This window comes from Micromonospora sp. NPDC048871 (assembly GCF_043198155.1).
Classification (GTDB): domain Bacteria; phylum Actinomycetota; class Actinomycetes; order Mycobacteriales; family Micromonosporaceae; genus Micromonospora.
The window spans coordinates 113,884-170,487 of sequence record NZ_JBICUM010000004.1 but is presented as its reverse complement, the minus strand read 5'-3'; the positions used below and the strand labels follow the sequence as shown (position 1 = coordinate 170,487).

Genomic DNA, 56,604 nt, shown 5'->3' with positions numbered 1-56,604 from the left:
CGGCTACGACCGGGAGTGGTGGCACTACCGCTACGGCGACGAACCCTGGCCGGACACCTACTTCGACCTGCCGGTCGCCCGCTCCTCCGCCGACTGACCGCCCGCAGGGCAGCGCCCGGCACCACAGCGCGACCCGCTCGGGTGTGGGCCGCGCTCATGTCGCCGGTGACCTGGATCACGCTAGCGTCGCCGTACGCCGACGTCCTCGCCGGCGCTCACCGGCCCCAGGGAGAGCGTCATGCTGAAATCCGTCCTGCGGCTGCTCGCCGGAGCCGTCGCGGTAGCGCTGATCACCCCCACGGCACCGGCGCATGCCGCCACTGTGCACACCAAGACCCCGGTGGCCGGGACCCTGTCGTCGTACCGGATCTCCGGGGTGTACGTCGCCGGGGTCTCCTCCGGGGCCTACCTGGCCACCCAGCTCCAGGTCGCCTACTCGCAGCGGATCAGGGGAGCGGCGCTGTTCGCCGCCGGCCCGTACTACTGCGCCCAGAACAATGTGGCCCAGGCCCTGTACGGCTGCGGCGACAACCTCTACCCGACCTACCTGAGCGCCCTGCAGACCTACACCCGCACCTGGGCCGGCTACGGCTGGATCGACCCGGTCAGCGGGCTGTCCGGGGAACCGGTCTACGTCTTCCACGGTCGCTCCGACAGCACCGTCAAGCGGTCGGTCAGCGACGACCTGGTCCGCTACCAGCAGCACTTCGGCGCCAACGTGCAGTACGACAACACCTCCTCCGCCGGGCACGGCTGGGTCACCCCGTACGGGACGGTGGGCTGCACGGGCACGGCCGCACCGTTCCTCAACAACTGCGGCACCGACCCGCAGAACTCCTTGCTGCGCAAGCTGTTCGGCACGGTGCAGCCGCCGAACACCGGCCCCCTGGGCGGCACCCTGATCCGGTTCAGCCAGCACACCTTCGCCCCGGGCGGCCGGGCCACCGCCCTGAGCATGGACTCCGAGGGGTTCGCCTACGTTCCGGCCTCCTGCGCGGCCGGCGCGACCTGCCGCCTGATGGTCGCCCTGCACGGCTGCCTGCAGGGGCGCAGCCGGGTCGGTACGGCCTTCGTGGACCGGGCCAACCTCAACCAGTACGCCGACACCAACGCGATGATCGTGCTGTACCCGCAGGCCGTCACCGCCACCGCCAACCCGAACGGCTGCTGGGACTGGTGGGGCTACCTGGGGGCGACGAACTACCCCATCAAGGGCGGCGCCCAGGTGGAAACCGTGATGAACATGGTCCGACGACTGGGCGGATGATGACGCCCGGCGTCGCCCCGTAGGCTGTCGGTCATGACTGCCGTACGTCGATACCTGGGTGACGCACGGTGGCTGGCGCGGCCGGCCCCAGCGCTCATGCCGAGGTCAGTGACCCGGTGAACGGTGCGCAGGTGCCGGCCCCGCGCCGCGGGCCGGTCGACTCGTCACGGCCTGGGCTGTTCGAGGCCTGTGCCCGGATCTCCGCCTCCCGCCCGTTCGAACTCGCGATCGTCGCGGTGATCCTGGCCAACGGGGTGGTCCTGGGGCTGGAGACCTATCCCGATCTGGGTGCGGCCGGCACGGCCCTGCACGCGGTCGAGTGGATCTTCCGAGTGATTTTTGTCATCGAGATCGTCATCCGGGTGCTGGCCTACGGGCGCCGACCACAGGACTTCTTCCGCCAGGGTTGGAACGTCTTCGATTTCCTGGTGATCGTGGCGATCTTCCTGCCGGGCCTGCACGGCGACTCGGCGCTGTTGCGGGTCGTACGGGTGTTGCGAATGGTGCGGCTGGTGCGGTTCTCGCCCGGCCTGCGCACGATCGTCGCGGCCCTGTGGCGCAGTCTGCCGGGCATCGGCGGCTTCTTCGCCCTGGCCGTGGTGACCCTCTACGTCTACGGGATGGCCGGCTGGCTGATCTTCGGCAAGGTCTATCCGGAGCAGTACGGGGACATCGGACGGTCGCTGCTGACCCTGTTCGTGCTGCTGTCCCTGGAGACCCTGCCGGACCTCATAGAACAGGGCATGGAGGTCTCCCCGTGGACGGTGCTCTACTACGGCAGCTTCGTGGTGATCACGGTGAACCTGCTGCTGAACATCCTGATCGCCGTCTTCGTCAACTCCATGGAGGAGGCGCGTCGGCTGGAGATGACCGAAGGGCTGGCCCCCGGCTACGACTCCGACGGCGACGGGGTGCCCGACGAAGTGGACCGCATCGCGATCAGTCAACGCCTGGACGATCTGCGCACCCTGATCGTGGAGTTGGAGCGGGAGTTGCGCATCGATCGCGACGACGGGCGGGGACGTCGGGCGTTGAAGGACTGAACGAACGTTTTTGACCGAACCGGACGCGCCGATCCCCGGTGTTTTCCGGCCCGGTTCCAACGGTTGCGACCGGTGAACTCGGCGGACGTTCTGAGTGCTCTGTCGCCGGACACACCTTTGATCCAAATCACGGCAGATGCAGACAGCGGTCCTTACCGGATAGGGTCGTTGCACCGACTGATGATCTCCCGAGGAGGGTGCGTGCTGGTTCTGGTGGCGGTCCATGCGCTGACAGCCGTGATCGCCCCGGCGCTGGTGCGACTCTGGGGACGGCACGCCCTCTACGTGGTCGCGTTGGTCCCTGGAGCGACGCTGGCGTGGGCGCTGACGCAGACCGGCGGGGTCCGCTCCGGCGAGCCAGTGGTCGAGACGGTGACCTGGGTGCCGCAGCTGGGCCTGGAACTCGCGCTACGAATGGGCACCCTGTCCTGGCTGATGCTGGTGCTGGTCGGCGGGGTGGGTGCGCTGGTGCTGGCGTACAGCGCCCGCTACTTCCGCTCCGACGACCCCGGCCTGGGTCGCTTCGCGGCGGTGTTCGTGGCCTTCGCCGGTGCGATGCTCGGCCTGGTCGTCTCCGACGACCTGCTGCTGCTGTACGTGTTCTGGGAGCTGACGACGGTCTTCTCCTACCTGCTGATCGGCTACGACCCGGCCAAGCGGACCAGCCGGCGAGCCGCCATGCAGGCCCTGCTGGTGACCACCCTGGGTGGCCTGGCGATGCTCGCCGGGTTCGTGATGCTGGGTCAGCACGCCGGCAGCTACCGCTGGTCCGAGGTGTCCCAGAACCTGCCCGCCGGCGGTTACCTGGCCACCGCCCTGGTGCTGGTCCTGCTGGGGGCGTTGAGCAAGTCGGCGATCTTCCCGTTCAGCTTCTGGTTGCCGGGGGCGATGGCGGCCCCCACCCCGGTCAGCGCGTACCTGCACGCCGCGGCCATGGTCAAAGCGGGCGTCTTCCTGGTAGCCCTGATGGGCCCCGCCGTCGGAGATGCCACCCCGTGGCGGCCGGTGCTGCTCGTCGGCGGTCTGATCACGATGTTCTTCGGCGGCTGGTCGGCGCTGCGGCAGGTCGACCTCAAGCTGCTGCTGGCGTACGGCACGGTCAGCCAACTCGGCCTGCTGATGGTGATCCTGGGTGCCGGCACCCGGGACACCGCCCTGGCCGGGGTGGCCATGGTGCTGGCCCACGCCCTGTTCAAAGCCACCCTGTTCCTCACCGTCGGGGTCATCGACCACGCCACCGGCACCCGTGACCTGCGGGAACTCAGCGGTGTAGGGCGTCGGGCCCCCGCCCTGGCCGTGGTGGCCGGGCTGGCCGCGGCCTCCATGGCCGGTCTGCCGCCGATGGCCGGTTTCGTCGCCAAAGAGGCCGCGGTCGAGGCGCTGCTGCACGGCGGCACCGCCGACCTGGTGGTACTCGCCGGTGTGATCTTCGGTTCCGTGCTGACGGTGGCGTACACCCTGCGCTACCTGTGGGGGGCCTTCGCCGACAAGCCCGGGATCAAGGCCACCACGGTCCGGCCGGTGTCCTGGGCGATCCTCACCCCGGCCGCCGTGCTGGCCCTGGCCGGGGTGGCCGTCGGTGTGCTGGCCCCGGCGGTCGATCGCCTGCTGGCCCCGTACGCCGATCTCTACCGGTCCGCAGAGCCCGGCTACCACCTGGCCCTGTGGCACGGCCTGACCCCGGCCCTGGGCCTGTCCGCGCTGGCGGTGGCCGGGGGTGTCGGACTGTTCGCCCTGATGCGCCGGGAGCGGTTCCGGGCCACCCTGCGGCTGCCGTTCGACGGGGCGGTGGCGTACAAGAAGTGCATCAACGCCATCGACCGGCTGGCGGTCGAGCTGACCGGTAGGACCCAGCGTGGTTCGCTGCCGTTCTACCTCGGGGTCATCCTGGTGGTGATGGTCGTGTTGCCGGGTGGTGCGCTGCTGGCCGGCAGCCCCTGGCCACAGCGCTTCCATCTGTGGGACACCCCCTTGCAGGGAGTCGCCGCCGCCATGGTGGTGATCGCCGCCGTGATGGCCGCCCGCGCCCTGCGTCGGCTCACCGCGATGATCCTGGTCGGGGTGGCCGGCTACGGCATCGCCCTGATGTTCATCCTGCACGGGGCCCCCGACCTGGCGTTGACCCAGTTCCTGGTGGAGACCGTCACGATCGTGATGTTCGTGCTGGTCCTGCGCCGACTGCCGGCCAAGTTCTCCGAACGCCCGATCCGTTCCAGCCGACGGGGTCGGGTGGCGATCGGGGTGGCCGTCGGCGCCGTCACCGCCGGCATGGCCTACGTCGCGGCCGGGGCCCGGCAGGCCGTCCCGATCTCGGTCGACTTCCCCGACGAGGCGGTGGCCTACGGCGGCGGCAAGAACGTCGTCAACGTGACCCTGGTCGACATCCGGGCCTGGGACACCATGGGTGAGATCGCCGTCCTGGTGGTGGCCGCCACCGGGGTGGCCAGCCTGATCTTCCGCCATGCCCGCGACCTGGTCCGCCGTGGCGACATCCCCGGCGGGGGCCCGACGGAGTACAACCGGCCCCGCTGGTTGACCACCGGCGCCACCGCCCGGTCCCAGTCGGTCATCCTTCAGGTGATCACCCGGCTGCTGTTCCACGCCATTCTGCTGTTCTCGATCTACCTGCTGTTCAGTGGCCACAACGCCCCCGGTGGCGGCTTCGCCGCCGGTCTGGTGGCGGGTCTGGCCCTGGCCGTGCGGTACCTGGCCGGTGGTCGTACCGAGCTCAACGGCGCCGCCCCGGTCGACGCCGGTGTGGTGCTGGGCGCCGGTCTGTTCGTGGCCGTCGGCACCGGCCTGGCCGCGGTGCTGCTGGGCGGGGAGTTCCTGCAGAGCGCCCTGCTGGACTTCCACCTGCCGGTGCTGGGTCACATTCACTTCGTCACGTCGGCCTTCTTCGACGTCGGGGTCTTCCTGATCGTCGTCGGCCTGGTACTGGACATCCTGCGCAGCCTCGGCGCCGAGATGGACCGCCAACACGAGACCGAGGGCGACGAGGTACGGGAAAAGGAGCTGGTGTGAGCCCCAACCTCACCTACGTCATCGTGGTCGGCGTGCTCGTCGCCGCCGGTGTGACGCTGCTGCTGGAACGCAGCCTCACCCGGGTGCTGATGGGTGTCATCCTGCTCGGCAACGGCGCGAACATGCTGCTGCTCACCGGTGGGCGGGCCGGAGGCCCGCCGATCGTCGGCAGCACCCCCCAGGAGGAGATGAGTGATCCGCTGCCGCAGGCGATGATCCTCACCGCCATCGTGATCACCCTAGGCATGACCGCCTTCCTGCTCGCCCTGGCGTACCGCAGTTGGCACCTCAACGGGCATGACGAGGTGCAGGACGACGTCGAGGACCGCCGGATCATGGACCTCGCGGACCGCGACGAGGTCCCCGACGACGACGTCGATGGTGACGACGACGAGGAAACACCGACTGAGGACGATCGGCGGCTGTCCGCCACGGCGAAGGGAGGGCGGGCCGGATGACCTACCTCGTTCCGCTGCCGGTGGTGATGCCACTGCTCGGCGCGGCCCTCACCCTGCTGCTGCTCGGCCGGCCCCGTGCCCAGCGGTGGGTCAGCCTCACCGTGCTCGCCGCCACGGTCGCGGTGGCCGCGACCCTGCTGGTGCAGTCCAGCCTGCACGGGCCCCTGGTGGTGGAGGTCGGTGGCTGGGTCGCCCCGCTGGGCATCGTGCTGGTGGCCGACCAGCTCGCCGCCCTGATGCTGGTGGTCTCCGCCGCGGTGACCCTGTGCGTGCTGGTGTACTCCATCGGGCAGGGTATGGCCGACGGCGACGAGGAGACTCCGCTGTCGGTCTACCACCCCACCTATCTGGTGCTGACCGCCGGCGTCTGCAACGCCTTCCTCTCCGGCGACCTGTTCAACCTCTATGTCGGCTTCGAGATCCTGCTGGTGGCCAGCTACGTGCTGCTGACCCTGGGTAGCACCGAGACCCGGATCCGGGCCGGCACCACCTACGTCGTGGTCAGCCTGCTCTCCTCGGTGATCTTCCTGGTCGCCATCGGTCTGGTGTACGCCTCGACCGGCACCCTGAACCTGGCCCAGCTCGTCGACCGGCTGGACGCCCTTCCGGACGACATCCGGTTGGTGCTCCAGGGCATGCTGCTGCTGGCGTTCGGCATCAAGGCCGCGGTGTTCCCGCTGTCGGCCTGGTTGCCGGACAGTTATCCCACCGCCCCCGCCCCGGTCACCGCGGTCTTCGCCGGCCTGCTGACCAAGGTCGGTGTGTACGCCATCATCCGTACCGAGACCCTGCTGTTCCCCGGCGGACGGACCGCGACCCTGCTGCTGGTGACGGCCGTGTTGACCATGGTGGTCGGCATCCTGGGCGCGGTGGCCCAGTCCGACATCAAACGGTTGCTGTCCTTCACCCTGATCAGCCACATCGGTTACATGCTCTTCGGGGTGGGGCTCACCTCGGCCCTGGGGCTGTCCGCGGCGATCTTCTACGTGGTGCACCACATCACCATCCAGACCACCCTGTTCCTCGCCGCCGGACTGGTCGAACGAAGAGGTGGCACCACCGCCATGGACCGGCTGGGCGGCCTGGCCCGCCTGTCGCCGATCCTCGCGGTGCTGTTCTTCGTACCGGCGTTGAACCTCGCCGGCATCCCACCCTTCTCCGGGTTCCTCGGCAAGCTCGGCCTGGTCCAGGCCGGCATCGACGACGGGGGTGCCCTGGCCTGGATTCTGGTCGCCGGTGGCCTGGTCACCAGCCTGCTGACCCTGTACGCGGTGGCCCGGGTGTGGAACCTGGCCTTCTGGCGGGCACCCCACCCGGACATGCCGGCGGCCGATGACGCGGAGCAGGCGGCCCGCACCGAGGGAGCGGTGCAGCCGCAGCAGCCCCTGGCGGCCGGGCAGACCGGTGCCGTGCTGCCCCGGCTGATGATCGCGCCGACGGTGGCCCTGGTGGTCTTCGGCCTGGTGCTGTCGGTGGTGGCCGGTCCGCTGTTCGACCTGAGCACGGACGCCGCGAACGATCTGCTGCAACGCACCCCGTACGTCGAGGCCGTCTTCCCGGGAGGTGCGCCGTGAAACCCGACTCGATGACCCCGGCGGATCCGACCGAGCCGCCCAACCCACCCCTGACCCCGGCCGCCCGACGCCGCAACCGGATCACCGCGGTGATCTTCCTGGTGGTGGTCTGGGTGCTGCTCTGGGGTACGCCCTCCTGGGCGACCGTGATCAGTGGGCTGGTGGTGGCCGCCGTGCTGCTGGCGGTCTTCCCGCTGCCGCCGGTGACCTTCGCGGGGCGCATCCACCCCCTCGGCGCCCTCCGGTTCCTGGTCCGGTTCTTCAGCGACCTCGTGGTGGCCTCCGTGCAGATCGCCTGGATGGCGATGCGTCCGGGGCATGTGCCGCACAGCGCCATCATCGCGGTGCAGCTGCGGGTGAACACCGACCTCAACCTCACCCTCACCGCGGAGGCCCTGTCCCTGGTGCCGGGTAGCCTGATCCTGGAGGCCGACCGCGCCAGCGGCACCCTGTTCATCCACGTCATCAACCTCGACAGCCTGGCCGAGGTGGAGAAGTTCCGGCGTGGGGTGCTGGAGCTGGAGGAGCGCATCATCGCCGCGATCGGCTCACCGGAGGAACAGCGTCGCATCCGGGAGAACCCACCGCCGCCACTGGATCTGGAAGGGGTAGCGGCATGACCATCGTCGCCGTGACCGTCACCGCGCTGCTCGCCGTGGCCGGCGGGCTCACCCTCACCCGCATCATCCGTGGTCCGTCGATCCTGGACCGGGCCGTGGCCACCGACGTGCTGCTGGCCATCATCGTCGCGGCCATCGCCACCGAGGCCGCCTACAGCCGGGACGCCACCGCGCTGCCGGTGCTGGTGGTGCTGGCGGTGCTCGGGTTCGTCGGATCGGTCAGCGTCGCCCGCTTCGCGGCAGGGAGAAACGGCAAATGAGCCTCGACGCCGTACTCGACATCGTCGCCGCGGTCTGCCTGATCAGCGGTGCCCTGCTCAGTCTCGCCGCCGGGGTGGCCCTGGTGCGCTTCCCCGACCTGCTCACCCGGATGCACGCCGCGGCCAAGCCGCAGGTTCTCGGGCTGCTGCTGGTGCTGCTCGGCTGCGGGCTGCGGCTGCGTACCGGGGTCGACATCACCACCCTGGTGCTGATCGGGGTCTTCCAGTTGGCCACCGCCCCGGTGGCCGCCCACATGGTCGGTCGGGCCGGCTACCCGCACGGTGAGATCCGCAGTGACCTTCTGCTCACCGACGAACTCGCCGCCCACCTCGACCGCATCACCGAAGACACCCCCACCCCCCACCGCCCCTGACCCCAAACCCCGTTGCCCCCGTAACCCCCCACTCCCTACCCTCACCCCACGCATTCCGCGTCTTGCACTTTCTGTCGGGGTACAAGCCGCAGAAGTGACGTATCGGCGACCGGAAGTGCATGATCGGCGTTGACGAGGAGAGGGCATCATGGGGTTCAGCCTGCTTGCGGGGACCCGGGCACCGGTGCGGGTCTGGACGGATCCGTACGGGATCGAGGCGCAGGCGGCCCGGCAACTGCGCAACATCGGGGGACTGCCCTGGGTGCAGGGGGTCGCGGTGATGCCGGATGTGCACTTCGGCAAGGGCGCCACGGTCGGTTCGGTGATCGCGATGCGGCAGGCCGTGTCGCCGGCGGCCGTCGGGGTGGACATCGGCTGCGGCATGTCGGCGGTACGCACCTCGCTGACCGCCGCCGACCTGCCGGACGACCTCTCCGGGCTGCGTCGGACCATCGAGGAGGCCATTCCGGTGGGGTTCGCCCAGCGGGACGAGCCGGTCGACCCGCGCCGTGTCCGGGGTCTGGAGCAGCGCGGCTGGACCGACTTCTGGCAGCGCTTCGCCGACCTGGACCGCCGGGTGGCCCAGCTGGAGACGCGGGCCCACCGGCAGTTGGGCACCCTCGGCGGCGGCAACCACTTCATCGAGGTCTGCCTGGAGTCCGGCGGCACCGATCCGGGGCGGGTGTGGCTGATGCTGCACTCCGGCTCCCGCAACATCGGCAAGGAGCTGGCCGAGCGGCACATGGCGGTGGCCCGACGGCTGCCGCACAACGCCGACCTGCCCGACCGGGATCTGGCGGTCTTCCTCACCGGTACCCCGGAGATGGCGGCCTACCGCCGGGACCTGTGGTGGGCCCAGGAGTACGCCCGGCGCAACCGGGCGGTCATGCTGGCCATGCTGATGAACCTGGTGCGGGACCGGTTCGGGCAGGTCAGCTACGACGAGCCGATCAGCTGCCACCACAACTACGTGGCCGAGGAGCGCTACGACGGGGTGGAGGTGCTGGTCACCCGCAAGGGGGCGATCCGGGCCGGCGCCGGTGAGCTGGGCATCATCCCCGGATCGATGGGCACCGGGTCGTACATCGTGCGGGGCAGGGGCAACGAGGCGGCGTACTGCTCGGCCTCGCACGGGGCGGGACGGCGGATGTCGCGCGCCCAGGCCAAGCGGACCTTCAGCACGGAGGATCTGGCCGCGCAGACCTCCGGGGTGGAGTGCCGCAAGGACGCCGGGGTGGTCGACGAGATCCCCGGGGCGTACAAGGACATCACCGAGGTGATGGCCCAGCAGGAGGACCTGGTCGAGGTGGTGGCCCACCTCAAGCAGGTGGTCTGCGTCAAGGGCTGACCGACCACCCCTGGTCACCCAGCGCGGCTTTTCTCTGCCCCCGCCTCGCCCCGTCGATCTTGCACTTTCTGTCGCCGCATAAGCCGCAAAAGCCACGTATCAGCGACCAAAAGTGCAAGATCGACGGGGCGAGGCGGGCGCGGGGCGGGGTGGCGAGGGCGCGTGGGGGAGGGCGGGGAGGGGTAGGTTGCGGGGGTGGGTGGGGTGGGGGAGGTTCGGGCGGCGCTTGCGGGGGTGGCGGATCCTGGGCGGGCGGCGGGGGTTGGTCGGTATCTCCAGATGGTGCCCGGTGGGTACGGCGAGGGGGACCGGGCCATCGGTGTCACCGTGCCGGAGCAGCGGAAGGTGGCCGGCCGGTACTGGCGTCAGCTGTCCCTCGACGAGGTGGCGACGCTGTTGGGTAGCGAGGTGCACGAGGAACGGCTGACGGCGATCTTCGTCCTGGTGCGGAAGTTCGCCAGGGGCGACGAGGAGCAACGCGAGGCCATCGTCCGCCTGGTGCTCGCCAACACGGACCGGATCAACAACTGGGACCTGGTGGACTCGTGCGCGCCGTACCTCCTCGGACCCTGGCTGATCGACAAGGACCGTGGGGTCCTCGACGGGCTGGCCGCCTCCGAGCTGGTGTGGGAGCGGCGGATGGCGATCATGGCGACCTTCGCCTTCATCAAGGCCGGCGACTTCGAGTGGACCCTGCGGCTCAGCGAGCGGTTGCTGGGTGACCCGCACGACCTCGTCCACAAGGCGGTCGGTTGGATGCTGCGTGAGGTGGGCAACCGGGACCGGGCGGTGGCCGAGGAGTTCCTGTCCCGGTGGCACCGGGACATGCCTCGGGTGATGTTGCGGTACGCGATCGAGAAGTTCGAGCCGGAGCGACGGCGGTGGTACCTGTCCGGGACGATCACCCCGCCCGCAACGCCCTGAGGCTAGAGCCAGCCGTTGTCGTACGCCATTCGGGCGGCCTCGTGGGGGTTGGGTGCCCCGGTCTTCGACACGGCCGCCATGACGTGGGCCTGGAGGGTCGCCGTCGACAGCCCGAAGATGGAGCGTAGGGCCGGTACCGGGGTGCCGTCGTGCAGGGCGGCCAGGATGCCGCGTTCGCGCTGGGTCAGCGGGCCGGGGCGGGGCCGTTCGACCGGCGGGGTCGAGGCGGAGCTGCTGTCGGCCAGTTCGATGTCGATGACCCGCCGGCCTGCGTGCACGTCCCGGATGGCGCGGCACAGTCGGTCGCTCGGGGCGTCCTTGACCAGGAAGCCGGCCACCCCGGCCTGCATGGCCCGGTCGAAGTTCCCCGGGGTGCCGACGCTGGTCAGCACCAGGATGCGTACCGGCGAGCCGGCGTCCTTGAGGCGTTGCGCGGCGACGATGCCGTCCATGCCGGGCAGGTCGATGTCGACCACCGCGACGTCCGGCCGGTGTTGTTCGATCTCGGCCAGGATGGTGTCACCGCGCTCGGTCTCCGCCACGACTGTGATGTCGTTCTCCAGAGACATCAAGGCCACCAGCGCACCACGGATGAGGTTCTGATCCTCAGCCACCAACACGCGGATCATGGATTCTCCTCGGTTCTCAGCAGGGGATGAGCACGGTGAGGACGAATTCGCCGCCGGCGCGGTGCTCGGCGGTGAGGGTGCCGCCCAGCGGGGCGAGCCGCTCGGCCAGGCCGGTGAGCCCGCTGCCACCGATCTCGTCGGTGGGTGCCGGGGTGGCCGCGCCGTCGTTGACGACGTCCAGGCGTACCTCGGTGTCGGTGCGGGTCATGCTGATCCGGCACCGGCTGGCGCTGCTGTGCCGCAGCAGATTGGTGGCCCCCTCGCGGACCGCCCAGGCGAGCACCTCCTCGACCGGCGCGGGCAGGGCGGCGGCCAGAGTGGCGACCTCGCACCGGACCCCGGCGGCCACCAGCACGGACTGCACCCCCTCCAACTCCCGTTGCAGGGAGTCGCGGCGGTAGCCCTTGACCACGGTGCGGACGTCGCGCAGCGACTCGCGGGCGATGCCGTACACGTCGTTGAGTTCCGTCCGGGCACGGACCGGGTGTTGATCGAGCAGCCGCAGGGCCAGTTCGCTCTTGAGCGCGATCGCGGAGAGGTTGTGCCCCAGGGTGTCGTGCAGGTCGCGGGCGAAGCGCACCCGTTCGGCGTCGACCGCTAGGCGGGCGACCTCGGCGCGGGCGGCGAACAGTTCCTCGATGAAGGCGACGAGGACGATGATGCCGGCCAGCGCGGCGCCGGTGAGCACGTCCTGCACGGTCAGGAAGGCGACGCCCGGGGTGTCGAGCAGGATCCGTTCCACCGTGATCAGGACAAGCACCCCGGCGGCCAGGAGCAGGCCGTACCTGGGACGGAAGGTGACCGCCACGGCGGCCAGGGCCAGGAAGCCGATCACCTGCCAGTCCCGGTCGACGAGTACCGGCAGCAGCAGCACGATGCCGGTGATCAGCAGCGCGTCGTGGCCTCTGCGGTCGCTCCACGGCTGACGCATGGCGTGGGTGACGAGCCGGATGAAGGCGGTGGCGACGACGGTGAAGCCGGCCGCCCCGGCGATCACCACCCACCAGGGTCGGTCGCCGGTCACCGCGGTCACGATGGGCAGCAGGCCGAAGGCGAGCATGGCGACCGTGAAGACGTACGCGACCGTACGGGTGACCACGACCGCCCGGGCACGGCGGACCTGCCCGGCGGCGGGCGATCCCGTGCCCGCCGCCGGGGTGATCGACTGAAGGGTGCCGGAGGTCATCTCAGGCACTCATCCCGACACAGGCGCCCGGGCAGCTGACGGTGCCGATCGTGGCCATCGCCGCGCCGGCGTTGGTGCTGAGGTCCTCGACGGCGATCTCACCCGGTGCGGGCGGCAGGTCGGGGATCTCGTCGCCGGCACCGAGCACGATGCCGTACTCGGCCAGTACGGCAGCGGGGTCGAGCTGGTATCGATCGGCGAGGGCGGGATCGGACCACGCGTCGGCGACCAACCGAGCAAAGCGGGTACGGTGTTCCGCCGGTACAGCGGCCATCGGTTTCTCCCTTCCACGCGATCGGCTGGGGCGCCCCGCGCTGCCTGGCGCTGACGGGGGACAGCGGGCAGGCTGCGCGGGGCGCCCGGCCGGGTTGGTCAGCTGAGGCCGGGCTCGACCGGTTCCACGACGCCGAAGGTGCCGGCGGTGCTGGCGGTGAAGGCGGTGCCGCCGATGGTGCTGATGGAGCTGGCGCTGCCCAGGGTGCCCTCGGCGGAGCCGGCGGCCACGGCCTCCAGGGCCTCCATGCTCAGGTCACCGCTCGGCTTCGGGGGCAGCAGCGGCGGGGCCACCGCGGCCGGGTAGTCGATGCCGTGCTCGGCCAGCACCTCGTAGGGGCTGTTCTGGTAGCGGTCGGCGAACTCGGTGTCGGACCAGGCGCTCGACACGATCTTGGCAAACTTCCGGCGGTCCTCGTCCGACAGGACGTAGATCCCTTCGGCCATGACGATCCTCCTCGTACCGCGCCAGCGGAGCCGGCGCTCGCTGATGTGCGAGGAGCGGACATCTGGACTGTCCGCTGCTCCGGTGGGCGCGGGATTGCGGCCACCGGGCCGCCTCCCGGAGAGTGATCTCCGGTGGATCGGCCACACCCATGGTGGCGTCCGCCCGTCGCCGTCAAACAGTCATCATCGACACGACCTGTACATGACGAGTGTCATGCCCGGGCCCACGATTCCCGGACACGACGAGGCCACCCTCCGCAGGGGAGGGTGGCCTCGGTGGCAGGTCAGGCGCTGATCCAGCCCCGGTCGCGGGCGATCCGGATCGCGTCCACCCGGTTGCGGGCCCCGATCTTCGACATGATGGCCGACAGGTAGTTGCGTACCGTTCCCGGTGCCAGATAGAGCTTCGCGGCGACGTCGGACACGTCGGAGCCCTTGGCGACCTGGGACAGGACGTCGCGTTCGCGTTCGGTCAGCGGGTTGGGGCCATGGTGGAAGGCCGCCACCACGATCTCGGAGTCGATCACCCGCTCGCCCCGGTGCACCCGACGGATCGCATCGGCCAACCGGGCCGGTGGGGCGTCCTTGGGCAGGAATCCGGAGACCCCGGTCAGCATCGCCCGGGCGATGTTCGCCGAGTCGGCGTGGCTGGTCAGGATGACCGTCCGGCAGGTCGGCAACCGCTGGCTGAGGGCGCCGGCCGCCGCCAGGCCGTCGATGCCGGGCAGTCCGATGTCGAGTACGGCCACGTCGGGGCGGTGGGTCAGCGCGTGCGGCAGGATCGCCGTGCCGTCGGCCACCTCCGCCACCACTTCGAGGTCCGCCTCCAGTGACAACAGCGCCACGAGGGCGCCGCGGACCATGTGCATGTCCTCCGCCAGCAGGATCCTGATCATCGAGTTGCCTCCACCATTGCTGCCTCCGTGACCGGGCTCGGCACGTAGACCACCAGTTCGAAAGATCCGGCACCGACCGGGCCGGCGTTCAGGTGCCCGTCTAGTTCGTGCAGGCGTTCGCGCAGACCTTCCAGCCCGTTGCCGCCCCCGTGGAAGGGTCCGGGGGGTACGCCGTCGTTGACGATGCGCAGGCGCAGACCCTCGTCCTGCGCCCGCAGGGTGATCGAGCAGTGTCGGGCGGTGCTGTGTCGCAACACGTTGGTGGCCCCCTCCCGCAGGGCGAAGGCCAGACCGGTGGCGGTCTCCGGCGGCAGGGTCTCCAGGGGCACGGTGTCCACCTCGCACCGGATGCCGGCGGAGGTGAGCACGGAGGTCACCCCGGTCATCTCACCGGCCAGCGAGACCGTGCGGTAGCCGGCCACCACCTCCCGGATGTCGCGGTGGGCCTCCCGGGCCAGGCCGATCAGCTCGGCGATCTCCCGCTCGGCGGTCTCCGGCCGGGTGCGCAGGACGGCGGAGGCCAGCTCCCCCTTGAGGGCGATGGCGCACAGCTGGTGCCCGAGCACATCGTGCAGGTCGCGGGCGAAGCGCAGCCGCTCGACGTCCACCGCCCGGTGGGCGAGGGTGGCCCGCAGCCGGTGGACCTCCCACACCAGGGTGGCCATCTTGACGAAGCCGAAGACCACCGCCCCGGTCAGGGCCACACCCAGGGTGGCGTACGCGATGTCGCTGGGATCCTCGTGCACCAGCAGGGCGAACGGGATCTCCGCCGCCACCACCCCCAGATATGCCACATAAGACAGTGGCGCACGCAGGGTGATCAGCAGTGAGGCGGCCAGGAAGGACGGCACCCCCAGCCAGGCGTCGCCGGCCAGCGGGGCCGGCGCGTACGACAGGATCGCCTGCAGCAGCAGGGTCCACGACCAGGTGAGCGGAGGCTGGGCGCGCAGCCCGTGCCAGGTGTGCCGGAACTGCAGCAGGGCCACCCCGATCAGGGCCAGCAGGGCCAGCCCGGCCTGCGGCACCGGTTGGGTGGTGAGCACCCGGGAGGCGGGAATGCTGAGGTAGGCGATCGAGAGCAGGAAGACCAGTGTCTGCGCAGTCCGTACCGCGACCCCCGTCGTCGCATTATCCGGGTCGGGCGCAGTGCCCGCGTCGACCATTCAGCTACCCCCAAGCACGTGCCAGGAATCCTCACATTCGTCTATGGGGCCAGCAATGAGCCGAACAGTCGTCGTTATTAGACCGCCTTACCGCTTCCCCTCCCAGCGGAAGAAGTTGCGAGTGAAGATCACTCCCACCGCCCACCACAGGCCCAGCACCGCCGCGTCCCGGGCCAGGGATCCACCGCCGTAGAAGGCCGCCCGGACCGCGTCGACCAGAGCGGTGACCGGCAGCAGTTCCGCGAATGTCCGCAACCAGTCCGGAAAGACCGACAGCGGAACGAATATTCCCGAGCAGGCGAAACAGGCGAACAACACCGGAATGCAGAGAATCTGAGCACTTTCCGCATTGGGCACCAGGCTGGTGTAGGCGGCGGCCAACACGGCGAACACCGCGGTGCCGTAGGCGAGGGCGACCAGCAGCAGCAGGGGATTGCGCGGGGCCGGCACCCCCAGGGCGGCCAGCCCGATCCCCAACAGCAACACCAACTGCAGACCACTGAGGACGTACGCGGTCAGCACGTTGCCGGCCAGGATGGAGCGGTTGGACAGCTCCGTCCCGCGCAACCGTTTGAGGATCAGGGCGTCCCGGCGGCTGGTCAGGGTCACCACCAGGGTGGTGAAGGTCGAGTACACCGTGATCATCGCGATCATGGCGGTCAGGAAGTGGCCCCGGTAGGGCACCCCGTCCCAGTCCAGCCCCGCCGGCACGGTGAAGGGGATGCTGACGCACATCGCCACCGGCACCAGGAAGGTCGGCACCACCAGGGCCCGGTTGCGCCAGAACAGTCGCTGCTCCAGGCGCCACACCGCCACCGAACCGCCGACCATCGTCACCGTACTCACTGCTGCCCCACCTCCTGCGGCACGGCACCGACCGGGCCGGGTCGCCGATCCTGCTGGTCGTCGACCAGCCCCAGGTAGACCTCCTCCAGGCTGGCCGGCCGGACCGCCACCTGGGCCAGCACCCGGCCATGGGCCGCCGCCCAGGCGAACACCTCGGTGGCGGTCTCGTCGAGGGTCCGGGTACGGATCACCACCCGGCCGTCGGCGTACTCGGCCGACCAGTCGGCGGGCAGATCGGCCGGTAGTTGGTCCGCCGCGAAGCTGATCGTGCCCGTTCCGGCGGCCAGCACGGTGGGCAGGTCACCGGAGACGGTCAGCCGCCCGGCTTCCATCATCAGCACCCGCCCGGCCAGCCGCTCCGCCTCCTCCAGGTAGTGGGTGGTCAGCAGCACGGTCGTGCCGCCCGCGGCCAACCCCTCGACGACCTGCCAGGTGTTGTGCCGGGCCTCGGGGTCCAGCCCGGTGGTCGGCTCGTCGAGGAACAGCACCCGGGGCCGGTGCAGGATCGCCAGCGCCAGATCCAGCCGACGCCGCTGCCCCCCGGAGAGCCGGCCCACCCGGGTCCGGGCCTGGGGCCGCAGGTCCACCAGATCCAGCACCTCGTCGCGGGGCAGGGGACTGCTGCCGAACCGTCGCCAGGCCTGCACGGTTTCCGCCACGGTCAGCTCACCGAGGAAACCGGCCTCCTGCAACATGATGCCGACCTCCCGGCGTACCTTCGCCCGGTCCCGGTAGGGGTCGCCACCGGCCACCCGGACCCGCCCCGAGGTCGCCGCCCGGTGCCCGGCCAGCACCTGCATGGTGCTGGTCTTCCCGGCGCCGTTGCGGCCCAGCAGGGCCACCACCTCCCCGGGGGCCACCTGGAAGGTCACCCCCTGTACGGCCCGCACGGAGCCGTACGCCACCGTCAGGTCCTGCACCTCGATCATGACGGCTCCCGGGCGGCGCGGTCGTGGCGGGCGGCGCTGAGCAACCCGGCTGCCCGGTGGGCCCAGTCCGGGTCGTTGACGCCCCGCCAGTTGGTCCGGCCCTGGTGCGGATCCGTCCCGTCGGCCCAGCGCGGCAGGCTGCCCAGCATGAACTCGCCGACGGACGACTCGACCTGCCAGTCCAGCCCGAAGACCCGGGCGGACAGGTGGGCGTCGCCGCTGCCCAGCCCGCAGGGGGCCAGCCCCATCGCGGTGGCCACCAGGTACGCGGTCTGGTACGCCACCCCGACGTGCTTGAGGGTGGCGGCGTACCCCATCGCGTCGTACTTCCAGGTCATCCGGCCGAAGCGGGAGGTGAAGGTGATCAGAGCGTCCGGGGTGGGGGTGCCGCCGGTGGCCTGGGCGGCCCCGGCCAGCAGCCCTTCGATCAGGGTCGGGTCGTCGCAGACCCGCACCAGCCGGTGCGCCCCGGCGTCGTAGTGGTAGGCGGCCCGGGGCAGACCGGCCACCCGGTGGGCGGTGAGGTAGATCTCCAGGTCCCCGGAGGCCCCACCGGTCGGGTACGGCCGGTCCACTCCCTCGTACGGCATCCGGTTGTCGTGGTCCGGCCCGTACACCGAGCGCACCCGGCCGACCCGGTACAGGAACTCGCCCAACTGGGCCAGGGTCATCGGCTCGACCCCGAAACCCCGCACGGATCGGCGGGCCTCCTGCACCAGCACCAGGGGCGGGTCGCTGGCCCGCAGGGTGTCGAAGTCCGGTCGGGGCAGCACCACCTCGGGACCGGCCGGGGCGGGCTTGACCGCCGGCAGGGGTGGCCGCACCCCCACGAACGGGAAGGTGGCCCCGAAGGACTCGTCCGTACGCCCGCACCGGCTGCGCGAGTGGAAGTACAGCTCGTGCAGGTCCCACTGGTCGGCGGCCGGGTCCACCGCGTCGGTGAGCTGCGCGGCGGCCAGGAATCCGACCAGGTGCCGGACGGCGGCCTCGTCCAGGTCCAGCCGCTCGGCCAGCGCCGGCACGGTCGACGGGGTGGCCAGCGCCCCGACCAGGGCCACCGCCTGCTCGTGCAGCAGGCTGACCCGGAACGGGGCCAGTCCCGACTCGACCACCAGGTGACCCTCCCGGCGGCGCAGCAACGCCAGCCGGGACAGCCCCACCGCGGCCTCCCCGGTGTACGGGGCCGGGGTGAACCGAAGGTCGCTGGTCAGCGGGGTCACCCGCAGCCAGCTCGCGTCACCGGCCGGGCCCAGCTGCTGCTCCAGGGCGCTGCCGATGCGGTCCAGCAGCCAGTGCAGCCGGGCCAGGACGGCGATCTCGTCGTCCCCTCCGGCGGCCAGGGCCAGCGTCTCCAGTTCGGTCGGGGTCACCTCCCTGGTGGCCAGGGCCTGCAGGACGGCGACCATCGGCAGGTCCCGCTCCCCGACACAGGCCCGACCGTGCCGGGACCACAGGGTGAGCTGCCCGCCGCCGGGCACCAGTCGGCTCGACGGATGCAGCCGCAGAAGTCTCTCGTAGGGCCGGGTCGACTGCGTCACGGTCATCGCGCCCCTCCAAGGCGTCGTCAGTCCGGCGGTCACAGGAACATCGGAATCGGGTTGAGGGCTTCCTCCGGGGTGGGCTGGTCGAGCCAGCCGAGCCGCACCGGTACGTCGTAGAGGCGTCCGGCGCCGTACCGGGCCCAGAAGTGTCGCATCCCGGGCACGATCACCTTGACCACCGGCAGTTCCAGGTCGGGCCGGGTCTGGTCGAGCACCAGCATCTGCATGCCGGCCTGCTCGACGAGCCCCCGTACGGTGTCCACGTCCTGCTTGAGGTCGGCGGAGGCCAGGTTGCGGTGGGTCGTAGCGGTCGACACCCGCGCCGAGGGGGCCAGGTAACCCTCCGAGGCCAAGGTGGCGTGGCGCCACCAGCCCTGCTGGACCGGGTCCGGGTAGGCGTAGCCGCTGCCGTCGGGCTGCACGTCGATGACCGCCGGCAGGAACTGGTTCATCTCGCTCAGCGCCCGCTGCACCGCGGTCTTCGCGTCCAGGTGGGCGCCGAAGGCCATCAGGATGTCCTCGGCCGGCTTGTCCGTGCGCCGGCTGATCGCCGCGGCCACCGGGATACCGAGATCGGCGGTCAGGTCCAGCACCCACAGATCCCGGTTGAGCCCGGCGTAGACCTCCCGGAACTCGTCGAACCACGGCTCACGGAAACTGTCCAGGTCGAACCGGGGCATGTTCAGCCGGTTGTACCACCACAGGGCCACGCTGTCGCGTTCCACCAGTTCCAGGAAGCCCTGCAACACGGCGTCCTCGATGCTGGACCCGGCGGCGTTGCCGTTGGAGCAGGCCGAGGCGAACAGCTCACCGGAGCGGCTCGGGTACTGGAAGTACAGGTGGGCGGTCGGCACCTGGAAGTGCCGTTCGTGGGTCAGCGACCACACCGGGCTCCACTCGATCGGCCGGTCGGCCGGCAGGGGGTCACAGACGATCTGGAAGCTGGACCGTTGCGCCGCGTTCCAGGCGACCCGGTTCTCGTGCTGCCGGGGGCTGTAGAGCTGAAGGTCGTTCGGGGCCAGCGCCCGGTCGCCCAACTCCTGGAGGGTGGCGGTGATCCGAGGCTCGTCGCCGACGAACAACCCGCTGTAGCGTTCGATCGCCTCGCAGATCGCGCTGGCCCGGGCCTGGGTGTCCGTGGTGCCCTTGCCGGCGGCCATGCTGCGCAGCCCGGTGCGCAGATGCCGCAGGTTGTGCACCCGGCGGGCGAAGTTGTGCCCGGCGTAGTACCCCTTGACGAAATCCCGGCCGGTGGCGAAGGGCCGCAGTTCCCGCACCACCCCGGTGACCGAGCTGACCTGCGGTGAGTAGCGGGCCAGCACCTCGTCGGGCCGCTGGGCCCGGTGCCCCCCGTCCCCGGTGTAGGTCTTGGACCGCGACTGCAACCGCACCGGTGCGGCGAACCGCCGGGCGACCAGCTCCGGATCACCGCAGGAGGGGCACTGCGGGCGGCGGTGCAGCGGGTGCCGCTGGGTGTCGAAGTAGATCGTGTCCAGGGTGAGGATGCCGTTCTCCTGCTCGGTGGCCAGACCGGCCAGGTGCTTGACCGCCTCCAGGGCGGTCAGCCGGGCCCCGATCTCCCGGGTGGTCGGCAGGTCGGCCAGCGGCACCCGCAGCGGGCCCAGGTGGTCGAGCTTGTCGCGCAGGTACTCATCCACCTGCCGGTGCCCGGACAGCCGGAAGGCCACACACGCCCAGCAGCCGTGCTCCCGGCCGGCCGGCTTGAAGGTCGGGCCGATCCACAGCACCGAACCGACCGGTTTGGTCAACAGCCAGGGACGACCGGTACGCAGGGCCGCCTCGTTCTGCTCGGCCAGCTCCGGGTTCAGGTAGTTGTCGGTGGCCACCACGGTCAGGTCGACCTCGCCTGCCTCGGCCGCGCCGACCGGGGTGACCCGCAGACCGGCCGCACCGAGGGCGGCCAGCAGGGGCTGCGGGTCCACCTCACCGACGACCGACAGCCCGACCGTGGCCGTGGCCAGCTTGCCGGCGACCACCTCGGCGCTGGTGCCGGCCATGTCCCAGAAGGCCGACTCGCGCTGCGGCAGCTCCGGGTCGACCCGCAGCACGACCCCCATCCGGACCAGCCGTTCGATCAGGAACAGCACCCGCTCCGGCGGTTCGTCGGGAAGGGCGTCGAGCACGTCGTCGAGATCGTGCTTGCCGTCGAGCAGCGGCAGGACCCGCTCGGTCAGCTCACCCTCGATGACCTGGTGGCCACGCTCGGAGAACACGTATACGGCTTCGCCGGGCACGTTCTCCACGCGCAGGTTCCGGCGTACCCGTGGACGGATGGTCATCGCATCTCTCCCGTCAGCTCATCGCTCGAAGCGAGGTAACGTCCTCTTCGGCCAGCGCCAGGCAGGCCAGCCCGGCCGCCGCCAGACCGTCGACCGCGGACAGCTGGGTCCGGTCGGGGCGGCGGCGGTCGGGGAACCAGCGGCCCTGGCCGGCGCGGCGACTCAGCAGGGTCCGGGCCGCGGCGTGCGCGGCCGTGCGGGACTGCTCGTCTCCCTCGCCCCGCCAGGCCGCCAGGCCCAGCTCGATCCGGTTGAGCAGGTCGACACTGGAGGGTGCACCGGCCGAGGTGGTGGCCATCGGGTCGGCGGGGCGGGGCCGGCCGAGGGTGGCCGCGGCCACGGTGGCCGCCAGCCGGGCACCCGGGGTGGACCCGGCGGACAGCACCAGGTGCTCGCCGTCGGTGCTGAGGCCGTGCCGGGCGCTGTACCGGGCCAGGGCCATCACCACCCCCGGTGCCCCGCCCGGCAGCGCGTCGAGCAGGGCCACCCCGGCGGGGTAGGCCGACCGCACTCCGTGCGGCAGCTCGGTGAGCAGCTGCTCGTACAGGCGCGCGGCCAGCTCGTCGGCCGCCGGGCAGGGCTGCGCCTCGGTGAGCTTGAGCAGGGCCAGCAGCAGACCGGCCCGGCCGGTCACCGGATCGGCGACGCTGGCTCCGCTGTCCAGCAGGTCAGTGGCGGTGGACACCAGGCTCTGGGCCTGGGCCAGCAGCTGCGGATCGCCGATCACCTGCCCGCACCGGGCCAGCGCGTAGATGGTCGCGCCGATGCCGACGAACCCGCCGACCGGGGGTTGCCCGCCGGCCATCCGCCGGTAGAGGCTGGCCTGCCCGGCGACCGCGGAGAACTCGGTGGTGGCCGCCAGGGCGTCCTGGGCGAACGCCCAGTAGGTCGGCTTGCCGGTGCTCTGGTACAGCTCGGCCAGGAAGACCGCGATTCCGGCGGTGCCGGTGAGCAGGTCGCCGTGCAGGGGTTCCAGTTGGTCCAGACCGAAGGCGGGGTAGTGGACCGCCCCGACCCAGCCGTGCTGCCCGTCGCCGACCGGCAGGGCCGCGGCGATGATGTCGTCGGCCGCCGCGCAGGCGCCCGCCAGAAGCTGGTCGTGGTCGACCTCGGCGCGCAGCATCCTCGGGTGGTAGACGGAGATGCCCAGCCGGGCCGGATCCCGGCGACCGTCGGGATCCCCGGGCGGCGGGGTCCAGACCGGTCGGCCGCCGGAGGCGAAGTCCAGACAGGCCGCCAGGGCCTCCTCCGGCATCGGGGTGCCGCACTCGGCCCGCTCGATGAGTTCGTCCAGCCGGGCCCGCAGCCGCTGCCAGGCGGTGCCGGAGAAGTGGTTGTCGACCCGGGAACCCTCCGGGGTGCGTACGGTCGAGGTCATCGGCTCGGACTGGAACAGCGGGATGTCCAGCCGGCGCAGCGACTCGATCTCCCGTTCGATCATCTCCAGGCTGTCGGTGCGGCGGGGGTCGGTGTGCAGCACCTCGCGGGCTCCCCGGAACAGCCGGGCCAGCACGATCTCCCGAGCCACCCCGTCGGTCAACGCCAGCGGCCCGGAGGCCACCTGCAACACCGACAGGTAGTCCCAGGTGCTGCGCCAGATGTAGCGGACCCGGGCCCGCGACAGCAGGTGCAGCGGACCGCGTTCGGCGGCCAACGCGTGGGCGTTGGCGACCAGGCAGGCGTCCATCTCGCGGTAGCCGGTGACCACCTCGTCGGCGTACGCCGCCGGGTCGGCCGGCCGACCGTCCACGATCGGCCGGTACGGGGGTGGCTCCCACCCCTCGGGGAACCCGTCGGAGTCGACCGCCAACTGTTCCTGCATCGGCGCGCAGCAGCCGATGTCGTGCGCCCGTCGACCGGGGGCCCCGATCCGGGGGTAGGAGATCACGGCGGTCTTGGCGACACTCTCCTCGACCTCGTGCCACAGGGCCTCGGCCCGCGCCCCCAGCAGCACCGGCTTACGCATCCGCCCCTGCAGGATGTTCTCCAGGTCGATGAACATCGGCCGTTCCCCGATGGCGATCAGGTTGTCCGCCCACAGGTCGCGGCATTCCAGCAGCTGGGCCAGCCGGGTGAGCATCCCCAACCGCCGGTAGAACCGGGCCGGGTCCTCCCCGCTGCGGCAGGGGCGGGCCACCACGTACTCCTCCCACCCGTAGCCGTCGCGCAGCAGCACCTGCCGGGTGGTCAGGTCCAGCGGCAGCCCGTGGGTGTTGAGGAAGGTCAGCACATCCATGAATCCGGCGACGCTGCTGAGGTCCTTGGGCTTGTAGACGACCCGCTGACCGCCGACGAAGGACAGCAGGCTGACCGTACGGCCGCTGTCGTGCAGATCGCCGGAGTCACCGGAGTACGAGGCCAGGGCCCCCGGGTCGGCCCAGGCCCACAGTTCCCGCCGCAGCATCGGCAGGTCCTGGTGCAGCCGGTCGAAGACCTCCCCGACGGCCCGCTTGTAGTTCAGGCAGGTGACCCCGATCAGGTACGCCAGGCCGGGCAGCCCTTCCAGCCGGCTGAGCCAACCCAGTCGGCTGACGTCGATGCCGGCCCGGCCGTACCAGTCGACCGGGGTGGTCGAGCCGTCGGCGATCTGGAGTTCGAAGGCGAGCGCGGCGTGGCACACCTTGATCAGACGTTGCACCAGTTGGCCGGTGACGTCGTCGGCGGCCTCCGGAGTCAGGGCCACCCCGCGCAGCATGTTCTGCCGCAGCCCGGTCAGTCGGGCCGCCGCCCGTTGGAAGGAGACGAAGACTCCGCCGACGAGTTCGGCGGCCGGGTCCTGCGCGGCCGTGGGCGGCTGGGCCAGCAGGAAATCCACCAGGGCGTACGCCCAGTCGGGCAGTTTGCCGGGGTCCCGCACGACCACGTCGACCAGCCCGGCGCCCAGGTCCCGGTTGGTCTGCTGGCGGTGCAGCAGCAGAGCCCGCAGGGACACGTCGTCCTCGGCGACCGCGGAACGCAGCCACCGCTGGGAACGTTCGGCCAGTTTGCGGCGGCCCCCGGAGCGTACCGGGGCGAAGTAAACCCCGGCTTCCCGCTCGTCGAACGGTGCCGCCAACGCGATGACGCTGAGCAGTCGTTCGTCGGCACCGCCGAGACCGAGCAGGGTGTCGGGTGCGGACATGGCACCCAGACCGATGGATGCGCTGGTTGTGGTCATCAGGTGACCTCCTGCCTGGCGACGAGTCGTGCGAACAGCGGTGCGGTGGCGACCAGATCGTCGAAGGTGCCCTCGGCCGCGATCCGTCCGTTGTCGAGCACGTAGATGCGGTGGGCGGCTCGGATGGTGCTGAGTCGGTGTGCGACGACGATCCGGGTGACGTTGAGCTCGGCGATGCGGTCGGTCACCGTACGCTGGGTGATGTTGTCCAGTGCGCTGGTGGCCTCATCGAGCACCAGCACCGGCGGCTGCTTGGCCAGGGCGCGAGCCAGCATCAGCCGCTGGATCTGTCCGCCGGAGAAGGCCTTGTTGTCCTCGCTGACCATGGTGTGCAGCCCCATCGGCATGGCCCGGACCTCCTCGGCCAGACCGGCCAGCCGCAGGGCCTGCCACACCCCCTCGTCGGTGAGGTCCTCGGTGCCGGCGGCCACGTTGTCGCGGATCGAGCCACGGACCGCCCGGGCCTGCTGGAGCACCACCCCCAGCTGGGCCCGGACCGCCCGTACGTCCAGCTCGGACAGGTCCCGGCCGTCGTAGCGAACCGCACCGGAGCTGGGGGGTACCAGACCCAGCAGCAGGCGGATCAGGGTGGACTTACCGGCGCCGGAGGGGCCGACGACGGCGACGAACTCGCCCGGCTCGGCGGTGATGCTGACCCGGTCCAGGACGGGTCGTCCGGTGCCGGGGTAGGTGAAGGTGACCTCGTGCAACTGCACCCGGCCCCGCAACCGACCGGGGTCGGCGGCCTCCGGTGCCACGTCCGGGGCCGCCGCCAGCACCGGTGCCAGCCGACGGTACGCGGCGACCAGCGAGAAGGCCGAGATCACGCCCCCCTGAAGCATCCCTACCGAGGCGGCGAACTGCCCCACCGCGATGCTGGCCGCGACGAAGGTGCCGAGGGCGACATCCTGACGCAGGGTCACCACGATGCCGAGGGTGGCCAGCAGGGTCGGTTGCAGGGCCGCCGCGCAGGCCGCCACCCGGGCCTGCCACCGCAGGGTCTCGGCGTCCGTGCGGCGCTGCCGGGCGTAGCGTTGCGCCCAGCCGGCGAAGACCCGCTCCTCACGGGCCGCCACCTGGATCTTCTCGATCGCCAGCAGGGCGGTGTGCAGGAAACCGGCCACGGCCGCGAAGGCCTCCCGGTTGGCCAGCTCGTGGCGTTGCTGACGGATGGCGGCGTAACTCGCCACCGCCATCAGCAGCACGGTGGCGCCGAGCACGCACCCACCGACGAGTGGGTCCACGACGATCAGGGCGGCCAGGCTGACCAGGCCGAAGGCGCTGCCGAGCACCCCGGCGGCGACGCTGTCGGACAGCGCCTTGCGCATCTCGGTGACCGAGTTGGCGCGTTGGACCAGGTCGCTGGTGCCCATCTCCTCCAGCGCCCGGACGTCCCGGCTGAGCAGATGCGACCAGACCGCCGGTTCCAGGCGCAGTTGCAGTCGACCCTGGAGCCGGACCAGGGCGGCGTTACGGGCCGACAGCAGCAGGGCGTTGGACACCACGAAGCCGGCGATCAGGGCGGCCAGGCTCCACAGCAGTTGACCGCCGACGCTGCCCCCGGCCACCCCGATGATGATCCACGCGGACAGGAACGGCAGGACGCCACCGATCAGGGCGGCGAGCAGCCCGGCCGACAGCAGGAAACCCAGGTCGGGGCCGGCGCCGTGGGCGGCGAACCGCAGCAGCCCCCGGGCGGTGATCGGCTGGTTCGGTGACAGCGGGGGATAGACCTGCCAGGCGGTCTGCTCGTACTGGGCCGCGATGGCCGCGGTGACCGGGCGTCCCTCGGGAGTGCGGTAGCCGCGCCGGGCCGGCAGCAGCGCCACGGCCGGCCCCTCGACCGGGAAGACGATCAGCGGGGCGGCGCCGTGGCGGTACCAGCGGCCGTCGAGGCGTACCTCGGTCCAGTGCAGTCCGGCGGCCCGGAGCGCGGCGACCAGGCCCAGGCCCGGGGCGGGCTGCGGCAGGTCGTAGTGGGCGGCCAGGGTCCGTGCCGCGTCGTCGTCCGGTCGCTCGGGCCGCTCGGCGGCGGCGGCGGCGAGCCGCCGCCAGGCCTCGTCGACCGCGGCGAGATCCGCCGCGACGCGGTGCGTCGGGGTGTCCACGGTGGGGGTGTCGACGGTGGTCATTTCGTCCGCCCATCGGTGGCCAGCCGCCGGTAGACACCGTCGGCTTCGATCAGCTCGGAGTGGGTACCGCGTTGCACGATCTCGCCCTTGTCCAGCACCAGAATCAGGTCGGCGTCCCGCACGGTGGAGATCCGGTGGGCGATGAACATGCAGGTCACCCCGCGTTGGCGAAGCGCCTGCAGGACCGCGAACTCGGTGCTCGCATCCAGGGCGCTGGTCGCCTCGTCGAGCACCAGCAGCGGCGGGTCGGCCGCCAGGGCCCGGGCCAACTCCAGGCGCTGCTGCTCCCCGCCGGACAGGTTGCGGGCGTGCTCGCTGACCGCCCCGCTGTCCAGACCGCCCCGCTGCTCGACCAGCCGGTCGATGCCGGCGTCGATCAGGGCGGCGCGCAGCCGCTCCTCCGGCAGGGTCGGATCCCACAGGGTCAGGTTGTCGCGCAGGTTGCCCTCGAAGAGGCGCAGCTGCTGCTCCACGTAGCCGATCGAGGCGGCCAGGGTGCGCCGGGAGTAGGTCTCCCGGGGCTGCCCGTCGAGCAGTACCGCGCCTTCCCACGGCTGCGCCGCCCCGACGGCCAGCCTGGCCAGGGTGGACTTGCCGCTGCCGCTGACGCCGACCAGGGCCACCCACTGACCGGGTTCGGCCGTGAAGGAGATGTCCCGGACCAGGGGTGGCCGGTGCCGGTCGTAGCCGAAGCTGACCCGGTCGAACTCGATGCGCCCGGTCAGCCGGGACGGCTCCGGTTCCGGCGCGGCGCTCGGCTCCAGGACGGTGGCGCGGGCCGGATGCGGGGTGGCCGCCAGGGCGTCGTCGATCACGGAGACGTGCACCCGGGTCACCTGGATCTCCGAACCCAGCCCGACCAGCAGCCCCAGGGGGGCGAGCATCGCGCCACCCACCAGTTGGGCGGTGAGCAGGGTGCCGAGGTCGATCCGACCGGCGGCGACGTCGTGCGCGCCGACCAGGGCCAGCCCGGCCAGGGCGGCCGGGCCGACCGCCGCGCTGAGCGCCATCACGCCCAGGGTGGCCGAGGCCAGCGCGTTGGCGGCGTCCAGGGTCCGGCCGGCCGATCGGGCCCAGGAGGCGAACAGCCACCGCTCGGCGCCGTCGGCCTTGACCGACTCGATCATCTTTAGTCCGCTGTGGGCGGTGCTGTCCCGTCGTAGCTGCTCGAACAGCAGCCGTTGCTGGTGCGGACCCGCCCGCCGTCGTACCAGGTTCAGCAGCACGATCTGCGCCGCCATCGCCAGCGACATCACCACCAGCAGCCGGGGCGCCAGGTAACCGATGAACAGCCCGTACCCGGCCACGGTCACCGCCGCCGCGGCGGGCAGCACGACCCGCTCGGACAGCGCGATGGCCAGGCCGTCGTTCATCTGGGTCCGGTTCACCAGGCCGCTGAGGTGCCGACGGTGGAAGAACTCCCCGGGCAGCCGCAGCAGGGCGGTCAGGTACCGGCTGGAGAACCGGGTGGCCATCACCGCCAGGGCGGTGGCGAAGATGCGCTGCTGGGCCCACCCGGCCAGGGCCGCCAGCAGCGCGCCACCGACCAGGATGGCCAGCAGCGCCGGGCGCCAGGCCAGGTCGCCGAGGATCAGCACCCGGTTGAGCACGGCCCGCATGGACATCGAGGCCAGCAGGGTCGGTACCGCGGCGACGGCGCCGAGCAGCGCGCCGGCGAGGATCATCGGTGCGTACGGTCGGATCCGCTGGGCCACCGCGCGGGCGAAGGGCCAGCGGTCACCCCCCGGCTCGAACTCCGGGGTCCGGCTGGCGATCAGCACCGGACCGTTGGCCCGGGTGGCGAACTCGGCCGGGGTCAACGGCAGTCGGCCCACCGCCGGGTCGTTGATCCAGGCCCGGCCTCGCCGGACGCCCTCCAGCACCGCGTAGTGCCGGCCGTCGAGCAGCACCACCGCCGGCACCGGCAGCCGGGAGGCCATGTCCAGGTCGGAGGTGTCGATCCACCGGCCGGTGACCTTGAGTCCGTAGCCGGCGGCGGCCCGGCCGAACCCGGAGGCGGTCATCCCGTCCCGACCCACCCCGCAGCGGTCCCGCAGTTCGGCCAGCGGCACCCGTCGGCCGTGGTGGTTGAGGATGATGCTCAGGCAGGCCGCGCCGCAGTCGGCGTCCTCCATCTGCGGGGTCTCGACGGTGCGCACGGCCCGCTGCCGGCGTGGCTGGGGCTGGGGTTCCTCCGCCCGGGGGGCGGTGGTCTTGTTGTCGGCGAGAACGACCATCACCGACCACCTCCGAGCAGGACGTCCAGGGGCCGGTCGGTGCCGACGATGAGGTCCAGGCGCACGGGGGTCAGGGTGGCGCCCGGCCAGGCGGACACCCCCAGGTCGACGAGGACCGGCCGGACCAGCCGCTCGTCGGGGTACCCGGGCAGCCGAAGAATCCCGTACCGGTCGGCCAGGTCGGTCGTGCTCAGCGGGTACGCCTCGACCTGGGTGACCGTGCCGCTCAACCCGGCGCCGCGCACCGGCGTCCCGGCCGGGATGCCGGCCGGCTGACCGGCGTCCAGCAGCAGTAGGGCGGAGAGTCGTTGCTCGGCCCGGTCGACGGCGCCGAGGGTTGCCCCGCCCTTCACCGAGTCGCCGGGCCGGACGGTCAGGGTGCTCAGGAATCCGGCGACCGGGCTGGTCACCTCGATGGTCTCGTCGTCGCCACGCAGGGTCAGCAGCACCTCCCCGGCCGCCACCGGTCGGCCGGTGACCGCCTCGACCGAGGCGACCGTGGCCGTGGCCGGGGCGGTCACCACGGTCGGACCGCGCCCGGCCAGCAGGATGCCCTCCACGGACACCGTCGACTCGATCCGGGCCACCACGGCCCAGGTCCCGCCGACCCCGAGGGCCAGGAGTACGGCCGTCAGCAGTGCCCAGCTACGCCGGGTGGTCAGGCGTACGACGTCGTCCAGTTCACCGGTTCGTGGCATGGTGCCTCGCCTCCGCTCGGATCGGCAGGGGTTCACCGGCCGGGGTCACAGTCACCGGCAGTGAGTCGTACGTCTGCAGGGCGGGGGTGTGCCGCCGTCGGGCCGGACCGGACCCGGCCCGCAGACCCTCGTACGCCGCCAGTTGCCGCAGCACCTCGGCGGCCTGGATGCGGGCCATGGCCGCCCCCAGGCAGTGGTGGGGTCCGCGCCCGAAGGCCAGGTGTCGACCGGGCCGACCGGGCCGGAACTGGTCGGGTTGCGCGAAGACCGCCGGGTCCCGGTTGGCCACCGCCCAGAGCAGGAACACCGGATCGTTGGCCTCGATCAGCTGACCTTCCATCTCGATCGGTGCCACCGCCCGGCGGGCGGCCAGCCAGACGGGGCTGTGCAGCCGCAGGCACTCGTCGACCACCGCCAGGGCGTGGTCGGGATCCCGGCGCAGCCCGGCGGCCAGCTCCGGTCGGTCCAGCAGTTGTGCCACACAGATCGAGATGGCCGCGGTGGCCGTCTCCAGGCCGTTGATGAACAGCAGCACCACGAACGAGACGAACTCCTCCGGGCTGAGCCGGGCGTCCGTACCGCTGGAGGCCCCGAACAGCTCGGCGACGAGGTCACCGGTGCGGTTGCGGCGGGCCGCGGCCAGCTCCTCGATGAACCGCAGCAGCTGGTCGACCTGCCGGTGCACCTCGGCCAGCTGCTCGGCGCTCTGACCGAAGCGGAAGAGTTGACCGGTGAGGGTGCGGGCCCACCGGTCGACCTGGGCCCAGCTGCCGGCCGGCAGGTCCAGCAGTCGGCAGGTGGTGAGCACGGGCAGCCGCTCGGCGACAGCCGGCACCAGGTCGAACTCCGGGCCACCGGCCGTCGCCTGCGAGATCAGGTCGGCGACCAGGTCGCGTACGGTCTCCTCCAGGCCGCCGGTGCGGCGGGCGCTGAACGCCCCGGACACGAGCTGCCGCAGGCGGCGGTGGGGGGGACCGTCCCGGAAGCTCAGCATCCGCCCGAAGATCAGTTCCAGCCGCTCGGACTGGGTCAGGGGCAACGGCGGGTCCCCGGTCCGTGGATCGATCACCAGTCGGGGGTCCCCGGCCAGTCTCGACACCTGCTGGTAGCCCGACACCAGCCACAACCCGCCGGTACGCAGTACCGGCGCCTCGGCGAGCAGCCGCCCGTACCGGCTCGGGTCGTCTCGGGTGGACGGGTCGAGCAACAACGCGCGACCCATGGCGGGCAGGCCGGACATCGGTGTTACTCCGCCAGTTGGGTGTTGACCCAGCAGAACGTGCCGAGGCAGAAGCACGGAACCGGCTCGGTCGGCTCACCGGCCAGGTTGTCCACTCGCAGGATGTCCTGAGGTGCCCCGGCGGCACCGTCCAACCAGGAGGCCGCGAGCGCGGCGGCCCGCGCCCGGATCACGCTGACGGTGTCTGCTCCGAAGTCGCGCATGTGTCTCTCCCGAAGTGGCGCATCTGGTTCCTGCACGGCGCGGCGATTGCGGATAGGATGAAGTCAGCTGTGGGTATCTGGACTACCCACAGCTGTTTCATGTCCCGGCTGTCCCGCGAGCGGCCCAGCCCGACTCTTCCCCAGTCGCCTTCCGCACCTCTGGTGTCTCGGCTGCGTTGCGGATCAGTGTTTCCCCCAGCCGTCACCAGCGGTAGGGCACCATGCACCTCCCACCCATGACAGTTGTCATGCCCCCACGCCACCCCGCCCTTCTCCCCGGTGTTGACGGGGCTATTCCTTGAGGGAATAGTGGGGGGATGTCGACCACGCATGTTCTGCTCGGGGTGCTCGCGGCGCAGGGGGCCAGCCACGGTTACGAGCTCAAGCGCGAGCATGACCGCAGGCTCTTCGGCGTCCGGCCGTTGGCCTTCGGGCAGCTCTACTCCACACTGGCCCGGATGCTGCGCGACGGACACATCGCGGAAGCGGCGCACGAGCGGGCGGGCGGGCCGGATCGGGTGGCCTACCGGCTCACCCCGCAGGGCAGGACCGCACTCGACGGCTGGCTGAGCCAGGTGGTGCCGCCGGCGGTGCACATCTCCGCCGAGCTGTTCGTGAAGGTCATCGTGGCGCTGCTCGCCACCCCGGACGAAGGGACCGCCCGGTCGTTCCTGGCCGCGCAGCGCGCCGCCCACCTGGCCCGGATGCGGGAGCTGACCGCGGTCAAGACCGGCGGGGAAGCCTCGGTGACCGAGTTGGTCGCCGCCGACTACCTGCTCAATCACCTCGACGCCGACCTGCGCTGGATGGCCACCACGATGGACCGGATCAGTCAGCTCCGGGCGGAGGTACGGTCGTGACCGAGGCCATCCTGCGCGCCGAGCGCATCGAGAAGTGGTACGGGCCGACCCCCGCCCTGCGGGACGTGTCGTTGCAGGTGGAACCGGGTGAGATCGTGGCGGTCACCGGCCCTAGCGGCTGCGGCAAGTCGACCCTGCTGCACTGTCTGTCGGGCATCCTGCGTCCCGAACGGGGCAGGGTGTGGTTCCAGGAGCGGGAGATCAGCGCCGCCGGTGAGGCGGAGCGCTCCCGGTTGCGTCGTACGGTCTTCGGGGTGTTGTTCCAGTTCGGCCAGGTCGTGCCGGAGCTGACCGGGATCGAGAACGTGACCCTGCCGCTACAACTCGGTGGTCTGCGCTACCGGGAGGCGGCCCGGCGGGCCCGGGACCTGCTCGACCGGTTGGCCGTCGGCGATCTGGCCGACAAGCGGCCCGGTGAGATGTCCGGCGGCCAGCAGCAGCGGGTGGCCCTGGCCCGCGCCCTGGTCACTGAACCTCAGGTGCTCTTCGCCGACGAACCGACCGGGGCGCTGGACAGTCTGGCCGGTGAACAGGTCATGGTGGAGTTGGTCCGGCTGGCCCGCCAGCACGGCACCACCGTGCTGGTGGTGACCCACAACGCGCAGGTGGCCGCGTACGCCGATCGCGAGATCACCCTGCGCGACGGCGGCGTCGACAGCGACGGCCGGCCCCACGGCGACGGCCGGGTCCTGGCCCGGGAGGAGGCGCGGTGAGACCGGCCGGCCTGCTCCGCCTGGCCTTCGTCGGTACCCGCACCGACCGGGCCCGGGTGCCGGTCACCGCCGCCGGTGCGGCGATCGCGGTGCTGGCGCTGCTCTGCTGCGCCACCGTGCTGGCCATCGACCCGGCCGTCGGGCGGTACCACAACCGGATGCTCACCCAGCCGAGTCTCCTGCTCAATGTCGCCGTGGCGATGCTGCTGTGCAGCATCCCGATCCTGTTCCTGGTCGCACAGTGCGCCCGACTCGGGGCGCCCGCCCGCAACCGCCGACTGGCGGCCCTGCGGATGGCCGGCGCCACCCCGAGGCAGATCACCTGGCTCGCCGCCGTGGAGACCGGGCTGGCGGCGATGATCGGCTCGGTGGTCGGCGTGGTCGCCTACCTGACCGGGCGGGTGCTGCTCGACCGCCCGGACCCCGAGGGGGTACGGCCACTGCCGACGGACGTGCTGCCCTCGGCCACGGTGATCGTCGCCGTGGTGTTCGGGGTGCCGTTGCTGACCACCCTGCTCACCGTCGTCCTGCTGCGTCGGGTGGCCGTCACCCCCTTCGGGGTGCTGCGGCAGAGCCGACAACAGCCGGTACGGGCCTGGCCTACCCTACTGCTGGGGCTCGGCCTGGCCGGCCTGGTGTCGATCAGTGCGGTGATGCGCAGCGAGTACGTCCGGCAGGGCGGATTCGGTGCCAACCGGGACGACCTGTTCGTCATCGCCCTGCTCGGCTGCACCGTCGTGATGCTGCTCGGTCTGATGTTCACGGTGGCCTGGATCGGCTACCGCAGCGCCCGGCTGCTGCTGCGGGTGACCCGGCGACCCAGCGCGTTGATCGCGGCCCGGCAGATCCTCGCCGACCCGCACGCCGGCAGCCGCAGCTTCACCGTCATCCTGGTCGTCACCGCCTTCGGTGCCGCCGCGATGATGCTGCACTCCTGGCTGGACACCGACGTGGCGGTGCGGACGGCCGCGATGCTGGACCCGGCGTTGGGCTATGACACCCCGCCCCTGGACCTCGGGGGCACCGCGGCCTTCCGGTCGGAGGTCCGCACCCTGGTCGACGCGGTGCTGGTCAGTCTCATCGGGGTGGCCGCCCTCACCCTGCTGATCGCCCTGGTCGAGGCCGGGGTGGCCCGCCGCCGGGCCATCGCCGCCCTGGTGGCCGGCGGCACCCCGAGGGCGGTGCTGGCTCGCGCCCTGTGCTGGAGGGTGCTGCTGCCGGCGGTACCCGGCATCGCCATCGCGGGCCTGGTCGGACTGGCCGGGATGCGAGCCTTCACGACGACCGCCACCGCGGGTTGGAGCCGGATGGTCTGCGTCGGCACCCCGGCCGAGTGCGCCGGGCCGGACGCCCAGCGCCACCTGGAGTACCGCCAGGTCACCCACACCCTGCAGACCTCGGTGCCGTGGGCCGATGTCGGGGCGGTGATGTCGATCGCGCTGCTGGCCGTGCTCCTGGTGATCGGGGCTAGCGTGCTGATGCATCGCTCCGCCACCGATCCCGCCGAACTGCGGGCCGGCTGAGCCCTCGGCGTCGGGGGTGGGCGACCGTCGGGGGCGCTGACCAGGTTGCTGTCCTTTGTGGCCGGTCCGGATGCGGGTCCTCCCCGGGGGTGTCATAGGCTGCCGTCCGGTCGTAGCCGGGCGAGGAGTGAGATGACGCGCACTGTCCGTGGTCCGTTGCACCGGCTAGCCGCCCGGTGCCAGGCCCTCGTCGGCGCCTCCTGGTTCAACCTGGCCAGCTTCGCCGTGGTCATCGTCAACGCGGTGGCCCTGGGCCTGGAGACCTACGGTGTCGTCGTAGCGATCGTGGGCAGCGCGTTGCGGGCGGTCGAGTACGTCTGTCTCACCCTGTTCGTGCTGGAACTGCTGGTGCGTCTCGGTGCCCACGCACCGACCTTCGGCGGGTTCTTCCGGGACCGGTGGAACGTCTTCGACCTGCTGATCGTGGCCGCTCCGCTGCTGCCCGGGGTGCGGGAGAACGTGACCCTGCTGCGGCTGTTGCGGCTGGCCCGCATCGTTCGGGCGTTCCGACTGTTCCCCAGCCTGCGGGTGATCCTGGTCGGCATCCGACGCAGCCTGCCCGGACTGGCCAGCTTCCTGCTGGTCACCGCCCTGCTGCTGTACGGGTACGCGATGCTGGGCTGGATGCTGTTCGGCACCGCCTACCCGGAGGAGTACGGCAGCGTCGGGCAGGCCATGCTCACCCTGTTCCTGCTGCTGTCGCTGGACGGCATCACGGACACCCTCCAGGCCGGCCGTGAGGTGACCGGCTGGGCGGTGCTGTACTACGTCTCCTACATGGTGGCCGCCTGCTACCTGCTGACCAATCTGCTGGTGGGTCTGGTGCTGACCGCTCTGCAGGAGGCGCACCAGGACGAGCAGGTCGCCGCCCAGCGGGGCGACCGCCCGACCGGTGGGCACGCCGAGGAGGAGCCGTCGGTCCGTGAGCAGTTGGCCCGGGTGCAGGCCATCATCGCCGACCTGGAACGGCGGCTGCCGGAGCAGGAACTCATCGGCACGGCCGCCGGTCGGGTGGAGGCCGCCTCGGCCGCCCCGGTCGCCTCGGCCGCTGACGCCGTTGACGCCGGGTCGGCCGCCGAGGTCGGCACCCTCGTGCTGCCCAAGCCGCCGGTGCAGCGGCGGACCCGGACCAGGGGACGCCGCCGGCGCCGGTGACGGCCCCTACCGGGTGGCGGTCAGGGTCACCGGTACGGAGACCAGCTTGGTGGGGGAGCCGTCGACGGCGGACACCTCGTACGCCTCGATGGTGCCGGGTTGCTCCCGGGCCAGCCGGTGCCGCAGGTGGCGGTGGTGAAGGCGGTGGCCCAGGTGATCGCGCAGTACGGCTCGCCGGTGGCCGCCGCCGTCGTACCGGCGGTGGCGGTCGTGGCGGCGGTGGTCAGGAGTACGGCGCAGGTCACCGTCAGGGCGGCGAGGGTTCTGCTGATCCGCATCGCGGTCTCCTCTCTGCTGTCGGCCAGCCCGTGCGGGCCGACGTTCGTGGACTCCACCATCGACACGCCTCGACACCGAGCCTTCACCATGACGTCACAGCGGGGTAACAGCCGGTAAGGCGGTATGACACTTCCGCGATGACACCCTATTGACCGATCTCTACTAACATCCACGGACATCGATCGTGGTGCGTCGATGCGCCACGGGTATCCGCAGGGGAGTAGAGATGATCCGACGACGACTGCTGCGCGCGGCAACCGTCGCGCTGGCAGCGGTGCTGGCCGCGACCGGGCTACAGGTGGCCACCGCCGCCGGCGCTTCCGCCGCCCGAACCGTCTACTACGACGCCAGTCGGGCCGGCGAGTTCCGGACCAACTTCGACCAGGCCGCCCAGATCTGGAACAGCAAGGTCAGCAATGTCCGGCTGGTGCCCGGCACTCCCGCCAACGTGACCATCCTGGTCGACACCGGCTGGCCCCGGGCCCAGGTCACCGGGCTCGGCTCCGGACGGATCTGGATGGGCTGGCAGGCGGTCAACCAGGGCTACCACCGCACCCGGATCGCCACCCACGAGTTCGGTCACATCCTCGGCCTGCCCGACCGGCGTACCGGCCTCTGCTCGGACCTGATGTCCGGCAGCAGCGCCCCGGTGTCCTGCACCAACGCCAACCCCAGCGCTGCCGAGGCCAGCCGGGTCAACCAGCTCTTCGCCGGCAGCCGCAGCACCGCCGAGGTCGCCGAGACCTACACCTGGACCGGGGACGAGACCGGCGGGATCGGCATCCAGGTGGTCAACGGGCGCCCGGCCACCGAGAACTACCCCTGGCTGGTCTACACCTCCGGCTGCACCGGCACCCTGATCAAGGCCAACTGGGTGGTCACCGCCAAGCACTGCTCGACCCCCTCCTCGGTGCGGGTGGGCAGCACCAACCGCAGTAGCGGCGGCACCGTGGTCCGGGTCAGCCGGGCGGTCAACCACCCGAGCATCGACGTCAAGCTGTTCCAGCTGGCCAGCTCGGTCACCTACGCGCCGGCCCCGATCCCGACCACCTCGGGTGCGGTCGGCACCGCCACCCGGATCATCGGCTGGGGCCAGACCTGCGCCCCCCGGGGTTGCGGCTCCGCCCCGACCGTCGCGCACGAGCTGGACACCTCGATCGTGGCCGACAGCCGGTGCCTGGGCATCAACGGCCCGTACGAGATCTGCACCAACAACACCAACGGCAACGCCGGTGCCTGCTACGGCGACTCCGGTGGCCCCCAGGTGCGGAAGATCAACGGCGTGTGGAACGTGATCGGTGCGACCAGCCGCGCCGGCAACAACAGCTCCACCTGCGCCACCGCCCCGTCCATCTACGGTGACCTGCCCTCGATCCGCTCCTGGATCAACACCCAGGTCGGCGGCCTGCCCGCCTGACCCTGACACCGCTCGATCACGTGGTGCCCGCAGGTCCGACGGTGGACCTGCGGGCACCACCCCGCTGTGCGGGGCGGCGGGGGAGGGCGGCTGCCGCCGTGGAATAGTGGCTGGTCGTGAAACGGTATGGGGTACTGATCCTGCCTTCGAGCAACCGGGTGTACTCCGGGGCGGCGGTCGAGCTGACGCGGGCGGAGCTGGAGATCTTCGGTGAGAGGGTGCTCGGCGGACGCCTCGGGGCGGTGCAGACGGCCACCGTGGGCGGGGTCGACTACGTGACCTTCGGGGTCGAGGAGGGGCTCAGCGAGCGGGAGGTGGCGCTGCTGAGCAACCTGTCCAGCGCGTACGCCATCTTCGAGTTCGTCGAGGATCTGCTGCGCCCGGTGCCGCTGACCCGGCTGGACCGCTTCGACGACGACCTGATCACCATCCTGAAGTACCCCGGCAAGACCAACGAGCAGTTCACCAAGCTGCTGCTCAACCTCACCCTGCTCGCCTCGGACTCGGCCGACGAGCTGCTGACCCGGCGGTTCCGGGTACTCGATCCGCTGTGCGGCCGGGGGACCACCCTCAACCAGGCCATGATGTACGGCTTCCACGCCGCCGGCCTGGACCGCGACAGCAAGGACTTCGAGGCGTACCAGGCGTTCCTCACCACCTGGCTCAAGCGCAAACGGGTCAAGCACCGGGTGCTGGAGTCCGGTCCGGTACGCCGGGAACGCAAGGTGGTCGGCCGTCGACTGCGGCTGGAACTGGCCGCCTCGAAGGAGGCGCACAAGGCCGGCGACGTGCAGACCGTGGACGTGGTAAGCGCCGACACCACCCGGGTCGGTGAGTTCTTCCGCCCGGAGAGCGTCGACCTGGTGGTCGCCGACGCACCGTACGGCGTGCAGCACGGCAGTCGTACCAACGACGGGCTGGCCCGCGACCCCCTGGCCCTGCTCGCCGCGGCCGTGCCGGGCTGGGCCCGGCTGCTGCGCCCCGGCGGCGCGCTCGGCATCTCCTGGAACACCAACGTGGCCCGCCGGGAGGCCGCCGCCGAACAGCTGACCGCCGCCGGCCTGACCGTGCTGGACCACGGCCCCTGGCGCACCCTCTCTCACCGCGTCGACCAGGCCATCGTCCGCGACATCCTCATAGCCCAAAAACCCACTCCCTGACCCCACCCTGGCTGCCCCTCGCCCCGCCCGCCCTCCCTGTCCGCGCCCCTGTCCGCGCTGATCTTGCACTTTTGGTCGCTGTTACACGGCTTTTGTGGCTTATGCGGCGACACAAAGTGCAAGATCGCCGGGGTGGGTCGGGTCGGCGGGGCGGGGAGGGGGCGAGGTCAGCCGTGGCGGGGCGGGCGTGGGAGTGGGAGTGGATGTTGACGGGGGTGGGTGGGGGTGGGAATATCGACTGCTATGAGTGTTAGCGCTCACAGTTTCAGTGAGCTGCGGGACTAGTGGCAGGAGTGGGGATGGGTAGGAAGGCACGATGGCTTGCGGTGGCGGCTGCGGTCGCTCTCGCGGTCAGCGGTGTGGTGGTGTCGGGCGGGGCCGCCAGCGCGGAGTCCAACGGTGGGGTGCGGGTGATGCCGCTCGGTGACTCGATCACCGAGGGCACCCAGATCCCGGGGGGCTACCGGATCGGCCTGTGGCAGCGCCTGGTCAACGGCAGATACACGGTGGACTTCGTCGGGTCGCAGTTCAACGGGCCGACCAGCCTCGGTGACCGGGACCATCAGGGGCACCCGGGCTGGCGCATCGACCAGATCGACGCGAACATCGTCAACTGGCTGAACACCCAGCGGCCGCAGACCGTGCTGCTGCACATCGGCACCAACGACATACTCCAGAACTACCAGGTCAGCACCGCCCCGAACCGGCTCTCCACCCTGATCGACCGGATCACCAACACCGCTCCCACCGCGGAGGTGTTCGTCGCGCAGATCATCACCCTGTCGAACACCAACCAGGCGGCGGCGGTACGCACCTTCAACGCGGCGATCCCCGGCATCGTGCAGAGCAAGGTGAACGCGGGCAAGCGGGTCCACCTGGTCAACATGCACGCCGCCCTGACCACCGGCGACCTGATCGACGGCGTCCACCCGACCGCCAACGGCTACGACAAGATGGCCGCGGTCTGGTACAACGCCCTGCAGTCGGTGCCCGGCAGCATCGGCACCCCCGGTAACGGCGGCACCCCCACGCCCACGCCCACCCCCACCCCGGCTCCCGGCACCGGCGCGATCGTCGGCAACCAGTCCGGCCGGTGTGTCGACGTGCCGGGTTACAGCACGGCCAACAGCACCCAGTTGCAGTTGTGGGACTGTCACGGCGGCACCAACCAGCAGTGGAGCTACACCTCCGGTCGGGCCCTGACGGTCTACGGCAACAAGTGCCTGGACGCCGAGGGGTACGGCACCTCCCCGGGCACCCGGGTCACCATCTACGACTGCCACGGCGGGACGAACCAGCAGTGGAACCTCAACGCCAACGGCACCATCAGCGGGGTGCAGTCCGGTCTCTGTCTGGACGCCAACGGCGGGGCAACGGCCAACGGCACCCGGCTCGTCCTGTGGACCTGCAACGGCCAGCCCAACCAGCAGTGGAGCCGACGCTAGCGGCAGCCGGCCACCACCGACGGTAGCCGCATGCGGGGGTGCGGCCGGCGGTACGACCACCGCCGGCCGCACCCCTCGGCCGGTCAGCGGGAGTGGGCCTGTGGGCGGGCCGGGGTGGAGCCGAAGGCGGTGAGGAACCGGTCCCGGAAGGAGTCCATCGGCCAGACCGGGGCGGCGGCATCCGGGGTCAGACCATCCTGCCAGCCCCAGTCGGCGATCCGCTTCAGTACGGCGGGATCCTTCGCGAGCAGGTGGATCGGCACGTCCGCGCTGGCATTGTCCCCGGTGATCACCGGGGCGGGCTGGTGGTCACCGACGATCACCAGCACGGTGTCGTCGTCGCCGTAGGTCTCCAGGTAGGAGATCAGGGTACGCAGGGTGTAGCTGACCCCGTGCCGGTAACCCGTGCGGGCCTGCGCCGCCGGGGTACCGATGATGCCCTTGCGGAACACCTCGCCGTCGTCGATGTCCGCCCAGTCGACCAGGGAGGGCACCTTGGTCCAGGGGGAGTGGCTGGAGACCAGGGCCAACTCGGCCATCACCGGACGGTCCCGTGTGCCGACCCGTTCCCGCTGGTGGAACTCGTTGATGGCGTACTGGTCCGGCATCGGGGAGAAGGCGAACCGGGGGCCCCGGTAGCCGAGGTCGGGGCCGTTGTAGAACTGTTCGTAGCCGTAGAACTTCCCCTCCGGCCAGGCCTGGTTGACCGCCGGCATCACCCCGACGGTACGCCAGCCGGCGCCCTGGAAGGCTTCCCCCAGGGTGAACCGGTCACTGGCCAGCAGGCTCTTGTGTCGCTGGTTGTTGTCGATCCACAACCCGGACAGCAGGGTGGCGTGCGCCAGCCAACTGCCGCCGCCGATGGTCGGTGAGGTGAGGAATCCGCTGCGCGAGGAGAACCCGGCCGCCTGCAACCGGCCGGCGCCCTCGTCCAGCAGCCGCTGCACCGAGGCGAACTCCGGGTCGGAGACGGCGTCCCGGCCGTAACTCTCCACGAAGGCGATCAGGACGTCCTTGCCCCGCAGCCCGGTCAGCAACTGGTCGGTTGGTACGTCCCGGAACCGGTCGGTCCCCACCTCGTCGCGGAAGGCCGCCCGGTCGTTGATCCGCTCCCGTACCTCCGCCACGTGGTCGTAGACGATCGCGCTGGCGTTGGTGTCGGCGACCAGCACCCCGGTCACGATCCGCGCCTGGAAGACGGCGAGCAGGGCCCACACCAGCACCAGCGACGCCAGGACCCGGGTGCTGGCGGTGCGGTGGCGCACCAGCAGCTTGGACAGTCGTACGGTGGACAGGGCGGTCAGCACCGGCAGGGCCACCAGCACCAGCACCACCCCCACGGCGATGGCGGTCGCCGCCGGCCGACCGATCGACTCGGCCAGGAAGGCGAACGCCTCGTCCAGCAGGGACCAGTCCAACACCAGGTCGAACGGGCGCCCCAACGAGGAGTAGAAACCGAGATCGCCGATCTTCACCAGCACGACCAGGCCGAGCAGCAGCCCGGCCAGGGCGGCGATCATCCGGCGGGGTCGGCCGGGCAGGGCCAGCAGTGCGGCGGCCAGCAGCAGGGCCTCCAGCGGGATCCGCAGGAAGGCCCCGGGCTGCATCCGCCAGGGCTGGTGAGGCAGGGTGAAGGCGGCCAGCACCAGGGCGACGGCCAGCACGGTGACCACTCGGGACAGCACCCGCCGACGCCGGCTGACCGGCTTGTCGACGCTGGTCGCCTCGGCTGCGGAGTCGGTCGTGGGGTGGCTCTCGTCGGTGCTGGTCGTCAGCACCGCATCAGAGGTCGACAACTGGTTTCTCCCGATCAGCGCAGCGACAGCACGGGCGCGGCGGACAGGTCGCGTTCGTCCACCCGGTCGAGCGGGCGTACCCCCCGGGGAGCGGTCGCCACGACGATCGCGGCGGCGGTACGCGGCACCCGGTGCCGCCACAGCCAGACCACGTCCCGACCGAACGACTCGACCAGCAGGCCGAGCGCCACCACCAGCAGCAGGGTGTTCACCGGCGCGGGCAGTACCGGGGAGGCGGCGAGGGCCAGGGTGATCCCCTGGACCGCGGCGACCACCTTGCGCCAGTACCGGTACGGCAGCGGGGCATCCATCCAGGGCAGTACCCCGCCGGCGGCGAGGAAGGCGTACCGCATCAGGCCGATGGCGAGCACCCAGATCCCGACGGAGGGCGCCACGTAGATGCTCAGCACCAGCACCAGAATGGAGTCGACCTCCATGTCGAAGCGGGCGCCGAACGCGCTGGCCGTGCCGGTGCGGCGGGCCACCTTGCCGTCCACGGCGTCCAAGGCCAACGCCACCGCTGCCAGCCCGCCGAGCACCGCCGCCGGGGCGGGCCGCCCGGTGAGCAGGGCCTCGGCGATCAGTGCGGTCACCGCCCCGACCAGCAGGCCACGACCCATGGTGACCCAGTCGGCCGGGCCCAGCCGGGATGAGCCGGCGCGCCCCAGTCCCCGTAGCAGCGCCAGGCAGGTCCCGACCCCGTACGCCAGGCCCGCCAGCCAGCCCGCGACACCGAGACCTACCGTCATGGCGAGCCCGGCCAATAGGACAACCTGGACGATCAGCCCGATGTACGGACCGGTTCGAACTGTGGACACCGTGCCTCCGTGTTTATGATCGACGACCCCTGTCGAGAAGTACGGAAAACATGACGGATCGGTTCGGTCCGGACGCAGGTGAGGAGAATTGCCCGTGACGCGACCCGCCCGCGCCTTCTGGCTGCGCGCACCCGGTGCGGGAGAGCTCCGTCCGGTGACGCTACCCGAGCCCGGCCCGGACGAGGTGCAGGTACGCGCCCTGTTCTCCGGAGTCAGCCGGGGCACCGAGACCCTGGTCTTCACCGGCCAGGTGCCGGAAAGCCAGTACGCCACCATGCGCGCTCCCTTCCAGGAGGGCGACTTCCCGGCCCCGGTCAAGTACGGCTACCTCAGCGTCGGCGAGGTCGAGCGGGGGCCGGCCCACCTGCGCGGACGTACGGTGTTCTGCCTGTATCCGCACCAGAGCGCCTATGTGGTGCCGGTCGACGCGGTGACGGTCGTACCGGAGCAGGTGCCGGCCTCCCGCGCGGTGCTGGCCGGCACGGTGGAGACCGCGGTCAACGCACTGTGGGACGCACCACCCCTGCTCGGCGACCGGGTCAGTGTGGTCGGCGCCGGCATGGTCGGTTGCGCCGTGGCGGCCCTGCTGGCCCGCTTCCCCGGGGTGGCGGTGGAACTTGTCGACACCGACCCCACCCGGGCCGAGGTGGCCGCCGCCCTGGGGGTCGACTTCGCCGCGCCGCAGGCCGCGACCGGCCGGCGGGACCTGGTGGTGCACGCCAGTGCCAGCGCCGCCGGCCTGCAACTCGGCCTGGACCTGCTGGCTCCCGAGGGGACCGTGCTGGAACTGAGCTGGTACGGCGACCGGGCCGTGGAGTTGTCCCTGGGGGCGGCGTTCCACTCCGGACGGCTGACCATCCGCAGCAGCCAGGTCGGCCGGATAGCCCCCGCCCGGCGCAGCAGCCGGGGCTACGCCGACCGGATGGCCCTGGCCCTGGACCTGCTGGCCGACCCGGTGTTCGACACCCTGATCACCGGGCGGTCGGCCTTCGCGGAACTGCCCGAGGTCCTCGCTCGACTCAGCGCGGGCAGCCTGCCCGCGCTGTGCCACCTCATCACCTACGACGGGGAGTGAATCCGTGTTCAGTGTGACCGTCCGTGACCACATCATGATCGCCCACAGTTTCCAGGGCGAGGTCTTCGGCCCCGCGCAGCGGCTACACGGTGCCACCTTCGTGGTCGACGCCACCTTCCGCCGCCCGGATCTCGACCCCGACGGCATCGTGGTCGACATCGGACTGGCCACCGACCAGCTCAAGGCGGTACTGGCCGAGCTGAACTACCGCAACCTGGACGAGGAGCCCGCCTTCGCCGGCACCAACACCACCACGGAGGTGCTGGCCCGCACCATCGCCGACCGGCTCGCCGACCGGGTGCACGCCGGTGACCTGGGGGCGGGGGCGCACGGGCTGACCGGCCTCACGGTCACCCTGCACGAGTCGCATGTCGCCTGGGCCAGTTACGAACGGTCACTGTCGGGGGCGAGCGGCACCGGCGCCTGACATGCCGACCGTGCACGTGGTCCTGCCCGGCGACATCGACGACCCGACCACCCCCAGCGGCGGCAACGGCTACGACCGGCGGGTCTGCGCCGGACTGGCCGGCGCCGGTTGGTCGGTGCACGAACATCCCGTACCGGGATCGTGGCCGACCCCGACGGCGGCGGAGCAGGCCCGGCTCGCCGAACTGCTCACCACTCTGCCCGAGGGGGCTCTGGTCCTGATCGACGGGCTGGTCGCCTCGGTGGTGCCGGAGGTCCTGGCGGCACACGCCGGCCGGTTGCGGCTGGTCCCGCTGGTGCACCTGCCCCGCGACGACGACACCGAGGCGCGGGCCCTGGCCGCCGCCGCCGCCATCGTCGCCACCAGCACCTGGACCCGGGACCGGCTGCTGCACCGGTACGCCCTACCGCCGTCCCTGGTGCATGTCGCCGCCCCCGGGGTGGACCCGGCGCCGCCGGTAGCCGGATCGCCGGCCGGGTCGGCGCTGCTCTGCGTCGCCGCGGTCGCCGCCCACAAGGGCCAGGACCTGCTGATCGAGGCGCTGGCGGGGGTGGCCGACCGGCCCTGGACCCTGACCTGTGTAGGCCCCCTGCACCGGGAACCGGACTTCGTCGACCGGCTCCGCACCCGGATAGCCACCCACCGCCTGGGTGACCGGATCCGGCTGACCGGTCCGCTGACCGGTGACCGGCTGGCCGCCGAGTACGCCGCCGCTGACCTGCTGGTGCACCCCTCACGGGGGGAGACCTACGCGATGGTGGTCACCGAGGCCCTGGCCTGCGGCCTCCCGGTGCTGGCCACCGCGGTCGGTGGCCTGCCCGACACCCTCGGCCGGGTGGCCGGGGAACGCCCGGGGCTGCTGGTGCCCCCGGAGCAGCCGCAGGCGTTGGCCGAGGCGCTGCGGCGCTGGCTGGAGGACCCCACCCTGCGCGAGCGACTGCGTGGCGCCGCAGCCCGGCGCCGAGCCACCCTCGACGACTGGACCAGCACCACCGCCCGGATCACCACGGCCCTGGAAGAGGCGATGGCGTCATGACCGAACACCGGACAGTCCAGGAGGTGCCCATCGAGCTGCCGCCGGACTTCGCCCAGTGGCTGGCGCTGCGGGAACCGGCCGACGTGGCCGCCCGCGCCACCGACCTGGTCGAGGCGGTACGTGCCACGTTGACCGGTGACCGGCCGTACGTGGTGCACGACCTCGGGGCCGGCACCGGGTCGTTGGGCCGCTGGCTGGCCCCCCTGCTGCCCGGCCCGCAACACTGGATCCTGCACGATCAGGACCCCGACCTGCTGGCCCGGGCCTGCGCGAACATGCCCACCCGCGCCGCCGACGGCGCCCCGGTCACGGTGCAGACCCGTCGGGGTGACCTGACCCGGCTGAGCGCCACCGACCTGGCGGGTGCGGCGCTGGTCAGCGCCTCGGCCCTGCTCGACATGCTGACCGGAGCCGAGATCGACCGGCTGGTGGCCGCCTGTGCGAGGGCCGGCTGCCCGGCCCTGTTCCTGATCTCGGTCACCGGCACCGTGCGGCTGACCCCGGCCGACCCCCTGGACGCCGAGGTCGCGGAGGCGTTCAACGCCCACCAACGTCGTGCCGTGGGCGGCCGGCAGTTGCTCGGGCCGGACGCCGTGGAGGCCTGCGCCGCCGGGTTCACCCGGCACGGGATGACCGTGCGGACCCGGCCCAGCCCCTGGCGGCTGGGGCCGGAGCAGGCCGCCCTGACCGGGCAGTGGTTCGACGGCTGGCTGGAGGCGGCCTGCGCGCAACGCCCGGAACTGGTCGACCGGACCCGTGAGTACGCCCAGCGTCGGCGACAGGAGGCTAACGCGGGCCGACTCGGGGTACTGGTCGACCACACCGACCTGCTGGCCGTCCCTCGTTGAACCGGCGGCGTGCCGGTTACGTGCGTACAGTCAGGGAAAGATCACCATGCCGGGGAGGCTTGCGTGGCGGATGAAGCTGGTGGCGCCGGGTCCCCGGCCGCCCCGGCCGGCCGGTCCTTCTGGGGCTGGCTGCGTCTGGCGCTCGGGCTCGCCGTACTGGTGGGGCTGCTGTGCTGGCTGGGCATCGACCCCTTCCTGGTCGGGCTGCGGCTGATCGACGCCCCCGCCCTGGCCGCCGCCCTGGCCCTCGGGGTACTCACCACGGTCTGTGCCGCCTGGCGGTGGAGCCTGGTGGCCGGTGGGCTCGGGGTGCGGCTGCCGCTGCGTGCGGCGGTGGCCCACTACTACCGGTCGGTGTTCCTCAACGCCACCCTGCCCGGCGGGATCCTCGGCGACGTGCACCGGGCGGTGCGCCACGGCCGTGACGTCGGTGACCTGGGTCGGGGCATCCGGGCCGTGGTCTGGGAGCGGGTAGCCGGTCAGGTGGTGCTGGTAGCCCTGGCCGTGGTGCTGCTGTTCGCCTTCCCGTCGCCGGTGCAGCCGTACCTGCCGGTGGCCACCCTGGTCGTGCTGGCTGCCTTCGGGGTCGTGGTGCTGGCCGCCCGCCTGCTGCCGGACTCCGGTGCCTCCCGGTTCACCCGTACCCTGGTCGGCGCCGTGTCCGACGTGCGTCGTGGGCTGCTGGGCCGACGGATCTGGGCCGGGGTGCTGGTCGCCTCCGCCCTGGTGGCCGCCGGGAACCTGGCCACCTTCCTGCTGGCCGCCCGCACGGCCGGTTCCACCGCCCCGCTGACCCTGCTGCTGCCGCTGACCCTGCTGGCCCTGCTCGCGATGGGGGTGCCGGCCAACGTCGCCGGGTTCGGCCCCCGCGAGGGGGTGGCCGCCTGGGCCTTCGCCGCCGCCGGCCTGACCGCCGCGGAGGGGGTGGCCACCGCAACGGTGTACGGCGCCCTGGTGCTCGTCGCGAGCCTGCCGGGAGCGGCCGTGCTGCTGGCCCGTCGTGTCCGTGTACCCGCCACCGTATGACGAGGAGAGCCATGTCCGAATCACTGCCTGTCGCCACCATCCGGACGCAGGTCACCGTGCCGCTGCGCTTCTCCGACGGCTACCACACCACCGCCCGGCTGCACACCTTCGACGGGCTGGTCGACGGCCGCGAACACCTCGCCTTCGCCCTCGGCGACCACACCAACGGGGCGGTGCCGCTGGTCCGTCCGCACAGTGAGTGCCTGACCGGCGACGTGTTCGGCAGTCAGCGCTGCGACTGCGGTCCCCAGTTGCGCGAGGCCGTGCAGCGCATCGCGGAGGTCGGCGGGTACCTGCTCTACCTGCGGCAGGAGGGTCGCGGCATCGGTCTGTACGCCAAGCTCGACGCCTACGCCCTCCAGGACGCCGGGCTGGACACCTTCGAGGCCAATGTGGCCTTAGGCCATGACGAGGACGAGCGGGACTACACCGTGGCCGCGCAGATGCTCGCCGCCCTGGGGGTCGGGCCGATCGCGGTGCTGACGAACAATCCGGAGAAGACCGACCAGCTCAGCAGGCTCGGTGTCACCGTGACCGAGCAGGTGCCCACCGGGGTGTTCCTCTCCCCGGCCAACGCCGACTACCTGGCGGCCAAGGCCAGCCGCGCCGCCCGCGCCGCCGACCTGCCCGCCGTCCGGTGACCGGCCGGTCCACGGCCCGTCGGCCGTACGTGCTGCTCAGCTGCGCCACCTCGATCGACGGCTACATCGACGACGCCAGCGACGAACGGCTGATGCTGTCCAACGACGCCGACCTGGACCGGGTCGACGAGGTACGCGCCAGCTGCGACGCCATCCTGGTGGGCGCCGGCACGGTCCGCCGCGACGACCCCCGGCTGCTGGTGCGCTGCGCGGATCGCCGCGGCGACCGGATCGCCCGTGGCCTGCCGGAGTCCCCGATCCGGGTGACCGTGACCGGCTGCGGGGACCTGGACCCGACGGCCCGGTTCTTCACCGTCGGTGACACCGAACGGATCGTCTACTGTGCCAGCGCCGCGTGTGAGAAGACCCGGCACCGGCTGGGGGAGCGGGCCACAGTGGTCGACGCCGGTGACCCGATCGACCTGGCCCGGGCCCTGACCGACCTGGCCGACCGGGGGGTACGCCGACTGCTGGTGGAAGGTGGTGCCCTGGTCCACGGCCAGTTCCTCACCGCCGGGCTGGCCGACGAACTGCACCTGGTGGTGGCCCCCTTCTTCGTGGGCGACCGCCGGGCACCCCGCTTCGTCGGCGACGGTCGGTTTCCGTGGCATTCCGCCCGACGCGCCCAGGTGGTCGAGGCCCGCCAGATCGGCGACGTGGTGCTGACCCGCTACGCCCTGTCGGAACGCTGCGAGCCGGCCTGAGCGCCCAGGTCCCCCTCTTGGTGACGGTCTCCGGTCCTGTCGAGCTGATAGCGCAGACGGGTCGAGACGCCGGTGAGCTGGTCGGCTCGGTACCAGCGGCCGTCGCTACCTGTTGGGGCATCGCGCAGCACCCGGGATGTGGTTACCTGCTGACATGCCGCATCCCATCATGTTCGACGAGGCGGACCCGCTGCTGGGTCGGGTGCGGACGCTGGCCCTGGCCTTTCCCGACGCGGCCGAGAAGGTCTCCCATGGGCGTCCGGCCTTCTTCACCACCAAGGTCTTCGCCTACTACGGCGGTTCGGTGAAGGTCGACGGCGGCTATCGCCAGCACGATCAGTCGGTGATCGTGCTGGTCGACCCCGAGGAGCGTACGGCCCTGCTGACGGAGGAGCGGTGCTTCGTGCCGGCCTACCTGGGGGCCTACGGCTGGATCGGGGTGGACCTGACCGACGACACCGACTGGGACGAGGTCGGTGAGCTGCTCGACGCCAGCTACCGTCTGACGGCCGGGGCCCGCAGGATCGCGCGGCTCGACTCCCTAGGGTCCTGAACACCCCCGCGGCTCAGCCGAAGGCACCGGCACGGGCGGCGGTGGCCACGCTGCGGGACCGACCTGGCGCGAATCCTCAGGGGATGAGCCGGTCGAGCAGGTCGAACCGCTCGTACGGCTGGTCGTGGTCGCCGAAGTGCCCGTCGTCGCGCACGATCTGGGTGCCGCCGAGCCGCTCGAACATGGCGCGTCCCTGCCGGTCGTCGCAGCCGTACGGATCGGTGCGGGAGTTGATGAAGTAGATGTCCCGCACATGGGCCCGGATCGCGGCCCAGTCGTAGCTCGGTTGCAGGACCGGCTCCTCCTCCGTGTGGGGTGGGGTGCAGTAGCCGGCCACCAGGATCGCCTGGGCCACGGTCACCTCCAGATGTTCCAGGAGGGCCAGCAGCAGGGCCGCCCCGCCGGAATGACCCACCAGGACGGTGTCCTCGTCGAAGGTGTGGCTGCTCAGCACCTTAGGCAGCAAGGTGGCGATCGGCTCGATGTTGATGCCCGGATGGTGCGGCACCTCGACGGCGTACCCCCGGGTGGCGAGCCGCTCGGCCAGCCACGGGTACCAACAGTAGGTCGGTTTGCCGCCGGTCCCGTGGAAGATGATCGCATTGCGTCCCACCGTGCCCCCTTCGAGTCCCGCCGATCCAATCACCCGGGTCCGACACAGTGGCGGCCGGATCACCGCCCCTGCGCCGGAGCGGCGGGGTGCGGGGCGCGGTTGAGGAACATCAACCGGGCCCGCTTGTCCGGCAGGTCGATCAGGGGTCCTTCGACGAAACCGGCCCGCTTCAGCCGGGCGATCGCCTTGTCGTTGCGGGCGTCCGGCTCCATCACCAGCCGCCGCCGGGTGGGGTCGGTGAAGACGAAGGCGATGAACTCGGCCAGCAGGGTGCCGGTGAAGCCCGGCTCGGGGCGTACCGGGGTGCCGATCAGCAGGTGACCGCCGTGGTCGCCGGGGCGGACCGGGTAGCACTCGCCGACCGGGTCGTGTTCGGGCTGGTAGGTCTGGAACAGCGCCACCGGCTGCCCGTCGCGCAGGGTCAGCCAGGCGTGGTGGGTGGGCAGGGAGTCGACGTACCGGTAGATCTCGGCCACCCGGTCGCGGTCGGCGTCGCGCATCCCCCAGAACCGGGCCCGTTCCTGGCTGACCCAGCCGTGGATGACCTCGGCGTCGGCATCCGGATCCACCGGCCGGAAGGTGACCAGCCCGAAGCCGGGGACCTGCCGTCGGTAGTGGTCAGTCATCGTGCTCCTCGGTCAGCCGGTCCCAGTCGACTGTCACCTCGATCAGGTCGCCGCGTACCCACAGGGGCAGTTGGTCGTCGTGGTGCGGCCCGGCGCCGGTGGCGCCCAGCGGCACCACCCACCGGCTGTTCTCCCGCCGGGCCAGGTCCCACACGTAGCGGGCGGACGGGCCGCGCCCGCACAGGTCGGTGACCCCGGGCAGGCTGGAGGTGGCCAGCACGCAGTCGTGGTCCCCGGCCAGTTCCGGTCCCGGCGGGGCGGCCGGGTCGGGCAGGGCCCGCCACGGTGCCAGCCGGTGCCGCTCGCCCCAGGGGCGGGTGTCGTCCGCCGCCGCGACCTGTTCGGCCGCCGCCCGCACCAGCTCCACCGGGTCCAGGCCGGGCAGGTCGGCGCGGAGCAGGGAGGGCAGGGCGTACCCGATCCGGGTAGGCAGGGTCAGCCAGGGCGCGAACACCTCCGGGTGGGCCGGTGGTGCGGTCAGCTCCGCCAGCGCCGGATGGGCGGCGAGGGCGTGGACCACGGCCGCCCGCAGGTCGGCGAAGCGGGCCGCGTCCCGGCTGTCGGCGGCCATCCGGCGGTCCCAGCGCAGCAGCCGGTCCCGCAGCGCCTGCCCCTGAGCGCTGAGTCCATCCACCTCGGCCAGCAGGTCCAGCAGGGGACCGGCCGCCGCCAGGTAGGTGTCGGTGTGTACGGCGGCCAGCTGCTCGGTCCGCCAGTCGGTGCGCTCGCCGAGCAGCTCACGGATCCGGTCGGCCCGGTACGGCGGGGCGTACTCCACCCCCAGCCCGGCGGAGATGCCCCGTTCGTTGGCCATCACCGCCACCTGGTCCACCGGGCGTTTCGGCATCGGATGCCAGCCCTGCCAGGCGTACCCCGGCTCCCAGGCGGGCACCACCCGCAGCCCGTTGTCCGGGTGGCGGCGGGGGACCCGGCCGGCCACCCGGTGCAGCAGCCCACCGGCGGTGTCCGCGGCCAGCACCACGTTGACCGGCTCCACCCATCCGTCGAGGGCGGCGTCCAGGTCGTCGACCGTACGGGCGTGCAGCAGGGCGGGCAGTACGGCGAAACCCAGATCCCCGGTGACCCGGGGCGGATACCGCAGGCTGACGGTCACCTCGGGCTGCTCGTCCGGACCCCCGGAGATCACCGGCCCCCGCTCGGTCTCGATCACCTCGACCTCGACCGGTGCGCCACCGGCCACCTCGATGGTCTCGACCTGCCGGTGCACCGGCTGCCACCCCTGCGGCCCGTACGCCTGCACCAGTTCACCGTCGCGGCGCAGGCGTTCGGCGTACACGTCCTGGTAGTCGGCGGAGGCGTTGGTGATGGCCCAGGCGAGGCTGCCGGCGTGCCCGAAGTGGGCGATGCCCGGCACCCCGGGCACGGCGAAGCCGAGCACGTCGTACGCCGGGCAGGCCAGCCGGATCTGCTGGTAGATGCCGGGGGCCTCGATGAACCGGTGCGGGTCACCGGCGATCAACGCCGCCCCGGTGGCGGTGCGGTCGGCGGCGAGCAGCCAGCCGTTGCTGCCGGAGGTGAGGTGCCCGTCGACGGCGAACAGCCGGGCCGCGCCCGGACCGAGCCGGCGGATCACGTGTTCGCGCCAGAGCTTGCCCGGGAAGCCGGCGAAGAGCACATGGTGGCCGAGCCAGATCGCCAGGGGTGTCCACGGTTCCCAGCGTCCGGGGCTCAGCCCGGTGGCGGCGAACTCGGGGGCCCGCGCCGCCCCGGCGGCCAGCCCGGCGTTGACCCCCTCGACGTAGCGGCCCACCCAGGCGGCGGTAGCCGGGTCGAGGGCGGCGTGGCAGCGGCGGGCGGTGTCGTCCAGGCGTACCCGGCGGGCGAAGCTGTCCCAGGCCAACGCCTCCGGCCCGAGGAAAGCGGCGCTGGTGCCCTGGGACCGGTGCCGTTCCACCTCGATCTGCCAGGCCCGGTCCCGCGCGGTGACCTGGCCCTGGGCGAAGGCCAGCGCCAGGTGATCGTCGGCCCGCAGATGCGGAATCCCGTACCCGTCGCGGTAGCGCTTGCTCATGCCCGGCCTGCCGTGCGGATCCGGGCGGCCGGGATGACCAGGGGGGTGCCGGTCTCCGGGTCCTCGATGACCCGGCAGGGCAGCCCGAAGACCTCCTCGACCAGTTCGGCGGTGACGATCCGGCCGGGTTCCCCGGCGGCCACCACCCGCCCGCCGCGCATCGCGATCAGGTGAGTGGCGTAGCGGGCGGCGTGGTTGAGGTCGTGCAGCACCGCGACCAGAGTACGGCCCTGCTCCTCGTGCAGCCGGGCGCACAGGTCGAGCACCTCGATCTGGTGGGCGATGTCCAGGTAGGTGGTCGGCTCGTCGAGCAGCAGCAGGGGGGTCTGCTGGGCCAGCGCCATGGCCAACCAGACCCGTTGCCGCTGGCCGCCGGAGAGCTCGTCGACCAGCCGGTCGGCCAGGTCGGCGACCCCGGTAGCGGCCATCGCCTCGGCCACGATCCGTTCGTCCTCGCGGGACCACTGACGCAGCAGCCCCTGGTGCGGGTAGCGGCCCCGGGCCACCAGGTCGGCCACCCCGATGCCGTCCGGTGCGATCGGTGACTGGGGGAGCAGTCCGAGGGTACGGGCCACCGCCCGGGCCGGCCGTCGCTGGATGTCCTCCCCGTCCAGCAGCACCGCCCCGGCGGCCGGTTTCAGCAGCCGGGACAACGCCCGCAGCAGGGTGGACTTGCCGCAGGCGTTCGGGCCGATGATGACCGTGAAGGACCGGTCCGGCACCTCGACGGTCAGGTCCTCGGCGACGATCCGCCGTTCGTAGGCCAGCCGTAGTCCGCTGCCACCCAGCCGGGAGGTCGGCATGCTGGTTGCTCCGTTCTCGTTGTCGCCGGTCACAGCCGGCCCGCCCGGCGCTGCGTGGCCAGCAGCCAGACCAGGTACCCGCCGCCGAGCACCCCGGTCACCACACCGACCGGCAGTTGACTGGGGAAGGCCCGCTGGGCCACCTGGTCGGCGACCACGATGATCAACGCGCCGATGATCGCGGCGGGCAGCAGGTTGGTGCCGGGTGCCCGGGTCAGCCTACGGGCCAGGTGCGGGGCGGTGAGGGCGACGAAGGACACCGGCCCGGCGGCGGCCGCCGACAGGGAGACCAGCAGCACCGCAGTGGCCAGCAGCAGCATCCGCAGCCGGGGCACCGGCACCCCTAGCCCGGTGGCCGCCTCGTCGCCCAACTCGGTCATCCGCAGCGCCGGACCGCAGGCCAGCAGCACCGGCAGGGCCACCGCCAGGGCCGCCAGCAGCGGGGTGGCCTCGGACCAGCCCCTCCCGTCCAGGCTGCCGGTGAGCCAGAGCATGGCCCGGGCCGCCTCCATCAGCGGGGCGCGGGTCAGCAGGTAGCCGTTGACGCCGGTGAGGATTGCCGACACCCCGATGCCGACCAGCACCAGCCGGTAGCCGTGGACCCCACGCCGCCAGGCGACCAGGTAGATCAGCAGGCCGGTGAGCACCCCGCCGACCGCGGCGGCCCCGGCCAGGGCGGCGCTGCTGCCGCCGACGACCACCACGATCAGTGCCCCGGTCGCCGCCCCCTGGGTGAAGCCGAGCACATCCGGGCTGCCCAGCGGGTTGCGGACCAAAGCCTGGAACACCCCACCGGCCAGACCCAGGGCGGCGCCCACGGCCAGCGCGGTGACCAGCCGGGGCAGGCGCAGTTCGAGGACGATGAAGTCCTCGGCCGGGCTGCCGCCCCCGGTCAGGGTGCGCAGCACGTCGGCCGGGGACATCGGGTAGTCGCCGTGGCCGACCGCCAGGACCCCGACGGCCAGGGTCAGCAGCACCCCGGTCGCCCCGACGGCCAGGGCGCGCAGGTGCAGCCGCAGCGACAGCCCACCCGGAACCCGAATCACGATCATGGGCGGCCCGTCCTGGTCCGGGTAACCAGCCACAGGAACAGCGGACCGCCGAGCACGGCGGTGACCAGCCCCACCTGCAACTCGCCTGGACGGCCGAGGACCCGGCCGAGCACGTCGGCACCGAGCAGCAGCACCGGCGCCAGCAGCGCACAGTACGGCAACAGCCAGCGCAGATCCGGCCCGGTGAGGGTACGCACCAGGTGCGGCACCAGTAGCCCGACGAAGACGATCGGTCCGCAGGCCGCGGTGGCGGCCCCGCAGAGCAGGGTGATGGCGGCGATCACGGCAGCCCGGATCAGGGTGGGGCGGGCCCCCAGGGCGCGGGCGGTGTCGTCGCCGAGGGCCAGGGCATTCAGGGGTCGGGCGGCGGCCAGGGCGGCCACCAGGCCTACCGCGATGAAGGGCAGGACCCGCCGTACGGTGGCGTCGTCGGCGCTGGCCAGGGAGCCGACCGTCCAGAACCGCAGCCGTTGCAGCCCGGCGGAGTCCAGCAGCATCACCGCGCTGACGTAGGAGTACAGGGCCGCGTTGAGGGCCGCACCGGCCAACGCCAGTCGGGCCGGGGTGGCGGCCCGGCCACCACCGACGGCGTAGACCCCCACGGTGACCGCGGCGGCCCCGGCCAGGGCGAACCACACCTGACCGGTCCCACCCCCCACCCCGAACAGCAACGATGCCGTGGCGATCGCGGCGGCGGCCCCGGCGTTGATGCCGAGCAGGCCAGGGTCGGCCAGGGGGTTGCGGGTCAGCGCCTGCATCGCCGCCCCGGCCATCCCGAGGGCGGTCCCGGCGAGCAGCCCGAGCAGGGTGCGGGGCAGCCGCATCTCGTGCACCACGGCGTAGTCGGGGACCCCGGGGTCGGTGAGGGCGGCCCACACCTGCGGCAGGGGGATCGGCTTGGCCCCGACGGCGATGCTGAGCACCGCCACCGTCACCAGAGCCACCGCGGCGGCGGCCAGGCCGGCGGCCCGGTAGGCCACCCGAGGCGGCCGGGGCGGTGGTTGTGCCCGGGACGGCGTCTCGGCTGGTGAGGACTCGATGACGGACAGGGTGGGCTCCAGTGCGGTGCGAAACGCCGGGCGGGAACTTGACAGCAAGTTAGGTTAGGTTAACCTAACGCCGGTTGTCCATCGCTACCTGTGAACCCGATCGGAAGACGACACCATGCCTGATCCCGTTACCGCACACCGGCTCTCCCGTCGGGGCCTGCTGGCCGCCGGTGGTGCCGCCACCCTAGCCGCCCTGCTCGCCGGATGCGGCCGGGAGAAGGACCCGAAACCCCGCAGCGGCAGCAGCTCCGGACCCTGGTCCTTCACGGACGACCGGCCTGAGACGGTCACCGCGCAGGCCCGCCCGGCCCGGGTGGTGGCCTTCACCGGCTCGGCCGCCGCCCTGGTCGATTTCGGACTAGGGCCCGAGGTGGTCGGGGTCTTCGGCGAGACGAAGAAGGCCGACGGCAGCAAGGAGCCGCAGGCCGGTGACCTGGACGTGGAGAGCGTGGAGATCCTCGGCAACGTCTGGGGCGAATTCAGCGTCGAGAAGTACGCCGCCCTGCGCCCGGAACTGCTGGTCACCCACATGTACGACCCGGGGGCCTACTGGTACGTGCCGGACGAGAGCAAGGACAAGATCCTTCCGCTGGCCCCGGTGGTGACCATCACCACCGCCCGCGTCCCGATGACCAAGCCGATCGAACGGTACGCCACCCTCGCCGAGTCCCTCGGCGCCGACCTGTCGGCACCGAGGGTCACCGACGCCAAGGCCCGCTTCGAGGCCGCCGCCGAGGCGGTACGCCAGGCGGTCAAGACCAACCCCGGCATCAAGGTGCTGGCCGCCTCCGGCAGCCCGGACCTGTTCTACGTCTCCAACCCCAAGGTCAGCACCGACCTGATGTACTTCGCCGAACTCGGGGTCGACATCGTGGTGCCCACCAAGCTGGAGTCCGGCGACTACTTCGAGGCCCTCAGCTGGGAGAACGCCGGCAAGTTCCCGGCCGACCTGATCCTGCTCGACAACCGCAGCACCGCCCTGCAACCGGCCGACCTGGCCGCCAAGCCCACCTGGCAGCAGTTGCCCGCCGTGCAGGCCGGCCAGGTGACTCCATGGGACGCGGTGCCCCGCTTCTCGTACGCCGGCGCAGCCCCCCTGCTCGAAGACCTGGCCAAGGCGATCCAGGGCGCCAAGAAGCTGACCTGATCCGCCACGGACGACCGGCGTGACCCGTGACCGCCGGTCGTCCGCCCACCACCCGCATCGACACCAACCCGCCGCGCGCCGCGCGGGCGGCGGGTTCCGGCTGCCCGAAAACCGAACCGCCGAGCGTGGAGGACACGTCCATGACCCTGCCGGTGCACACCGCGACACCGCCGAGCGCCGCCCGAGCCCACCTGCTGCACGAGGGCACAGTCGACGACTACCGGGCCGCGGTGAGCGCCGGTGCCGACCGGGTGGCCCGGCGGATCGCCACGGCGACCGGGCCGGTCACCGGGGTCCGGCCGGAGCAGTTGGCGCCGCTGGTGGCGGCGATCGACCTGGACCGGCCGCTGCGCGACACCACGGCCGCCCTGAACGAACTCGACGAGGTGTACCTGCGCGACGCGGTCTGGTTCCACCACCCCCGCTACCTGGCCCACCTCAACTGCCCGGTGGTCATCCCGGCCCTGCTCGGCGAGGCCGTGCTCAGCGCCGTCAACTCCTCGATGGACACCTGGGACCAGAGCGCCGGGGCCACCCTGATCGAACGGCGACTGATCGACTGGACCGCCGCCCGGATCGGTCTGGGCCCGACCGCCGACGGGGTGTTCACCAGCGGCGGCACCCAGTCCAACCTGCACGCCCTGCTGCTGGCCCGGGAGGAGGCCCTGGCCGGGGCGGGCCCGGCCGAACGGCGGATCCTCCTGCCCCACCTGCGGATCGTCACCTCGGCGGCCGGTCACTTCAGCGTGCAGAAGGCCGCCAAGCTGCTGGGCCTGGCCCCGGAGGCGGTCGTGGTGGTGCAGACCGGCCCGGACCGGCGGATGCGTCCCGGTGCCGTGGCCCACGAGATCAGCCGCTGCCGGCGGGCCGGCCTGACCGTGCTGGCGGTGGTCGCCACCGCCGGCACCACCGACTTCGGCACCATCGACCCCCTCGACGAGATCGCCGAGGTGTGCGCCACCTCCGGGGTGTGGCTGCACGTCGATGCCGCGTACGGCTGCGGATTGCTGGTCTCGCCCACCCGCCGGCACCTGCTG

Annotated in this window: 53 protein-coding genes (2 of these 53 cut by a window edge); 28 read left to right on the top strand and 25 right to left on the bottom strand. The window is 71.9% G+C overall.

What is annotated here, in order from left to right; genetic code table 11:
* From ACGFIK_RS12235 to ACGFIK_RS12185, 11 genes are all read left to right on the top strand, one after another.
* Positions 1-97 carry the final stretch of a M15 family metallopeptidase gene (locus tag ACGFIK_RS12235; RefSeq protein ID WP_393339153.1) on the top strand. Its footprint begins 770 nt before the window's first position, so the window shows 97 of its 867 coding nt (coding positions 771-867); the start codon falls outside the window, past its left edge; its stop codon occupies positions 95-97.
* A 141-nt stretch (positions 98-238) separates the two neighbouring features.
* Entirely contained in the window at positions 239-1,267 is a 1,029-nt protein-coding gene (locus tag ACGFIK_RS12230) for a poly(3-hydroxybutyrate) depolymerase (protein ID WP_393339150.1), read from the top strand.
* Positions 1,268-1,335: 68 nt separating this feature from the next.
* The gene (locus ACGFIK_RS12225) at positions 1,336-2,310 is read left to right on the top strand and encodes an ion transporter (RefSeq protein WP_393339147.1); all 975 of its coding nucleotides are present in this window, start codon (positions 1,336-1,338) and stop codon (positions 2,308-2,310) included.
* A gap of 201 nt (positions 2,311-2,511) precedes the next feature.
* Entirely contained in the window at positions 2,512-5,334 is a 2,823-nt protein-coding gene (locus ACGFIK_RS12220; protein WP_393339144.1) for a Na+/H+ antiporter subunit A, read from the top strand.
* On the top strand, positions 5,331-5,792 hold the full coding sequence (locus ACGFIK_RS12215) for a Na(+)/H(+) antiporter subunit C (protein WP_327026067.1): 462 nt from the start codon (positions 5,331-5,333) through the stop codon (positions 5,790-5,792). The genes ACGFIK_RS12220 and ACGFIK_RS12215 overlap by 4 nt, the downstream gene beginning before the upstream one ends.
* A complete protein-coding gene (locus ACGFIK_RS12210; RefSeq protein ID WP_327026066.1) occupies positions 5,789-7,366 on the top strand; it encodes a Na+/H+ antiporter subunit D in 1,578 nt (525 codons plus the stop codon). The genes ACGFIK_RS12215 and ACGFIK_RS12210 overlap by 4 nt, the downstream gene beginning before the upstream one ends.
* Entirely contained in the window at positions 7,363-7,986 is a 624-nt protein-coding gene (locus ACGFIK_RS12205; protein ID WP_327026064.1) for a Na+/H+ antiporter subunit E, read from the top strand. Before ACGFIK_RS12210 ends, ACGFIK_RS12205 begins: the two co-directional genes overlap by 4 nt.
* Positions 7,983-8,246 (top strand): monovalent cation/H+ antiporter complex subunit F, encoded by a 264-nt coding sequence (locus ACGFIK_RS12200; protein ID WP_327026062.1) that lies wholly within the window; start codon positions 7,983-7,985, stop codon positions 8,244-8,246. The genes ACGFIK_RS12205 and ACGFIK_RS12200 overlap by 4 nt, the downstream gene beginning before the upstream one ends.
* Positions 8,243-8,620, top strand: coding sequence for a monovalent cation/H(+) antiporter subunit G (mnhG, locus tag ACGFIK_RS12195; RefSeq protein WP_327026060.1), 378 nt, complete (start codon positions 8,243-8,245; stop codon positions 8,618-8,620). Before ACGFIK_RS12200 ends, mnhG begins: the two co-directional genes overlap by 4 nt.
* A 148-nt stretch (positions 8,621-8,768) precedes the next feature.
* Positions 8,769-9,968: an RtcB family protein gene (locus ACGFIK_RS12190; RefSeq protein WP_327026059.1), complete on the top strand. Its 1,200-nt coding sequence runs from the start codon at positions 8,769-8,771 to the stop codon at positions 9,966-9,968.
* A gap of 204 nt (positions 9,969-10,172) precedes the next feature.
* Complete coding sequence (locus tag ACGFIK_RS12185) at positions 10,173-10,892, top strand: DNA alkylation repair protein (protein WP_327026058.1); 720 nt, start codon at positions 10,173-10,175, stop codon at positions 10,890-10,892.
* Positions 10,893-10,894: 2 nt separating this feature from the next.
* On the opposite strand, the gene ACGFIK_RS12180 is transcribed toward ACGFIK_RS12185, so the two are convergent.
* The 16 genes from ACGFIK_RS12180 to ACGFIK_RS12105 form a co-directional block, all read right to left on the bottom strand.
* The gene (locus ACGFIK_RS12180; protein ID WP_327026057.1) at positions 10,895-11,521 is read right to left on the bottom strand and encodes a response regulator transcription factor; all 627 of its coding nucleotides are present in this window, start codon (positions 11,519-11,521) and stop codon (positions 10,895-10,897) included.
* Positions 11,522-11,537: 16 nt separating this feature from the next.
* Positions 11,538-12,707, bottom strand: coding sequence for a histidine kinase (locus ACGFIK_RS12175; protein WP_327026056.1), 1,170 nt, complete (start codon positions 12,705-12,707; stop codon positions 11,538-11,540).
* Between the two features lies 1 nt (position 12,708).
* Positions 12,709-12,981 (bottom strand): TIGR04351 family putative TOMM peptide, encoded by a 273-nt coding sequence (locus ACGFIK_RS12170; protein WP_327026055.1) that lies wholly within the window; start codon positions 12,979-12,981, stop codon positions 12,709-12,711.
* 98 nt (positions 12,982-13,079) lie between these two features.
* Positions 13,080-13,427 carry a TIGR04351 family putative TOMM peptide gene (locus ACGFIK_RS12165; RefSeq protein WP_327026054.1) on the bottom strand — a complete coding sequence of 116 codons (348 nt, stop codon included), beginning with the start codon at positions 13,425-13,427 and terminating at the stop codon, positions 13,080-13,082.
* 284 nt (positions 13,428-13,711) lie between these two features.
* Positions 13,712-14,323, bottom strand: a complete 612-nt coding sequence (locus tag ACGFIK_RS12160) for a response regulator transcription factor (RefSeq protein ID WP_327026053.1) — start codon at positions 14,321-14,323, stop codon at positions 13,712-13,714.
* On the bottom strand, positions 14,320-15,486 hold the full coding sequence (locus ACGFIK_RS12155; protein ID WP_357527969.1) for a histidine kinase: 1,167 nt from the start codon (positions 15,484-15,486) through the stop codon (positions 14,320-14,322). Before ACGFIK_RS12155 ends, ACGFIK_RS12160 begins: the two co-directional genes overlap by 4 nt.
* 87 nt (positions 15,487-15,573) lie before the next feature.
* Entirely contained in the window at positions 15,574-16,332 is a 759-nt protein-coding gene (locus ACGFIK_RS12150) for an ABC transporter permease (protein WP_327026051.1), read from the bottom strand.
* Positions 16,329-17,261: an ABC transporter ATP-binding protein gene (locus ACGFIK_RS12145; RefSeq protein WP_327026050.1), complete on the bottom strand. Its 933-nt coding sequence runs from the start codon at positions 17,259-17,261 to the stop codon at positions 16,329-16,331. Before ACGFIK_RS12145 ends, ACGFIK_RS12150 begins: the two co-directional genes overlap by 4 nt.
* Positions 17,258-18,805, bottom strand: coding sequence for a SagB family peptide dehydrogenase (locus ACGFIK_RS12140; RefSeq protein ID WP_327026049.1), 1,548 nt, complete (start codon positions 18,803-18,805; stop codon positions 17,258-17,260). Before ACGFIK_RS12140 ends, ACGFIK_RS12145 begins: the two co-directional genes overlap by 4 nt.
* Before the next feature lie 32 nt (positions 18,806-18,837).
* The gene (locus ACGFIK_RS12135; protein WP_327026048.1) at positions 18,838-21,102 is read right to left on the bottom strand and encodes a TOMM precursor leader peptide-binding protein; all 2,265 of its coding nucleotides are present in this window, start codon (positions 21,100-21,102) and stop codon (positions 18,838-18,840) included.
* A gap of 13 nt (positions 21,103-21,115) precedes the next feature.
* Positions 21,116-24,259, bottom strand: a complete 3,144-nt coding sequence (gene lanM, locus ACGFIK_RS12130; protein WP_393339131.1) for a type 2 lanthipeptide synthetase LanM — start codon at positions 24,257-24,259, stop codon at positions 21,116-21,118.
* Entirely contained in the window at positions 24,259-26,391 is a 2,133-nt protein-coding gene (locus ACGFIK_RS12125) for an ATP-binding cassette domain-containing protein (RefSeq protein WP_393339129.1), read from the bottom strand. The genes lanM and ACGFIK_RS12125 overlap by 1 nt, the downstream gene beginning before the upstream one ends.
* Positions 26,388-28,628, bottom strand: a complete 2,241-nt coding sequence (locus ACGFIK_RS12120) for a peptidase domain-containing ABC transporter (protein ID WP_393339126.1) — start codon at positions 28,626-28,628, stop codon at positions 26,388-26,390. The genes ACGFIK_RS12125 and ACGFIK_RS12120 overlap by 4 nt, the downstream gene beginning before the upstream one ends.
* Positions 28,628-29,326, bottom strand: coding sequence for a biotin/lipoyl-containing protein (locus tag ACGFIK_RS12115; RefSeq protein WP_393339124.1), 699 nt, complete (start codon positions 29,324-29,326; stop codon positions 28,628-28,630). Before ACGFIK_RS12115 ends, ACGFIK_RS12120 begins: the two co-directional genes overlap by 1 nt.
* On the bottom strand, positions 29,310-30,566 hold the full coding sequence (locus ACGFIK_RS12110) for a cytochrome P450 (protein ID WP_393339121.1): 1,257 nt from the start codon (positions 30,564-30,566) through the stop codon (positions 29,310-29,312). Before ACGFIK_RS12110 ends, ACGFIK_RS12115 begins: the two co-directional genes overlap by 17 nt.
* Positions 30,567-30,571: 5 nt before the next feature.
* On the bottom strand, positions 30,572-30,769 hold the full coding sequence (locus ACGFIK_RS12105; RefSeq protein WP_327026042.1) for a hypothetical protein: 198 nt from the start codon (positions 30,767-30,769) through the stop codon (positions 30,572-30,574).
* Positions 30,770-31,086: 317 nt separating this feature from the next.
* Between ACGFIK_RS12105 and ACGFIK_RS12100 the strand changes: the two genes are divergently transcribed.
* From ACGFIK_RS12100 to ACGFIK_RS12085, 4 genes are all read left to right on the top strand, one after another.
* Positions 31,087-31,629: a PadR family transcriptional regulator gene (locus tag ACGFIK_RS12100; protein WP_393339117.1), complete on the top strand. Its 543-nt coding sequence runs from the start codon at positions 31,087-31,089 to the stop codon at positions 31,627-31,629.
* Positions 31,626-32,342, top strand: coding sequence for an ABC transporter ATP-binding protein (locus ACGFIK_RS12095; RefSeq protein ID WP_393339114.1), 717 nt, complete (start codon positions 31,626-31,628; stop codon positions 32,340-32,342). Before ACGFIK_RS12100 ends, ACGFIK_RS12095 begins: the two co-directional genes overlap by 4 nt.
* The gene (locus tag ACGFIK_RS12090; protein ID WP_393339112.1) at positions 32,339-33,865 is read left to right on the top strand and encodes an FtsX-like permease family protein; all 1,527 of its coding nucleotides are present in this window, start codon (positions 32,339-32,341) and stop codon (positions 33,863-33,865) included. Before ACGFIK_RS12095 ends, ACGFIK_RS12090 begins: the two co-directional genes overlap by 4 nt.
* A 132-nt stretch (positions 33,866-33,997) precedes the next feature.
* Positions 33,998-35,020: an ion transporter gene (locus ACGFIK_RS12085; protein ID WP_393339109.1), complete on the top strand. Its 1,023-nt coding sequence runs from the start codon at positions 33,998-34,000 to the stop codon at positions 35,018-35,020.
* Between the two features lie 26 nt (positions 35,021-35,046).
* On the opposite strand, the gene ACGFIK_RS12080 is transcribed toward ACGFIK_RS12085, so the two are convergent.
* A complete protein-coding gene (locus ACGFIK_RS12080) occupies positions 35,047-35,358 on the bottom strand; it encodes a hypothetical protein (RefSeq protein ID WP_393339107.1) in 312 nt (103 codons plus the stop codon).
* 167 nt (positions 35,359-35,525) lie between these two features.
* On the opposite strand from ACGFIK_RS12080, the gene ACGFIK_RS12075 reads away from it, so the two are divergent.
* From ACGFIK_RS12075 to ACGFIK_RS12065, 3 genes are all read left to right on the top strand, one after another.
* Positions 35,526-36,716 (top strand): snapalysin family zinc-dependent metalloprotease, encoded by a 1,191-nt coding sequence (locus ACGFIK_RS12075; protein WP_327026034.1) that lies wholly within the window; start codon positions 35,526-35,528, stop codon positions 36,714-36,716.
* Between the two features lie 116 nt (positions 36,717-36,832).
* A complete protein-coding gene (locus tag ACGFIK_RS12070) occupies positions 36,833-37,876 on the top strand; it encodes an SAM-dependent methyltransferase (protein ID WP_327026032.1) in 1,044 nt (347 codons plus the stop codon).
* 299 nt (positions 37,877-38,175) lie between these two features.
* On the top strand, positions 38,176-39,321 hold the full coding sequence (locus ACGFIK_RS12065; protein ID WP_327026031.1) for a ricin-type beta-trefoil lectin domain protein: 1,146 nt from the start codon (positions 38,176-38,178) through the stop codon (positions 39,319-39,321).
* Positions 39,322-39,404: 83 nt separating this feature from the next.
* Here ACGFIK_RS12065 and ACGFIK_RS12060 read toward each other — a convergent pair whose 3' ends face one another.
* Together ACGFIK_RS12060 and ACGFIK_RS12055 are read right to left on the bottom strand one after the other, a co-directional pair.
* On the bottom strand, positions 39,405-41,117 hold the full coding sequence (locus tag ACGFIK_RS12060; RefSeq protein ID WP_393339102.1) for a sulfatase-like hydrolase/transferase: 1,713 nt from the start codon (positions 41,115-41,117) through the stop codon (positions 39,405-39,407).
* A 14-nt stretch (positions 41,118-41,131) separates the two neighbouring features.
* A complete protein-coding gene (locus ACGFIK_RS12055; protein ID WP_393339099.1) occupies positions 41,132-41,935 on the bottom strand; it encodes a CDP-alcohol phosphatidyltransferase family protein in 804 nt (267 codons plus the stop codon).
* Between the two features lie 94 nt (positions 41,936-42,029).
* Here ACGFIK_RS12055 and ACGFIK_RS12050 point away from each other — a divergent pair, with 94 nt between their 5' ends.
* From ACGFIK_RS12050 to ACGFIK_RS12015, 8 genes are all read left to right on the top strand, one after another.
* Entirely contained in the window at positions 42,030-43,010 is a 981-nt protein-coding gene (locus tag ACGFIK_RS12050) for a zinc-binding alcohol dehydrogenase (protein ID WP_327026028.1), read from the top strand.
* Between the two features lie 4 nt (positions 43,011-43,014).
* Positions 43,015-43,437 carry a 6-carboxytetrahydropterin synthase gene (locus tag ACGFIK_RS12045; protein ID WP_357528002.1) on the top strand — a complete coding sequence of 141 codons (423 nt, stop codon included), beginning with the start codon at positions 43,015-43,017 and terminating at the stop codon, positions 43,435-43,437.
* Position 43,438: 1 nt separating this feature from the next.
* Positions 43,439-44,473: a glycosyltransferase family 4 protein gene (locus ACGFIK_RS12040; protein WP_327026026.1), complete on the top strand. Its 1,035-nt coding sequence runs from the start codon at positions 43,439-43,441 to the stop codon at positions 44,471-44,473.
* Positions 44,470-45,321 (top strand): class I SAM-dependent methyltransferase, encoded by an 852-nt coding sequence (locus ACGFIK_RS12035; protein ID WP_327026025.1) that lies wholly within the window; start codon positions 44,470-44,472, stop codon positions 45,319-45,321. Before ACGFIK_RS12040 ends, ACGFIK_RS12035 begins: the two co-directional genes overlap by 4 nt.
* Positions 45,322-45,384: 63 nt before the next feature.
* On the top strand, positions 45,385-46,347 hold the full coding sequence (locus ACGFIK_RS12030; RefSeq protein WP_393339095.1) for a lysylphosphatidylglycerol synthase domain-containing protein: 963 nt from the start codon (positions 45,385-45,387) through the stop codon (positions 46,345-46,347).
* A gap of 11 nt (positions 46,348-46,358) precedes the next feature.
* On the top strand, positions 46,359-46,988 hold the full coding sequence (gene ribA / locus ACGFIK_RS12025) for a GTP cyclohydrolase II (RefSeq protein ID WP_327026023.1): 630 nt from the start codon (positions 46,359-46,361) through the stop codon (positions 46,986-46,988).
* Positions 46,985-47,692, top strand: a complete 708-nt coding sequence (locus ACGFIK_RS12020) for a RibD family protein (RefSeq protein ID WP_393339093.1) — start codon at positions 46,985-46,987, stop codon at positions 47,690-47,692. The genes ribA and ACGFIK_RS12020 overlap by 4 nt, the downstream gene beginning before the upstream one ends.
* Before the next feature lie 154 nt (positions 47,693-47,846).
* Positions 47,847-48,245, top strand: a complete 399-nt coding sequence (locus tag ACGFIK_RS12015; protein ID WP_393339091.1) for an MmcQ/YjbR family DNA-binding protein — start codon at positions 47,847-47,849, stop codon at positions 48,243-48,245.
* 76 nt (positions 48,246-48,321) lie between these two features.
* Here the strand turns inward: ACGFIK_RS12015 and ACGFIK_RS12010 are convergent, their stop codons facing one another.
* The 6 genes from ACGFIK_RS12010 to ACGFIK_RS11985 are packed head-to-tail and all read right to left on the bottom strand — an operon-like array spanning position 48,322 to position 54,468.
* Positions 48,322-48,858, bottom strand: a complete 537-nt coding sequence (locus ACGFIK_RS12010) for an RBBP9/YdeN family alpha/beta hydrolase (RefSeq protein WP_393339089.1) — start codon at positions 48,856-48,858, stop codon at positions 48,322-48,324.
* Between the two features lie 59 nt (positions 48,859-48,917).
* Positions 48,918-49,484: a GNAT family N-acetyltransferase gene (locus tag ACGFIK_RS12005; protein WP_327026019.1), complete on the bottom strand. Its 567-nt coding sequence runs from the start codon at positions 49,482-49,484 to the stop codon at positions 48,918-48,920.
* Positions 49,477-51,516 (bottom strand): penicillin acylase family protein, encoded by a 2,040-nt coding sequence (locus ACGFIK_RS12000; protein WP_327026018.1) that lies wholly within the window; start codon positions 51,514-51,516, stop codon positions 49,477-49,479. Before ACGFIK_RS12000 ends, ACGFIK_RS12005 begins: the two co-directional genes overlap by 8 nt.
* Complete coding sequence (locus ACGFIK_RS11995; RefSeq protein ID WP_327026017.1) at positions 51,513-52,319, bottom strand: ABC transporter ATP-binding protein; 807 nt, start codon at positions 52,317-52,319, stop codon at positions 51,513-51,515. The genes ACGFIK_RS12000 and ACGFIK_RS11995 overlap by 4 nt, the downstream gene beginning before the upstream one ends.
* Before the next feature lie 29 nt (positions 52,320-52,348).
* Positions 52,349-53,371: an iron chelate uptake ABC transporter family permease subunit gene (locus ACGFIK_RS11990; RefSeq protein ID WP_327026016.1), complete on the bottom strand. Its 1,023-nt coding sequence runs from the start codon at positions 53,369-53,371 to the stop codon at positions 52,349-52,351.
* A complete protein-coding gene (locus tag ACGFIK_RS11985; RefSeq protein ID WP_327026015.1) occupies positions 53,368-54,468 on the bottom strand; it encodes an iron chelate uptake ABC transporter family permease subunit in 1,101 nt (366 codons plus the stop codon). Before ACGFIK_RS11985 ends, ACGFIK_RS11990 begins: the two co-directional genes overlap by 4 nt.
* 67 nt (positions 54,469-54,535) lie before the next feature.
* Between ACGFIK_RS11985 and ACGFIK_RS11980 the strand changes: the two genes are divergently transcribed.
* Both ACGFIK_RS11980 and ACGFIK_RS11975 read left to right on the top strand, forming a co-directional pair.
* Positions 54,536-55,567, top strand: coding sequence for an ABC transporter substrate-binding protein (locus ACGFIK_RS11980; RefSeq protein ID WP_327026014.1), 1,032 nt, complete (start codon positions 54,536-54,538; stop codon positions 55,565-55,567).
* A 140-nt stretch (positions 55,568-55,707) separates the two neighbouring features.
* Positions 55,708-56,604, top strand: the 5' portion of a protein-coding gene (locus ACGFIK_RS11975; RefSeq protein WP_393339468.1) for a pyridoxal phosphate-dependent decarboxylase family protein. The gene runs 621 nt beyond the window's last position; the window shows 897 of its 1,518 coding nt (coding positions 1-897); it begins with the start codon at positions 55,708-55,710; the stop codon falls past the right edge of the window.

What these genes read in the sequence shown, in the direction of transcription:
- ACGFIK_RS12230 (WP_393339150.1), top strand. Translation starts at nt 239, where the DNA reads ATGCTGAAATCCGTCCTGCGGCTGCTCGCCGGAGCCGTCGCGGTAGCG.
- ACGFIK_RS12210 (WP_327026066.1), top strand. Translation starts at nt 5,789, where the DNA reads ATGACCTACCTCGTTCCGCTGCCGGTGGTGATGCCACTGCTCGGCGCG.
- ACGFIK_RS12200 (WP_327026062.1), top strand. Translation starts at nt 7,983, where the DNA reads ATGACCATCGTCGCCGTGACCGTCACCGCGCTGCTCGCCGTGGCCGGC.
- mnhG (WP_327026060.1), top strand. Translation starts at nt 8,243, where the DNA reads ATGAGCCTCGACGCCGTACTCGACATCGTCGCCGCGGTCTGCCTGATC.
- ACGFIK_RS12190 (WP_327026059.1), top strand. Translation starts at nt 8,769, where the DNA reads ATGGGGTTCAGCCTGCTTGCGGGGACCCGGGCACCGGTGCGGGTCTGG.
- ACGFIK_RS12180 (WP_327026057.1), bottom strand. Translation starts at nt 11,521, where the DNA reads ATGATCCGCGTGTTGGTGGCTGAGGATCAGAACCTCATCCGTGGTGCG.
- ACGFIK_RS12175 (WP_327026056.1), bottom strand. Translation starts at nt 12,707, where the DNA reads ATGACCTCCGGCACCCTTCAGTCGATCACCCCGGCGGCGGGCACGGGA.
- ACGFIK_RS12170 (WP_327026055.1), bottom strand. Translation starts at nt 12,981, where the DNA reads ATGGCCGCTGTACCGGCGGAACACCGTACCCGCTTTGCTCGGTTGGTC.
- ACGFIK_RS12165 (WP_327026054.1), bottom strand. Translation starts at nt 13,427, where the DNA reads ATGGCCGAAGGGATCTACGTCCTGTCGGACGAGGACCGCCGGAAGTTT.
- ACGFIK_RS12160 (WP_327026053.1), bottom strand. Translation starts at nt 14,323, where the DNA reads ATGATCAGGATCCTGCTGGCGGAGGACATGCACATGGTCCGCGGCGCC.
- ACGFIK_RS12155 (WP_357527969.1), bottom strand. Translation starts at nt 15,486, where the DNA reads ATGGTCGACGCGGGCACTGCGCCCGACCCGGATAATGCGACGACGGGG.
- ACGFIK_RS12145 (WP_327026050.1), bottom strand. Translation starts at nt 17,261, where the DNA reads ATGATCGAGGTGCAGGACCTGACGGTGGCGTACGGCTCCGTGCGGGCC.
- ACGFIK_RS12140 (WP_327026049.1), bottom strand. Translation starts at nt 18,805, where the DNA reads ATGACCGTGACGCAGTCGACCCGGCCCTACGAGAGACTTCTGCGGCTG.
- ACGFIK_RS12135 (WP_327026048.1), bottom strand. Translation starts at nt 21,102, where the DNA reads ATGACCATCCGTCCACGGGTACGCCGGAACCTGCGCGTGGAGAACGTG.
- lanM (WP_393339131.1), bottom strand. Translation starts at nt 24,259, where the DNA reads ATGACCACAACCAGCGCATCCATCGGTCTGGGTGCCATGTCCGCACCC.
- ACGFIK_RS12125 (WP_393339129.1), bottom strand. Translation starts at nt 26,391, where the DNA reads ATGACCACCGTCGACACCCCCACCGTGGACACCCCGACGCACCGCGTC.
- ACGFIK_RS12120 (WP_393339126.1), bottom strand. Translation starts at nt 28,628, where the DNA reads ATGGTCGTTCTCGCCGACAACAAGACCACCGCCCCCCGGGCGGAGGAA.
- ACGFIK_RS12115 (WP_393339124.1), bottom strand. Translation starts at nt 29,326, where the DNA reads ATGCCACGAACCGGTGAACTGGACGACGTCGTACGCCTGACCACCCGG.
- ACGFIK_RS12110 (WP_393339121.1), bottom strand. Translation starts at nt 30,566, where the DNA reads ATGTCCGGCCTGCCCGCCATGGGTCGCGCGTTGTTGCTCGACCCGTCC.
- ACGFIK_RS12105 (WP_327026042.1), bottom strand. Translation starts at nt 30,769, where the DNA reads ATGCGCGACTTCGGAGCAGACACCGTCAGCGTGATCCGGGCGCGGGCC.
- ACGFIK_RS12100 (WP_393339117.1), top strand. Translation starts at nt 31,087, where the DNA reads ATGTCGACCACGCATGTTCTGCTCGGGGTGCTCGCGGCGCAGGGGGCC.
- ACGFIK_RS12085 (WP_393339109.1), top strand. Translation starts at nt 33,998, where the DNA reads ATGACGCGCACTGTCCGTGGTCCGTTGCACCGGCTAGCCGCCCGGTGC.
- ACGFIK_RS12080 (WP_393339107.1), bottom strand. Translation starts at nt 35,358, where the DNA reads ATGGTGGAGTCCACGAACGTCGGCCCGCACGGGCTGGCCGACAGCAGA.
- ACGFIK_RS12075 (WP_327026034.1), top strand. Translation starts at nt 35,526, where the DNA reads ATGATCCGACGACGACTGCTGCGCGCGGCAACCGTCGCGCTGGCAGCG.
- ACGFIK_RS12065 (WP_327026031.1), top strand. Translation starts at nt 38,176, where the DNA reads ATGGGTAGGAAGGCACGATGGCTTGCGGTGGCGGCTGCGGTCGCTCTC.
- ACGFIK_RS12040 (WP_327026026.1), top strand. Translation starts at nt 43,439, where the DNA reads ATGCCGACCGTGCACGTGGTCCTGCCCGGCGACATCGACGACCCGACC.
- ACGFIK_RS12035 (WP_327026025.1), top strand. Translation starts at nt 44,470, where the DNA reads ATGACCGAACACCGGACAGTCCAGGAGGTGCCCATCGAGCTGCCGCCG.
- ribA (WP_327026023.1), top strand. Translation starts at nt 46,359, where the DNA reads ATGTCCGAATCACTGCCTGTCGCCACCATCCGGACGCAGGTCACCGTG.
- ACGFIK_RS12015 (WP_393339091.1), top strand. Translation starts at nt 47,847, where the DNA reads ATGCCGCATCCCATCATGTTCGACGAGGCGGACCCGCTGCTGGGTCGG.
- ACGFIK_RS12005 (WP_327026019.1), bottom strand. Translation starts at nt 49,484, where the DNA reads ATGACTGACCACTACCGACGGCAGGTCCCCGGCTTCGGGCTGGTCACC.
- ACGFIK_RS12000 (WP_327026018.1), bottom strand. Translation starts at nt 51,516, where the DNA reads ATGAGCAAGCGCTACCGCGACGGGTACGGGATTCCGCATCTGCGGGCC.
- ACGFIK_RS11995 (WP_327026017.1), bottom strand. Translation starts at nt 52,319, where the DNA reads ATGCCGACCTCCCGGCTGGGTGGCAGCGGACTACGGCTGGCCTACGAA.
- ACGFIK_RS11990 (WP_327026016.1), bottom strand. Translation starts at nt 53,371, where the DNA reads ATGATCGTGATTCGGGTTCCGGGTGGGCTGTCGCTGCGGCTGCACCTG.
- ACGFIK_RS11980 (WP_327026014.1), top strand. Translation starts at nt 54,536, where the DNA reads ATGCCTGATCCCGTTACCGCACACCGGCTCTCCCGTCGGGGCCTGCTG.